53 protein-coding genes and 2 pseudogenes (1 of these 55 running past the window's edge) are annotated in these 55,394 nt (G+C 68.6%); 22 read left to right on the top strand and 33 right to left on the bottom strand.

Translation table 11 applies throughout. The features are described 5' to 3' along the window. The 4 genes in view from GWG54_RS02785 to mbhE are tightly spaced (each overlapping or abutting the next) and all read right to left on the bottom strand, a layout consistent with a single transcriptional unit that may run on beyond the window. Positions 1-1,097, bottom strand: partial view of a complex I subunit 5 family protein gene (locus GWG54_RS02785; protein WP_167936329.1) — the 5' portion only. 520 nt of this gene lie to the left of the window's left edge; only the first 1,097 of its 1,617 coding nucleotides appear in the window; the start codon lies at positions 1,095-1,097; its stop codon lies beyond the left edge, outside the window. Then, positions 1,094-1,447, bottom strand: a complete 354-nt coding sequence (locus GWG54_RS02780) for a sodium:proton antiporter (protein ID WP_008424053.1) — start codon at positions 1,445-1,447, stop codon at positions 1,094-1,096. The genes GWG54_RS02785 and GWG54_RS02780 overlap by 4 nt, the downstream gene beginning before the upstream one ends. Next, positions 1,444-1,908: an MnhB domain-containing protein gene (locus GWG54_RS02775; protein ID WP_167936328.1), complete on the bottom strand. Its 465-nt coding sequence runs from the start codon at positions 1,906-1,908 to the stop codon at positions 1,444-1,446. Before GWG54_RS02775 ends, GWG54_RS02780 begins: the two co-directional genes overlap by 4 nt. After that, on the bottom strand, positions 1,905-4,307 hold the full coding sequence (gene mbhE, locus GWG54_RS02770; RefSeq protein ID WP_167936327.1) for a hydrogen gas-evolving membrane-bound hydrogenase subunit E: 2,403 nt from the start codon (positions 4,305-4,307) through the stop codon (positions 1,905-1,907). Before mbhE ends, GWG54_RS02775 begins: the two co-directional genes overlap by 4 nt. Before the next feature lie 133 nt (positions 4,308-4,440). Here mbhE and GWG54_RS02765 point away from each other — a divergent pair, with 133 nt between their 5' ends. Together GWG54_RS02765 and GWG54_RS02760 are read left to right on the top strand one after the other, a co-directional pair. Continuing rightward, positions 4,441-6,144, top strand: a complete 1,704-nt coding sequence (locus tag GWG54_RS02765; protein ID WP_167936326.1) for a tRNA uridine(34) 5-carboxymethylaminomethyl modification radical SAM/GNAT enzyme Elp3 — start codon at positions 4,441-4,443, stop codon at positions 6,142-6,144. Between the two features lie 217 nt (positions 6,145-6,361). Then, positions 6,362-6,865 carry a universal stress protein gene (locus GWG54_RS02760; RefSeq protein WP_167936325.1) on the top strand — a complete coding sequence of 168 codons (504 nt, stop codon included), beginning with the start codon at positions 6,362-6,364 and terminating at the stop codon, positions 6,863-6,865. Here GWG54_RS02760 and GWG54_RS02755 read toward each other — a convergent pair. The 3 genes from GWG54_RS02755 to GWG54_RS02745 form a co-directional block, all read right to left on the bottom strand. Beyond that, entirely contained in the window at positions 6,862-7,800 is a 939-nt protein-coding gene (locus GWG54_RS02755; RefSeq protein ID WP_167936324.1) for a biotin--[acetyl-CoA-carboxylase] ligase, read from the bottom strand. The two genes, GWG54_RS02760 and GWG54_RS02755, sit on opposite strands and share 4 nt — an antisense overlap. Positions 7,801-7,839: 39 nt before the next feature. Next, positions 7,840-8,820, bottom strand: a complete 981-nt coding sequence (locus GWG54_RS02750) for a tyrosine--tRNA ligase (RefSeq protein WP_167936323.1) — start codon at positions 8,818-8,820, stop codon at positions 7,840-7,842. Positions 8,821-8,886: 66 nt separating this feature from the next. Beyond that, on the bottom strand, positions 8,887-9,165 hold the full coding sequence (locus GWG54_RS02745; protein ID WP_167936322.1) for a HalOD1 output domain-containing protein: 279 nt from the start codon (positions 9,163-9,165) through the stop codon (positions 8,887-8,889). A 151-nt stretch (positions 9,166-9,316) separates the two neighbouring features. Here GWG54_RS02745 and GWG54_RS02740 point away from each other — a divergent pair. Next, positions 9,317-9,979 (top strand): annotated as a pseudogene (locus GWG54_RS02740) (hypothetical protein). Here GWG54_RS02740 and GWG54_RS02735 read toward each other — a convergent pair. Then, positions 9,976-10,755: a 4-phosphopantoate--beta-alanine ligase gene (locus GWG54_RS02735; protein WP_167936321.1), complete on the bottom strand. Its 780-nt coding sequence runs from the start codon at positions 10,753-10,755 to the stop codon at positions 9,976-9,978. The pseudogene GWG54_RS02740 and the gene GWG54_RS02735 sit on opposite strands and share 4 nt — an antisense overlap. Before the next feature lie 44 nt (positions 10,756-10,799). Next, entirely contained in the window at positions 10,800-11,627 is an 828-nt protein-coding gene (locus GWG54_RS02730) for a pantoate kinase (RefSeq protein WP_167936320.1), read from the bottom strand. Positions 11,628-11,824: 197 nt separating this feature from the next. Here GWG54_RS02730 and GWG54_RS02725 point away from each other — a divergent pair, with 197 nt between their 5' ends. Beyond that, positions 11,825-13,312: a hypothetical protein gene (locus tag GWG54_RS02725; RefSeq protein ID WP_167936319.1), complete on the top strand. Its 1,488-nt coding sequence runs from the start codon at positions 11,825-11,827 to the stop codon at positions 13,310-13,312. 63 nt (positions 13,313-13,375) lie between these two features. Here GWG54_RS02725 and GWG54_RS02720 read toward each other — a convergent pair whose 3' ends face one another. The 4 genes from GWG54_RS02720 to GWG54_RS02710 all read right to left on the bottom strand — a co-directional run bounded on the left by GWG54_RS02720 (position 13,376) and on the right by GWG54_RS02710 (position 18,129). Continuing rightward, complete coding sequence (locus GWG54_RS02720; RefSeq protein WP_167936318.1) at positions 13,376-14,911, bottom strand: TrkH family potassium uptake protein; 1,536 nt, start codon at positions 14,909-14,911, stop codon at positions 13,376-13,378. Between the two features lie 332 nt (positions 14,912-15,243). Beyond that, complete coding sequence (locus GWG54_RS21125) at positions 15,244-15,366, bottom strand: hypothetical protein (RefSeq protein WP_280842085.1); 123 nt, start codon at positions 15,364-15,366, stop codon at positions 15,244-15,246. Further along, a complete protein-coding gene (gene trkA, locus GWG54_RS02715; RefSeq protein WP_167936317.1) occupies positions 15,363-16,697 on the bottom strand; it encodes a Trk system potassium transporter TrkA in 1,335 nt (444 codons plus the stop codon). The genes GWG54_RS21125 and trkA overlap by 4 nt, the downstream gene beginning before the upstream one ends. A gap of 172 nt (positions 16,698-16,869) precedes the next feature. Next, positions 16,870-18,129, bottom strand: a complete 1,260-nt coding sequence (locus tag GWG54_RS02710) for a sodium:proton antiporter (protein WP_167936316.1) — start codon at positions 18,127-18,129, stop codon at positions 16,870-16,872. A 95-nt stretch (positions 18,130-18,224) separates the two neighbouring features. On the opposite strand from GWG54_RS02710, the gene GWG54_RS02705 reads away from it, so the two are divergent. Further along, on the top strand, positions 18,225-18,836 hold the full coding sequence (locus GWG54_RS02705) for a hypothetical protein (RefSeq protein ID WP_167936315.1): 612 nt from the start codon (positions 18,225-18,227) through the stop codon (positions 18,834-18,836). Positions 18,837-19,060: 224 nt separating this feature from the next. Next, the gene (locus tag GWG54_RS02700; RefSeq protein WP_167936314.1) at positions 19,061-19,486 is read left to right on the top strand and encodes a universal stress protein; all 426 of its coding nucleotides are present in this window, start codon (positions 19,061-19,063) and stop codon (positions 19,484-19,486) included. A gap of 501 nt (positions 19,487-19,987) precedes the next feature. On the opposite strand, the gene aspS is transcribed toward GWG54_RS02700, so the two are convergent. Continuing rightward, positions 19,988-21,292, bottom strand: a complete 1,305-nt coding sequence (gene aspS / locus GWG54_RS02695) for an aspartate--tRNA(Asn) ligase (RefSeq protein WP_167936313.1) — start codon at positions 21,290-21,292, stop codon at positions 19,988-19,990. A 157-nt stretch (positions 21,293-21,449) separates the two neighbouring features. On the opposite strand from aspS, the gene GWG54_RS02690 reads away from it, so the two are divergent. After that, positions 21,450-21,929 carry a cupin domain-containing protein gene (locus GWG54_RS02690; RefSeq protein WP_167936312.1) on the top strand — a complete coding sequence of 160 codons (480 nt, stop codon included), beginning with the start codon at positions 21,450-21,452 and terminating at the stop codon, positions 21,927-21,929. An 11-nt stretch (positions 21,930-21,940) separates the two neighbouring features. On the opposite strand, the gene GWG54_RS02685 is transcribed toward GWG54_RS02690, so the two are convergent. After that, on the bottom strand, positions 21,941-23,290 hold the full coding sequence (locus GWG54_RS02685) for a cytochrome P450 (protein WP_167936311.1): 1,350 nt from the start codon (positions 23,288-23,290) through the stop codon (positions 21,941-21,943). A 201-nt stretch (positions 23,291-23,491) separates the two neighbouring features. On the opposite strand from GWG54_RS02685, the gene GWG54_RS02680 reads away from it, so the two are divergent. Both GWG54_RS02680 and GWG54_RS02675 read left to right on the top strand, forming a co-directional pair. Next, a complete protein-coding gene (locus GWG54_RS02680) occupies positions 23,492-24,163 on the top strand; it encodes a helix-turn-helix domain-containing protein (protein WP_167936310.1) in 672 nt (223 codons plus the stop codon). A gap of 61 nt (positions 24,164-24,224) precedes the next feature. Continuing rightward, entirely contained in the window at positions 24,225-25,019 is a 795-nt protein-coding gene (locus tag GWG54_RS02675) for a Sir2 family NAD-dependent protein deacetylase (RefSeq protein WP_167936309.1), read from the top strand. A gap of 30 nt (positions 25,020-25,049) precedes the next feature. Here the strand turns inward: GWG54_RS02675 and GWG54_RS02670 are convergent, their stop codons facing one another. Beyond that, the gene (locus GWG54_RS02670; protein ID WP_167936308.1) at positions 25,050-25,748 is read right to left on the bottom strand and encodes a phosphoglycerol geranylgeranyltransferase; all 699 of its coding nucleotides are present in this window, start codon (positions 25,746-25,748) and stop codon (positions 25,050-25,052) included. A 157-nt stretch (positions 25,749-25,905) separates the two neighbouring features. Between GWG54_RS02670 and GWG54_RS02665 the strand changes: the two are divergent. Further along, positions 25,906-28,478: pseudogene (locus GWG54_RS02665) on the top strand (PAS domain-containing protein). Positions 28,479-28,505: 27 nt separating this feature from the next. On the opposite strand, the gene GWG54_RS02660 reads toward GWG54_RS02665, so the two are convergent. The 4 genes from GWG54_RS02660 to GWG54_RS02645 form a co-directional block, all read right to left on the bottom strand. Continuing rightward, positions 28,506-29,699, bottom strand: a complete 1,194-nt coding sequence (locus GWG54_RS02660; protein WP_167936307.1) for a threonine synthase — start codon at positions 29,697-29,699, stop codon at positions 28,506-28,508. A 70-nt stretch (positions 29,700-29,769) separates the two neighbouring features. Further along, positions 29,770-30,468: a DUF4013 domain-containing protein gene (locus tag GWG54_RS02655; protein ID WP_167936306.1), complete on the bottom strand. Its 699-nt coding sequence runs from the start codon at positions 30,466-30,468 to the stop codon at positions 29,770-29,772. A gap of 203 nt (positions 30,469-30,671) precedes the next feature. After that, positions 30,672-30,848: a 50S ribosomal protein L37e gene (locus tag GWG54_RS02650; RefSeq protein ID WP_006108486.1), complete on the bottom strand. Its 177-nt coding sequence runs from the start codon at positions 30,846-30,848 to the stop codon at positions 30,672-30,674. Next, positions 30,845-31,072 carry an LSM domain-containing protein gene (locus GWG54_RS02645; protein ID WP_167936305.1) on the bottom strand — a complete coding sequence of 76 codons (228 nt, stop codon included), beginning with the start codon at positions 31,070-31,072 and terminating at the stop codon, positions 30,845-30,847. Before GWG54_RS02645 ends, GWG54_RS02650 begins: the two co-directional genes overlap by 4 nt. Positions 31,073-31,197: 125 nt before the next feature. Here GWG54_RS02645 and GWG54_RS02640 point away from each other — a divergent pair, with 125 nt between their 5' ends. Both GWG54_RS02640 and GWG54_RS02635 read left to right on the top strand, forming a co-directional pair. Further along, the gene (locus tag GWG54_RS02640; RefSeq protein WP_167936304.1) at positions 31,198-31,494 is read left to right on the top strand and encodes a hypothetical protein; all 297 of its coding nucleotides are present in this window, start codon (positions 31,198-31,200) and stop codon (positions 31,492-31,494) included. Between the two features lie 43 nt (positions 31,495-31,537). After that, positions 31,538-32,494 carry a zinc-dependent metalloprotease gene (locus GWG54_RS02635; protein WP_167936303.1) on the top strand — a complete coding sequence of 319 codons (957 nt, stop codon included), beginning with the start codon at positions 31,538-31,540 and terminating at the stop codon, positions 32,492-32,494. Between the two features lie 133 nt (positions 32,495-32,627). Here GWG54_RS02635 and GWG54_RS02630 read toward each other — a convergent pair whose 3' ends face one another. The 3 genes from GWG54_RS02630 to GWG54_RS02620 all read right to left on the bottom strand — a co-directional run bounded on the left by GWG54_RS02630 (position 32,628) and on the right by GWG54_RS02620 (position 33,922). After that, on the bottom strand, positions 32,628-32,849 hold the full coding sequence (locus GWG54_RS02630; RefSeq protein ID WP_167936302.1) for a hypothetical protein: 222 nt from the start codon (positions 32,847-32,849) through the stop codon (positions 32,628-32,630). Next, positions 32,846-33,304 carry a nuclear transport factor 2 family protein gene (locus tag GWG54_RS02625; protein ID WP_167936301.1) on the bottom strand — a complete coding sequence of 153 codons (459 nt, stop codon included), beginning with the start codon at positions 33,302-33,304 and terminating at the stop codon, positions 32,846-32,848. The genes GWG54_RS02630 and GWG54_RS02625 overlap by 4 nt, the downstream gene beginning before the upstream one ends. 66 nt (positions 33,305-33,370) lie before the next feature. Next, positions 33,371-33,922 (bottom strand): hypothetical protein, encoded by a 552-nt coding sequence (locus GWG54_RS02620; RefSeq protein WP_167936300.1) that lies wholly within the window; start codon positions 33,920-33,922, stop codon positions 33,371-33,373. A gap of 121 nt (positions 33,923-34,043) precedes the next feature. Here GWG54_RS02620 and GWG54_RS02615 point away from each other — a divergent pair, with 121 nt between their 5' ends. Continuing rightward, positions 34,044-34,289 (top strand): hypothetical protein, encoded by a 246-nt coding sequence (locus GWG54_RS02615; protein WP_167936299.1) that lies wholly within the window; start codon positions 34,044-34,046, stop codon positions 34,287-34,289. A 12-nt stretch (positions 34,290-34,301) separates the two neighbouring features. On the opposite strand, the gene GWG54_RS02610 is transcribed toward GWG54_RS02615, so the two are convergent. Next, entirely contained in the window at positions 34,302-35,018 is a 717-nt protein-coding gene (locus GWG54_RS02610) for a TOBE domain-containing protein (RefSeq protein WP_167936298.1), read from the bottom strand. A gap of 204 nt (positions 35,019-35,222) precedes the next feature. After that, positions 35,223-35,747 (bottom strand): hypothetical protein, encoded by a 525-nt coding sequence (locus GWG54_RS02605; RefSeq protein ID WP_167936297.1) that lies wholly within the window; start codon positions 35,745-35,747, stop codon positions 35,223-35,225. A 155-nt stretch (positions 35,748-35,902) separates the two neighbouring features. Between GWG54_RS02605 and GWG54_RS02600 the strand changes: the two genes are divergently transcribed. Both GWG54_RS02600 and GWG54_RS02595 read left to right on the top strand, forming a co-directional pair. Next, a complete protein-coding gene (locus tag GWG54_RS02600) occupies positions 35,903-38,611 on the top strand; it encodes an AAA domain-containing protein (protein ID WP_167936296.1) in 2,709 nt (902 codons plus the stop codon). Positions 38,612-38,651: 40 nt separating this feature from the next. Then, a complete protein-coding gene (locus tag GWG54_RS02595) occupies positions 38,652-38,870 on the top strand; it encodes a hypothetical protein (RefSeq protein ID WP_167936295.1) in 219 nt (72 codons plus the stop codon). 18 nt (positions 38,871-38,888) lie between these two features. Here the strand turns inward: GWG54_RS02595 and GWG54_RS02590 are convergent, their stop codons facing one another. Beyond that, positions 38,889-39,884 carry an AIR synthase family protein gene (locus tag GWG54_RS02590; RefSeq protein ID WP_167936294.1) on the bottom strand — a complete coding sequence of 332 codons (996 nt, stop codon included), beginning with the start codon at positions 39,882-39,884 and terminating at the stop codon, positions 38,889-38,891. Between the two features lie 57 nt (positions 39,885-39,941). Continuing rightward, positions 39,942-40,124, bottom strand: coding sequence for a hypothetical protein (locus tag GWG54_RS02585; RefSeq protein WP_245242734.1), 183 nt, complete (start codon positions 40,122-40,124; stop codon positions 39,942-39,944). Positions 40,125-40,188: 64 nt separating this feature from the next. Here GWG54_RS02585 and GWG54_RS02580 point away from each other — a divergent pair, with 64 nt between their 5' ends. Beyond that, complete coding sequence (locus tag GWG54_RS02580) at positions 40,189-41,175, top strand: arsenic resistance protein (RefSeq protein ID WP_167936293.1); 987 nt, start codon at positions 40,189-40,191, stop codon at positions 41,173-41,175. Positions 41,176-41,219: 44 nt separating this feature from the next. On the opposite strand, the gene GWG54_RS02575 is transcribed toward GWG54_RS02580, so the two are convergent. Together GWG54_RS02575 and GWG54_RS02570 are read right to left on the bottom strand one after the other, a co-directional pair. Then, entirely contained in the window at positions 41,220-42,227 is a 1,008-nt protein-coding gene (locus GWG54_RS02575; RefSeq protein ID WP_167936292.1) for a TIGR04024 family LLM class F420-dependent oxidoreductase, read from the bottom strand. Further along, a complete protein-coding gene (locus GWG54_RS02570) occupies positions 42,224-43,000 on the bottom strand; it encodes an SDR family NAD(P)-dependent oxidoreductase (RefSeq protein WP_167936291.1) in 777 nt (258 codons plus the stop codon). Before GWG54_RS02570 ends, GWG54_RS02575 begins: the two co-directional genes overlap by 4 nt. 162 nt (positions 43,001-43,162) lie before the next feature. Here GWG54_RS02570 and GWG54_RS02565 point away from each other — a divergent pair, with 162 nt between their 5' ends. After that, positions 43,163-43,879, top strand: a complete 717-nt coding sequence (locus tag GWG54_RS02565) for an HAD family hydrolase (protein ID WP_167936290.1) — start codon at positions 43,163-43,165, stop codon at positions 43,877-43,879. A 13-nt stretch (positions 43,880-43,892) separates the two neighbouring features. Here GWG54_RS02565 and GWG54_RS02560 read toward each other — a convergent pair whose 3' ends face one another. Then, positions 43,893-45,107: an acyl-CoA dehydrogenase family protein gene (locus tag GWG54_RS02560; RefSeq protein WP_167936289.1), complete on the bottom strand. Its 1,215-nt coding sequence runs from the start codon at positions 45,105-45,107 to the stop codon at positions 43,893-43,895. Positions 45,108-45,279: 172 nt separating this feature from the next. Here GWG54_RS02560 and GWG54_RS02555 point away from each other — a divergent pair, with 172 nt between their 5' ends. From GWG54_RS02555 to GWG54_RS02540, 4 genes are all read left to right on the top strand, one after another. Continuing rightward, complete coding sequence (locus GWG54_RS02555) at positions 45,280-46,389, top strand: phosphotransferase family protein (RefSeq protein ID WP_167936288.1); 1,110 nt, start codon at positions 45,280-45,282, stop codon at positions 46,387-46,389. After that, entirely contained in the window at positions 46,389-46,844 is a 456-nt protein-coding gene (locus GWG54_RS02550) for a MaoC family dehydratase (protein ID WP_167936287.1), read from the top strand. The genes GWG54_RS02555 and GWG54_RS02550 overlap by 1 nt, the downstream gene beginning before the upstream one ends. Before the next feature lie 117 nt (positions 46,845-46,961). Continuing rightward, positions 46,962-48,923 carry a 3-hydroxyacyl-CoA dehydrogenase/enoyl-CoA hydratase family protein gene (locus GWG54_RS02545; protein ID WP_167936286.1) on the top strand — a complete coding sequence of 654 codons (1,962 nt, stop codon included), beginning with the start codon at positions 46,962-46,964 and terminating at the stop codon, positions 48,921-48,923. Further along, positions 48,924-49,376, top strand: a complete 453-nt coding sequence (locus tag GWG54_RS02540) for a MaoC/PaaZ C-terminal domain-containing protein (protein WP_209438232.1) — start codon at positions 48,924-48,926, stop codon at positions 49,374-49,376. Between the two features lie 6 nt (positions 49,377-49,382). Here GWG54_RS02540 and GWG54_RS02535 read toward each other — a convergent pair whose 3' ends face one another. Further along, a complete protein-coding gene (locus GWG54_RS02535) occupies positions 49,383-49,757 on the bottom strand; it encodes a hypothetical protein (RefSeq protein WP_167936285.1) in 375 nt (124 codons plus the stop codon). A gap of 205 nt (positions 49,758-49,962) precedes the next feature. Here GWG54_RS02535 and GWG54_RS02530 point away from each other — a divergent pair, with 205 nt between their 5' ends. Further along, positions 49,963-51,333: a polysaccharide deacetylase family protein gene (locus GWG54_RS02530; protein ID WP_167936284.1), complete on the top strand. Its 1,371-nt coding sequence runs from the start codon at positions 49,963-49,965 to the stop codon at positions 51,331-51,333. Here GWG54_RS02530 and GWG54_RS02525 read toward each other — a convergent pair. Next, complete coding sequence (locus GWG54_RS02525; protein ID WP_167936283.1) at positions 51,330-52,100, bottom strand: TrmB family transcriptional regulator; 771 nt, start codon at positions 52,098-52,100, stop codon at positions 51,330-51,332. The genes GWG54_RS02530 and GWG54_RS02525 overlap by 4 nt on opposite strands. Continuing rightward, positions 52,097-55,135, bottom strand: a complete 3,039-nt coding sequence (locus GWG54_RS02520) for an MMPL family transporter (protein ID WP_245242737.1) — start codon at positions 55,133-55,135, stop codon at positions 52,097-52,099. The genes GWG54_RS02525 and GWG54_RS02520 overlap by 4 nt, the downstream gene beginning before the upstream one ends. Between the last annotated feature and the right edge of the window lie 259 nt (positions 55,136-55,394).

The raw sequence follows: 55,394 nt of genomic DNA, 5'->3' as shown, positions 1-55,394 counted from the left end.
ACGATCGCGACCTGGCGGAGCCCGCTCGAGGTCGTCGTCGCCGCGATCGCGACGGGGATCGCGATGAAGCCGATCTGGCCGATGCTCGAGTACGCGAGGACGCCCTCGATCGAGTCCCGGCCGACGGCGCCGAGGCCGCCGACGACGATGCTGGCGGCGGCCATGACGAACAGGGCAGCGCCGACGAACGCCAGCGGGGAGTCGCCGGCGACGGCGACTCCCGGGATCGGTAGCTCGAGGGAGACCCCGATCTGGGCGCCGGCGAGCACGGTGAACGAGAGCCGGACGATGGCGTAGATGCCGACCTTTTTCGTCGCCCCCACTAAGAGGGCGGTGATCGGCGGCGGCGCGGCCCGGTAGGCGGTGGGGATCCAGAACTGGAACGGGACGAGCCCGGCCTTGATGGCGAACACCGACAGCAACAGTGCGAACAGCCCGACGACCGGGACGGGATCGATCCCGTAGGCCGCGGGGTCGGCCAGTCGTCGGGCGAGGTCGGCCATGTTGAGGGTGCCCGTCGTCGCGTAGATCCCGCCGACCCCGAGCAGGAAGACGGCCGAGGCCAGCAGGTTGAGCGCGACGTACCAGAACGCCGCCCGAGTGTGTTGGGGGCCGCCGTAGTAGGCGACGAAGACGTAGCTGGCCATCAACATCACCTCGAACCAGACGAACAGGTTGAACAGGTCGCCCGTCAGGAACGACCCCGTCACGCCCAGCAGCAGGAAGTAACACAGCGGGTAGTAGAAGGTCCGCGACCCGGAGTGGGCGGCGTAGCGCCGCGAGAAGACGATCGAGGCGAGCGCGATCGTCGCGACCATCGACAGCATAAACGCCGAGAGGCCGTCGGCGACCAGCGTGATCCCGAACGGGGCCGCCAGCCCGCCGACCTGGTAGGTCGCGATCCCCGGCGCCTCCGGTGCGAGGACGACGGTCCAGGCCAGCACACCGACGGCGACCGCGTAGCCGACGACGCCGCCGAGAGCCACGACGCTCCGAACCCGCCGCCGACGGCCCGCCAGAAGCGCGGCGACGGCCGAGACGAGAGCGACCAGCATCGGCGCGATCACGACCGTCTCGGCCGAGGTCTGGGCGATCATCCGCGATCACCGAGCTCGGAGGCGTCGAGCGTGTCGTGTTCCTCGTACACCCGATAGGAGAGCACGAGCGCGAACGCGGTCATCCCGAACCCGATGACGATGGCGGTCAGGACCAGCGCCTGAACCAGCGGGTCGGCCGTCTGCGGGGCGCCCTCGCCGTGGCCGGCCAGCACCGGGACCGTCTCGAAGCCGCCCTCGACGATGCCGCCCATCGCCAGCAGGTAGACGTTCGCCGCCTGGCTGACGATGGCCAGCCCCCAGACGACCCGGATCAGGTCCCGGCGCAACAGCAAGAACGTGCCGAGGGCGAACAGCGCGCCGACGACGAGCGCGAGGACGAACGCCGTCATTCGGCCCCCACCACCGAGAGGATCGTCAGCAGGCCGCCGACGACGACGCAGTAGACCCCGAAGTCGAACGCCAGCGCGCTCGCCACCTCGAGGTGGTGGTAGATCGGGATCCCCTCGAGGACGACGTACGACTGCGAGAGGAACGGGTAGCCGAGCGCGAGCGGCACCAGCCCGCTGCCGACGGCGAGCGCGAGCCCGACCGCGAACAGTCGGCGGTAGGCGGCGACGACCCGATCTCGCGACGGGGTCTTGCCGGGCTCGACCTCGCGGCCGAGCACGCCCCGCTCGAGGAAATCGAGCCCGAACGCGACGTAGACGACCACGAAGGCGGTCGTCGTGAGCACGCCCGCGATGAACCCGCCTCCCGGGAGGTTGTGCCCCTCCACGAACAGGGAGACGGCGACGACCAGAATGATCGGGACGACGACGCGGGTGGTCGTCCGCATGATGATCGTCGTCACTCCGTTTCACCTCGAGTCTCGGCCGAGTCGGTCGCGTCGTCGGCCGTGCTCGCGCGGTCGGGGCGCATGACGATCAGCGTGATGATCGAGACGGCGGCGGTCGCGACGACGACGAGTTCGCCCAGCGTGTCGAAACCGCGGAAGTCGACGAGGATCACGTTGACGATGTTCGTTCCGCCGCCCTCCGGAACGGCCTGCTCCGCGTAGTAGCGCGCGATCGCGGTCGTTCCGTCGGGGCGGGCGTCGGTCGTAACGAGCACCGTGACGAACGCGGTGGCGCCGACGAGCGTCGAGAGCGCGGCGTCGCGGACGACCCGACCGAGGTCGACCTCGTAGTACCGGGGGATCTCCTCGATCACGAGCAGGAAGATCACCAGCACGAGCGTCTCGACGACGAGCTGGGTCAACGCGAGGTCGGGCGCGCTGGCGAGGATGTAGAAGATCGCGACCATGAACCCCAGGATCGAGAGCGTGAGCACGCCCGCGACGTGGGAGGGCGCGGTGGCCACGGCCAGTCCCGCCACGACTGCGACCACCAGCACGAGTGCGACCGCGATCGGAGCTTCGAGCCCGATCTCGAGGGGAAGCGGGGTCCCCGTCGCTGCGAACCCCGAAAGCGCGAGCAGGCTGGTCGCGGCCAGCGTCCACGTCGCGTACGTCCGGAGGAGTCCGTTGTGGACCCGGTTCCCGAGCCGGGCGCCGCCCCCGGCGAGCGCGGCGACGGTCGCGTCGTACCACCAGTTCGCCCCGATCGGCGGTGCCGCGGCCGGGATCGCGCGGATCCCCCGGTGGAGCCGGTCGTAGAACGGATACGCGAGGAGCCCGAGCCCGATCGTCACGGCGCTCATCGCGACGGCCGGGGAGAGCTCCGTCGGCAGCGAGACGTGCATCTCGTGGGTTTCGACGGCCGTCGCGTCGACGCCCGACTGGACGATCGCCCGGACCGCCAGCTCGGGATCGGCGCTGATGACGGCGGTGAGCGCCGCGAGCACGGCCGGCGGGAGCACCAACAGTACGGCCGGACGGTGGACGTCGCCGAGCGCGGTCGGTCGCTCCCCGACGAACAGCGAGAGAAAGCGCAGCGAGTAGAGCACGGTGAAGACGCTCCCGAAGACGGCGACGGCGGGGTAGATCCACTCGAGGGCGCCGATATCGTAGGTGTGACCCGCCTCGACGGCCGCCTCGAACAGCAGTTCCTTCGAGTAGAAGCCGCTGAACGGCGGGATGCCGGCCATGCTGAGGCCGACGACGGCGGCGATGAGCGCGGTCACCGGGAGATCCCGCCGGAGGCCGCCCAGCTCCGCGAGCTGCCGTGTCCCCGCCTCGTGGGCGACGATGCCGGCGACGAGGAAGAGGGCGGCCTTGAACAGCGCGTGGTTGAGCAGGTGGAAGACCCCCGTTTCGGCGCCAAGCACCGAGGTGAAGCCGAAGCCGGCGATCATCAACCCGAGGTGACTCGCCGTCGAGTACGCCAGCAGCTCCTTGATGTCCGTGGAGGCGACCGCGAGGATCGCACAGACGGTCATCGTCGCGAGCCCGAGCGTCGCGAACAGGACGAGCCACTCGGGGCCCGCGAACAGCGGCCGTACCCGACCGACGAGGTAGACGCCGACTTTCACCATCGTCGCGGAGTGGAGAAACGCCGAGACGGGCGTCGGCGCCGCCATGGCGTTTGGCAGCCAGAAGTGCAACGGCACCTGCGCGGACTTGGCCGCCGCGCCGACCGCGAGCATCCCCAGCGCGGGGACGAACAGTCCGCGCTCGCGGAGGGCCGTCTCGACAGCCTCGGGCTCCTCGAGCATCGCCGCGAGGTCGAACGCCGCCGCGGGGCCGACGGCGTCGCCGGCGGCCAACGAGAGCAACAGGAAGCCGACCAGCAGGAACAGGCCGCCGCCGACGGTGACGAACATCGCCATCCGGGCGGCGTAGGCCGACTCGTCGTCGTCGGTGTGGTAGCCGATCAGGACGAACGAACAGAGGCTGGTCAGTTCCCAGAACAGGAAGATCGCGATCAGGTCGGCCGCGAGCGCGACGCCGAGAATCGACCCCATGAAGGCGAGCAGGGCGGCGTAGTACCGGGACAGCGACGATTCGCCGTGCATGTACGCCGCGGAGTACGCGAAGATGAGCGTTCCGATCCCGCTCGCGAGCAGGGCGAACAGCAGCGCCCACCCGTCGACGTAGAACCGGAGCGCGACCTCGAGCGAGGGGATCCAGGAGAGTTCGACGGCACCCTCGGATCCGTACTGGGTGGCGAGCAGTCCGAAGCAGGCCGCCGCGACGGCGGCGCCGACGTACCCCGTTCGCTCGCCGAGCGCGCGGAACAGAAGCGGTGTCGCCCCCGCGGCGGCGAACGGCAGCACGACGGCTAGCAACACGATCGACAGCTCCGGACTCATTCACTCCGATAAGCATAGCCGCAGCCGGCCCTTAACGATTCGCCCGGAATGCGCGACGATCGGCGTCGCGGCCACCGTTTGCTGGCGGGCGTCTCCGACACGCTTATTCGCGGCGCGCGACGAAGCCCCTGTAGTGAGTACCGAGACGCCCGAACCGACCGAAACCGAGGCGTTCGAGCGGGTCTGCGAGACGCTCGTCGAGCGCATCCTCGCCGGCGAGATCGACCGCGACGAGGTCGAGAAAGCCAAGCTCGAGGCGTGTTCGGAGCACTCGGCGCCGAAGGTGCCGAAGAACTCGGAGCTGCTGGACTACGCACCTCAGGAGCACCGCGAGGACCTCGAGGCGGTGCTCCGGCGCAAACCGGTCCGGACCGCCTCGGGCGTCTCCCCGGTCGCGATCATGACCTCGCCCGAGCGCTGTCCCCACGGGAAGTGTCTGTACTGTCCCGGCGGCCCCGACTCGGAGTTCTCTTCCTCCCAGAGCTACACGGGCGAGGAGCCCGCGGCGGCCCGCGGGGTGCAAAACGACTACGACCCCTACGGCCAGGTCACCCTGCGGCTCGAACAGCTCCGGGAGATCGGCCACCCGATCGACAAGGTCGAGCTGATCCTGATGGGCGGGACGATGACCGCTCGCAGCCACGACTACCAGGAGTGGTTCGTCAAGCGCGCCCTCGAGGCGATGAACGACTACGACGTCGACAAGGAGCCCGAGCCCGCGGAGGGCGTCAGCTTCGCCGAGGATCCCGACGACTACGAGTTCAAGTACCTCGAGGACGTCATCGCGGAAAACGAGACCAACGACATCCGCAACATCGGGACGACCTTCGAGACCAAACCCGACTGGTGCGATCCCGAGCAGATCGACCGTATGCTCGAGCTGGGCGGAACGAAAGTCGAGGTCGGCGTCCAGACGACCTACGAACGAATCAACCGCGAAATGCACCGCGGCCACGGCGCCCAGGCGTCGATCGACGCCAACCGCCGGCTGCGCAACGCGGGTTTCAAGGTCGGCTTCCACATGATGCCGGGTCAGCCGGGGATGTCCAAGGAGATGTGTCTCGAGGACTTCCGCAGGCTGTTCGAGCAGGAGCGGTGGAAACCCGACTACCTCAAGATCTACCCGATGCTGATCGTCCGCGGGACCGCGACCTACGACTGGTGGCACGAGGGGGAGTTCGACCCCCTCTCCAACGAGGAGGCCGCCGAACTGGTCGCCGAGATCAAGGACATGATCCCCCGCTACACGCGGCTTCAGCGGGTCCAGCGGGACATTCCGGCCGACTACATCGACGCCGGCGTCTGGAAGTCGAATCTGCGACAGCTCGCCCGACAGCGCATGGACGAGCACGGCTGGTCCTGTGACTGCATCCGCTGTCGCGAGGCCGGGATGAACGACGAGGAGCCCGAAACCGTCGAGCTCGACGTGACGACCTACGACGCCTGCGGCGGCACCGAACACTTCATCTCGGTCGAGGACTTCGAGAAGGACCTCCTGGTCGGGTTCTGTCGGCTCCGATTTCCCCACGGGGACGGTCCCGCGGGCCGCGCCCCGTCGGTTCCGGAGGGCGATCGACTCCGACCCGAACTCGAGAACGCCGCCCTCGTCCGCGAGCTGCACGTCTACGGGAGCGAGGTCGCGATGGGCGACGAGAGCGAAACCGGCCAGCACCAGCACAAGGGGTACGGTCGCCGACTGATGACCCGCGCCGAGGAGCTCGCGGCCGACGCCGGCTACGACAAGGTAAGCGTCATCTCCGGGATCGGCGCGCGGGAGTACTACCGGAACAAACTGGGCTACCACCAGGATGGCCCCTACGTGAGCAAGCGGCTCTGAGCCGCCCCGATCGTCCGACCGTTCGATCCGTCGTTCCGTTTTCGTCGCTCGTCGATTCGGCCGCCAACCGCGTCCTCGAGCCGCGCCGTCGCTCTCCGGTTCGCCGCCCGCTCGAGCCGATCCTCCCTTCGAGACTCACCTATCAGTATTCGCGGGGGAATCGCTCGATACTACCACAACGTTATTACTTGCGGGGTGTTATGCCACGTGGTAACAGATGTACGACTGCATTCTCGTCCCGACCGACGGTTCGCCGGAGGGCGAGCGCGCGCTCGAGTACGCTTTCGACCTCGCGCGCGCTCACGACGCGACGGTCAAGGCGATCTACGTCGCCAACGTCGCCAGCTACGGCGGCCTGCCGATGGAGACCGCCTGGGAGGGGATCGGCGAGGCGCTGCGCTCGGAGGGCCAGGGCGCACTCGCGCGCGTCGAGGAACTCGCCCCCCCGGACGTCGCCGTCGAGACGGAGATCATCGAGGGGTCGCCGAGCCAGGTGATCGTCCGGGAGGCGACGCCCGACAGCTGCGACCTCGTGGTCATGGGCACGCACGGCCGCGGCGGGATCGATCGGCTGCTACTGGGTAGCGTCGCCGAGCGGGTCGTCAGGCAGTCGCCAGTGCCCGTGCTGACGGTTCGGTTGGACGAAGAGGAGTCGGCGTCCGAGTCCGACCGCCAGCCCGAGGCTGCGGAGGGCGAGACGCCGGAGCCGTCGGACGTCTAGCGCGGCCGCAGGTGCTCGCAGTCGCCGGCCGAGACCGTCTCCCGACCGTCGTCGGTTTCGACGACCAGCGCCCCGCTATCGGTGACGTCGACGGCCTCGCCGACGAGTTCGTCGCTCGCTCGCTCGACCCGGACCCGCTGGCCGAGCGTCAGCGCTAGCTCGCGCCAGGCCGGAACGACGCCCTCGAGGTCGGTCCGGAGGCGATCGAACTCCTCGAGCAGTCGCTGGACGAACGCGCGCCGATCGACGGCGCCCGCCTCGGCGCGGATCGAGGTCGCCTCCGAGGGTAAGTCGGCGGCGTCGACGTTCGCGTTGACGCCGATTCCGACGACGAGCCACGCGATCCGATCTGTCTCGCCCTCCATCTCCGTGAGGATCCCCGCGAGCTTGCGGTACCCGCCCTCGTCGTCGACGGGCACGACGACGTCGTTGGGCCACTTGATGCGGGCGTCGACGCCGGCCTCCCGGGCCGCCCGCGCGGTCGCGACCGCCGCAGCGAGCGTGTACAGGGGCGCGCGAGCCGGCGCGACCTCGGGCCGGAGGACGAGACTCAACCAGACGCCGCCCGACGGCGCGGTCCACTCGCGCTCGAGGCGACCCCGACTCCCGGTTTGTTCGTCCGCGAGGACACCGACGTCGCTGGCTCCGTCGGTCGCCAGCTCGCGGGCGCGGTCGTTGGTACTGGTGATCGCGTCGTGGTACTCGATCGAAAGGGGCGCCTCGAGCCCGTACTCGACGGCGGGGCCGTTGTACGTCGTGACGTCAGTTAGCGCGTAGCCGCTCGAGCCGCCCTCGATCTCGAAGCCGGCCTCGCGCAGCGCGTCGATCTGTTTCCAGACGGCCGCCCGCGAGATGTCGAGGTCCTCGGCGAGGTCGGGACCCGATACGGGCCCGTCGCCGATCGCCTCGAGGATCGCTCGCCGCGTCTCGTTCATACCGAAGGGAGGGGAGCGATCGCACTTGAATCGGCCGGCTCAGCCCTGCAGTTCGCGCAGCTTCTCGCGGCCCGGCGCGATCAGCTCGTCGAGGTAGGTCGCGAGGGTGCCCTTCGCGTCGGCGGGGTGGAGCTCGCCGGACTCGAGGTCCGCGGCCAGGGCCTCGTACTCCTCGTAGGTGAGGTCGCCGCCGTACTTCTCGGGGCGCTCGACGACGACCTCCTCGAAGCGCGGGAAGACGTGGTACTCGAACAGCTCGAGCACGGGGTTCTCGAGGTCGCCCTCCGGGTCGCGGGTGGGCGGGCAAAAGGCCGAGTTGACCTTCTCCTCGACGTCCTCGGTCGAGTCCTCCATCGAGATCGTGATCCCCTCGCTCGAGGACATCTTCCCCTCGCCGCTGGTGAGGTCGGCGACGATCGGCGTGTGCAGGCAGGGGCGGGCCTCGTAGCCCAGCTCTGGCAGTTCCTCGCGGGCGAGCATGTGGACCTTGCGCTGGTCGAGCCCGCCGACGGCCAGATCCAGGTCGAGGTACTCGATGTCGAGCGTCTGCATCAGCGGGTAGACGAGGTGGCTGACCTTCGCGGTCTCGCCCGACTGGAGCTCGGCCATCGCACGCTGGGCGCGGTTCATCGTCGTCGAGAGCTCGAGCTCGTGGAGGTCGAGAGTGTACTCCTCGTCGAGCTGGAACTCCGAGCCGTAGACAAACTCCGTGTTCGACTCCTCGAGGCCGTAGGCGGTAAACTGCGCTTTCATCTGCTCGGCGGTCTCGCGGATCTCCTCGAAGCTGCCCTTCCCGTTGAGGTAGGCGTGGACGTCCGCGAGCAACACGACGACCTCCATGCCGGCGTTCTGGAGGTCGATCAGCTTGTTGGCCGTCAGCAGGTGTCCCAGGTGGAGCACGCCGGAGGGCTCGTAGCCGACGTAGACGCGCTTGTCCGCGGGATCGGCCGCGAGTTCGCGCACCTCCTCGTCGGTTACGACCTCGTCGGCGTTTCGCGTGATCAACTCGTAGGCGTCCATCTCTATCTCATCGCACCCGTCGGACGGTTTTATAGTAACCGACCCGCGCTCGCGGTCGGCGCCGGATCAGCGCTCGGCGCGGGCCACCGTCGCCGTCCCGTCCTGGCGCACCCGGAACCGGTACCCCTCGTAGGTGAACTCGACTGCGGCGTCGGCGGTCGCGCGGGGCGGCGAGGAAAACAGCGCCGAGAGCAGTTCGTTGACGCTGTAGTACACCGGCGACAGGTCGGTCGGTTCCCGATCCTCGAGCGCAGCGACGAGCGTCGAAATCTGCGCCGCCGGCGCCGCTCCGTCGGTCTCGAGCGTCCGTCTCGTTATGACGTCCTCGTTGTCCGTCGCGTTCATCTGAGTGTACGCAGTTCCGATCGATAGCTCCGTAACCGTTCTACTGGCGTGTGCACGCAGTCTCCGCCCGCCGTCGATTACGCGCCGCGATACGAGCCGCGGCCACTGCCTGCCGAAGGTTGATAGCGGTGTCGGCGTATGCATCGGTCGTATGGGCTTCAGCGAGGACGCCGTCAACGCCGCCCGCAGAACGATCTATCCACAGCTCCACTACCTTTTCCGAGGAACGTTCGGCGGCTACGCCGTTACCCACACCACCGCAGACGAGTACGTGCTGACCGCCCGCTGCTCGGAGGCGGAGATCGAGGCGTTTCTTGCGAAGCGTGGCTTCTCCCGGAACCCGATCTCCGCGGTGAAAGTCCGGATGGACGGAAACACCGCTGAGGGGTCCTGGGTCTGGCGCTCGTCGCCGCTGGCGTCCTTCCAGCTCCACGTCGTCATCCACGACCTCGAGGAGGTCGAGGGGGTCGACGTCTACGCCCACTGGGAGCGGTCCTAGATCCGCCACCCCTACAAACACTACCTCGCGCGGGATTACGACGCCGAGCGGGGCGTCGCGCTGGCGCGGCACTGGCTCGTCGACGACGACGGCGAGACGCTTCGCGGCGAGGACTGCGACATCCGCTACGAGGTCGACGACTCGTTCAGCCGTCGAGCCAGCGAGTTCTTCTCGCTGTCGTACTACCGGCTCAAGGAGTTCTCTGGGTCGGTCAGATCGCGACTGCCGTTCGTCGACGGCGGCGATCGTAACTTCATCATCGACCGCGAGGACGCTCGCGTGGCCGTCTCCCCCCGGATCACCGATCGCTTCTAGAGCTCGCCGCTGCGGATCCGTTCCTCGGCCGTTCGGAGCGCGTTCTCCCGATCGAACGAGTCGACGATCGCGCGCAGTTCGGCCTCGTCGGCGTCGGCCAGCTCGCGGGCGTGGGCGGTTACGTTCGGCACCGCGCGGATGATGTTGTCGACGATCGGGACCTCCGCGACCCGGGGCGACCGCGAGAGCGGGTTGAGGTCGATTACGATCTCGGTCTTGCCCATCTCCTCGAGCGCTTCGGCGCGGTCGCCGTCCTCGAGGGGGACGACCACGACGTCGGCGGCGTAGATCCCGTCGGCGTCGACCTTCGCGCGCTGGTGGTCGAGGTTCGGGATCCGGGCGTCGGCCTCGAGTCCCTTTACCTCCTCGGCGCCGTGCTCGCGGAGGTGGTCGGCGATCGCTTCGATCCGCTCGGGCGTGCGGTTGAAGAGGTTGACCTCGAGGTCGGCGTCGACGGCGTCGGCGAGTTCGACCATCTCCCCGGGCACGAGCGCGGCGACGTTGCCGTTGATCGAGAGCACCGGGCGCTCCGCCAGCAACAGGTGGGCCGCGGCGGCGCGCTCGGCCTCGTCGGCGCTCGGGATCGTCTCCTCGCCGAGGAGGTAATCGAAGGCGCTGCCCCGCCCCTCGGCGTGCATCCCCTGGAGGTGGGTGATCCCCTTCTCGACGCCCCGCTCGATCCGGTGGCGCGTGAGCAGGTCCTGGTATCTGGGGTGGTCCTCGGGGATCTCCTCCTCGTCGTCGACGTCGGCGGAGACGGTCTCGTAATCGGTCATGATCGATCCCTCGAGAGCGTCGATGAAAAGCCGACCGATCCGCGCTACTTCAACACCGCACCCGCGGGGTGGGTCGCACACACCGCCGGCTCGTAGCCGGCGTCAGAGAGCCCGGTGCCCAGCGCGAAGACCGTCTCGCCGAGCATCGCCATCGAGGCTTGCCCGCCGACGGCCGCCACGTCCTCGAGGGCCGCCTCGAGCGTCGGCGTCAGCAACTCGGCGTCGCGGGCGAACCGCCGGGAGGCCTCCATGAACGACTCGAGCGTGGGCTCCTCGACGGTCCGCGACAGCGCCGCCTCGCCGGCCCGCGAGAGTTTCGCGGTTTCTCCCGCCAGCACGTCGGCCGTCGACAGCTCGCCGAACGGGACGTACTCGACGCGGCTCCGGGCGGGTACCGCGTCGAGCTCGTTGACCGCGGGCCCGCCGGGCTCGAGTCGGATCGGGATCCCGCCCCGGGCCTGGGCGACCACGTCGCCCAGCCCGGTTCCGGCCCGCACCTCCGCGGCGTGGGCGATCGCGACCAGTTCGTTTTGCGAGCGCCGCCGCTCGAAGACCCGGTTCGCCGCGAACGCCGCGCCCAGCGCCATCGCCCCCGAGACGCCGAAGCCGGCGCCCAGCGGGAGCTCCGAGACGGCCTCGACGCGGGCCGGGGCCTCGAGCGCCTCGAGGACGTCGAGTACCGGATCGACCTCGATCGGCTCCCCGTCGAGGACGACCGCCCGCTTGGCCGCGGGTTCGACCGTCACCTCGACGCCGTCGGTCAGCGTCACCCCTGCCCCCCGTGAGCCGGCCTTCGTCGGGTCCTCGTCCGGATGGGCGCTGAAAAATCCGGTCACGTGACCCGGGACGAACGCCGTCGCCTCCTCGCGCATCACCTCCCGATTACCGCCGGTACGGTATAACGTTGCAGGTTCGTCGCTGACGCCCCGGCACGGTTCATGGACCCGGCTTTTCCGTGCGGAGCGTCAAGGCGCCCCCAATGAACGAACGGTTCCCGACGTCGCCCCTCGAGCCGATCCCCTCCCGGTGCGACGAGCGTCCCGCTCTCGAGGACGGGTGGGACTGAGCGATGGCGACGAACACAGAATCCGGCGGTTTCGGCCGGTTCTTCCAGCGGTACACGAAGACGTGGATGCACGCCGTCGCGACGGCCGGGCTCACCGCGTTCGGGCTGCTCTCTTTCGTCCACCGCGGATTCGTCGTTCTGGCGCTCGCCTGTTATATCGTTCCGCCGATCGTCCTCTATCTCACGCGACGCGGCGACGACGCGGCCGAGAACTCGACGTCGCCGACCGACGCGGCGCTCGCGGAGCAGGGCGAGCCGAGCGGGAGCGAACGGATCGAACCCGAGGACCAGTCCGCGCCGGAGTCGGGCACCGATTCGCTCGGCCCGCCGCCGGCCGAGCCGGACTCTCGAGGCGAGTCCGGCAGCGGGGACGAACGGAAGTCCCTCGAGGAGGCATCGACGGCCGACCGCAGACCGGAAGTCGAAACGGAACCCGAGGCGGAGCCGCAGTCGGAACCCGCGAGCGAGCCGACGGCCGACGCCGACCCATCGACCGAGTCGACGGATGCAGCCGCGTCGGAATCGAAGGGAGACGAGCCGACTGGCGAGGCCGGGCCGGCGACCCAGGCGGCCGCGCCGGCGTCCGAACCGAGCGACGAGGGGGAACCGGAGTCCGAACCCGAGTGGCGGTCCGCGGACGCACCCACCGACGCGACCCTGCTCGACGCCGCGGTCGCCGAGTGCTCGAGCGCCGTCGCCGTCGGCGAGGGCGGCGTGGTCGCGGGCACGGACGGCGAGGAGTGGTCACTCCTCCTCGAGGACGGGCCCGCGGCCCAGGGCCAGGGCCTGTCCGGCGTCGACGTGACCGACGACGGCGAGGCCGCCTGGGTCGCCGGCGACGGCGGCGCCGTCGGCCGGCTCGAGGTCGAGTCAGGTCGCCACGTGGACTACTCGGCGCCCGACGACCGGACCGACAACCTGGCGGGGATCGCCGTCGCGGGCGGCGACGGCGAGGAGACCGTCCTCCTGATCAACGGCTCGGGCGAGGTGCTTCGCGGGCAATACCGCGACGGCGACTGTCGCTGGGACGAGCCCGTCCAACCGGGCAGCGGTTCGAGCCTGAGCGACGTCGTCCTCGCGGGCGCGGTCGGGTACTGCTGTGATACGAACGACGGCGTCTTCGCGACCGACGACGGCGGCCGGAGCTTCGAGCGAATCGGGATCGAGGACGCCGACGGCACTCCCGTCGGAATCGCTGCGGAGGAGGACGGAACCTGTCACCTCTGTACCGACGACGGCGTCGTCCACCGCTACGACGGCTCGCGGTGGACCCCCGAGCGGGTCTGCGAGGAGACGCTTGCGGGGATCGACGGGGTCGGGGATCGACTCGCGGTCTGTACCGCCGACGGGGCGATCCACGAGCGCGAGGATCCGACGGCCGACTGGGAGCGAGCAGACGCCGACGCGCCGACGGGGCTCGAGGCGGTCGCGCTCGGCGACGATCTGGGCGTCGCCGTCGGGGACGAGGGAACGGTGCTCGAACGGCGGTGAGCCCGATTCGTTCCGGCGAGCCCGTGGCGACCGCGTCCTCGGATCGCGAGACGCCCCCTCGCGTCAGCTCCGCCAGTAGGCCCTCGTCAGAAGCACGAGGACGGGAAAGATCTCGAGGCGCCCGATCCACATGTAGAGGATCATCAGCAGCTTCGAGGTGGTGGGGAACTCGAGGTAGCCGCCCATCGGACCGGTTACCGTCCCGAGCCCCGGCCCGATGTTACCGAGCATCGAGATAGACGTGCTCAGCACGTCGAGCAAGCTGACGTCGAAGCCGACGCGGGCCGCGTCGGCCGAGAGCAGCCCGACGCCGACCAAGAAGAGCACGAGGTACAGCAGCGTGAACGAGTAGATGCCCCGAACCGCCTCCTCGTCGAGGACGCGACCGTTCATCCGAACGGGCCGGACCGCTTCCGGGTGGATCGTGGTAAAAACCTCCCGCCGAAGCGACTTGATGACGACCAGCCACCGAAGGACCTTGATCCCGCCACCGGTCGACCCGGTGGAGCCGCCGATGAACATCGCGAACAACAGGAGTCCCTTAGTGGTGCCACTCCACGCGTCGAAGTCCATGTTCGCGTACCCGGTCGAGTTCGTCAGCGAGGCGATCTGGAAGGCCGCGTATCGCAGCGACCGCTCCACGTTCCCGCCGACCTGCCCCGTTTCGGGTGTCTCCAGCGCGGAAAGAAAGAGCACGATCGCACAGACGACCGTCAGCACCGACACCGCGCCGAGGTAGGTCCGGAACTCGTTGTCCCGCAGCAGTGTCCGCGGATCGCCTGCGATGACGTGCCACCAGAGCACGAAGTTGACGCCCGCGAAGAACATGAACGGAATCACGAGCCACTGGACGAGCGGCGAGAACGCCTCGATGCTGCGCGCCTCGGGGGAGAACCCGCCCGTCGGCAGCGTCGTGAAGCCGTGAGCGATCGCGTTGTACAGGTCCATGTTCGGCGCGTACCCCAGCAGGTGTACGCCGTACAGGAGCCCCATGTACGCGACCGTGAGCGCGATGTAGGCAATCCAGAGGACGCGGGCGGTTTCGGCGATGTGTGGCGTGAGCTTCGAGATCCCGGGCCCCGGCGTCTCCGCTCGCATCAGCTGGGCCCCGCCGACGGCCATCTGCGAGAGGATGGCGACCGCGAGGACGATGATCCCCATTCCGCCGAGCCACTGGGTGAGCTGGCGCCACATCATGATCGCGCGGGAGTGGGTGTCGAAGGAGATGTCGCCCATCACCGTCGCTCCGGTCGTCGTGATTCCGCTCATGCTCTCGAACAGCGCGTTCACCGGGTAAGCGATGGTTCCGTTTCCGGCCAGAACGTACGGGAGTGCGCCGAACGTGGCGGCGAGCAGCCACGACATCGCGACGACAAAAAACGCCTCCCGCGCGCCGGGATCGGGTTGGGGGTCCAGTCGACGTAGCGCGAATCCCGAGCCGGCGGTGATCCCCATCGAGGCGACGAAGACCCAGAGGTCCGCGCCGCCGTACGCGAGCGCGACGAGGATCGGAATCACGAACGCCAGCGAAAAGAACGCGAGGATCGTGCCGACCAGACTCAGCCCGGCCCGCCAGTCGACCCGGAGCGGCCGCGTCATTCGAACCATCCCCCGGCCGCGCCCTCGCGAACCGCGCCGCTGACAACCGACGTTCTGCCCCCCGGGGCGGCTCTCGGCGCCGGGCGCGCTATCGGCTCGGGACCCCCGCCTCGATCCGACTCGGCCGTCCTCGGGGTCGGGCTATCGGACCCGCGTTCGAACCGTTCGCTCGGACCGTCGCTCGAGGCGTTCCGATTCCAACCGGACATTTATATACCTACTTCCGATTCAGTTCTGTCTCGTAAGTATATTTCTCTTCCAACAACCCGACTCGTCGTCCGACTCGACGGCCCGGAGCGGTACCGCATCGAAGTCGCTGCGGGGGAGAACCGTCAGGACGTCGCCGGCGCGGACCTCGGTTCCGCCCGCGGCGTCAGCGTCTCGTCGGTTCGCTCGAGCGCGTCGCTGACCCGCTCGACGGCGCGTCGAACGCGGAGTTGCCGTTGGCGCGTCACACCGCCGCGGAGACCTCGTCGAGCACCCTGGCGTCGACGAAGAGCACGGCGTGATCGCCGGGCTGAGGGACCGTCTCCCCCCGGGGAACGACGAGCCGTCCGCCCCGGGAGATCGCGGCGACGACGACGCCCTCCGGAAGGTCGGCGACCGACTCGTCGATCCGGCGGCCCGTCAGCACGCTCTCGGGATCGAGTTCGATCTCGACGACCTCGGCGCGGTCGTGCTCGAGCATCGCGATCTTCTCGGTCCGATCGGTTCGGGTGAAGCGGACGATCTCTTCGGCGGTTTCCTCGCGAGGGTTGACCGCGACGTCGATCCCGACGACCTCGAAGAGGTCGGCGTACTCGGTGTTGTCGATGACGGCGACCGTTCGATCGGCCCCGATCCGACGAGCGAGCAGGGAGACGAGCAGATTCATCCCGTCGCTGTCGAGCGAGGTGACCACGAGGTCGGCCTCGTCGACGCGCTCTCGGGCGAGAACCTCCGCGTCCGTCGCGTCTCCCTCGACGACGAGCGCGCCGGGAAGCGCCTCGGCGAGTTCGCGCGCGCGTTTGCGGTCCCGCTCGATCAGCCGGGGTTCGAAGCCGTGGGATTCGAACTCCCGGGCGGTCTGGTAGCCGATCTCGCTGCCGCCGACGATCACCACGTCGTCGGTGCTCGCCGTCCCCTCGGTCACGTTTGCCAGCCCGAACTCTCCGACCGACTCGGCGTCCCCGACGACGACGATCCGATCGCCGTCCTCGAACCTTGTCTCGCCCCGGGCCACCATCAGTTCCCCGTCGCGGAAGACGCCGGCGAAGGTCACCGACCCGTCCCGACCCGAGTCGCGAACCCGACGTCCGACCAGCGGACTCTCGGGACCGACTTCGAACTCGGCCATCCGCACGAGGCCGCCGGCGAAGGTCTCGACGTCCTGGGCCCGCGGGAACCCGGAGAGGTGGACGATCTTCCGCGCGACCAGCAGATCCGTACAGATCATGAAATCGACGCCGAACGCGCCCTCTGTCCCCTCCCAGGTCTCGAGCATCGTGTGGCGACGAACGCGAGCGATCGTGAACGCGTCGGTCGCGGTCTTGGCGGTACCGCAGACGACGAGGTTGGTCTCTCCGGCGTCCGTACACGCGATGATCATGTCGGCCCGCTCGAGTCCGGCCTCGCGAAGGGTCTCGAGCGCCGTCCCGTCCCCCGTCACCGTCAGCACGTCGTGCGCGTAGGTGACGTCCTCGGCGATCCGCGGGTCGCGTTCGACCACCGCGACCTCGTGGGACCGCTCGAGGTTGGCGGCGATCGTCCGTCCGACCTGCCCCGCGCCGACGATGAGTACGTACATTGGGTGTGTTCCTCCCGGCGCGCGACGGGACGCCGGCGCCGACGGCCGTCAGTTCGCACCGCCGAGTACGACTCTAGTGACCATAAACGGCCGACCTCGAGCGCGAGCCGACCTCGGCGGCGCGAACGCACTTCCGGTCGGTCCGCCGGCCGTCAGCCTGCGGGATCAGCCCTCACCCCGAGGAGGAGGTCAGCCGGTTGATGACGGGCGTCGCCGTGACGCCGTGGAGGACGATCGAGATCACGACCACGGCGCCGACCAGCGCCCAGAGGAGGTCGGCGTCGGCGAACGCCCCCTCGTTCAGGCCGTGCGCGAGGTAGTAGAACGAGCCGATACCCCTGATCCCGAAGAAGGCGATGGCCCCCCGCTCAGCCCAATCGCGGTCGAACCCGAGCAGGCCGACAACGCCGGCAGCCGGACGAACGACCAGGACGATCGCGACCGCCGCGACCAGCGCCTCGACCGTCAGCGGCGCGAGCAACCCGCCGGCGATCGCCCCGCCGAAGAACACCATGATGACCGCCATCGCGGCCTGTTCGGCGAGCTCGCCGAGCTCGTGGAGCGCGTCGTTGTACTCGTGGGACCGCTCATAGCTCCGGATCGCCACCGCCGCGACGAAGACCGCGATGAAGCCGTACCCGCCCACGACCTCGGTAGCCCCGTAGATCAGCAGCGTTCCGGCGAGCGCCTCGAGGCCCTGCACCGACCGGGCGATCTCGGTTTTCGGGACCGTCAGGAAGATGATCCAGGCCGCGATCCGCCCGAGGACGGCGCCGAGGACGACGCCGACGACGATCCTGTAGCCGACGTCGATCAGGAGCCACTCGCCGACCCAGTTGCCGGGCGCGATTCCGACCAGCGCCATCGCGATCGCAACGTTCGTGAACGGAAACGCGAACCCGTCGTTGAGTCCCGCCTCCGAGGAGAGTGCGAAGCGAACCTCATCGCCCTTTCCCTCGCGATCCGTCTGGGGCTGGGCTTCGTCCCCCTCGCCTGGCTCCTCGACCTGAACCTCCGAGGCGAGGACGGGATCGGTCGGCGCGATACAGGCCCCCAGCAGGACCGCCGCCGGGACGACCAGTCCAACGTACCACCCCAGCAGCGCCGCGCCGGCGATCGAAAGCGGCATCGTGATCGCGAGCAGTCGCCACGTCGAGGCCCAGGCCCGCAACCCCGGAACGCGATCGAGCTTCAACCCGACCGCCATCAGTGCGACGATCACGCCGAACTCCGCGATCCGCTCGGTCAGGAGGCCCTGCTCGAGGGGATCCGGGGCTGGCAGCCCCGTCGGCAGGCCGAAGGCGAGGATCCCGAACCCGACGAAGAACATGGGGAGAGAGATCGCTCGATCGGCGACGAACCGCGGCAGCACCGCGACGCCGAACAGGACGGCTCCGAGCAGGACCAGCAAGGCGTCGTACAACTCCAGCATCGGTGTCCTCGAAACAGACGTCGATGGCGTCCTTGAGTTCCATGCAGGCGTCTGCAGAACCAATCCCTATGACCGCCCAAATCGTACGCCGTCGTATGGGTACGGACTCGCCCGCGAGCGAGGAGACGGGACGGCCGACGCGGACGCGACGCCGCCTGCTTCGGGTCGGCGGCGCCGTCGGAGTCGCACTTCTGAGCGGCTGCACCGCCGACGTCGGCGAACAACTTCCGCCCAACCGAAAGCAGCCCACGTCCGAACTGACGCCGGAGCTCCCGGTTCGAGAGCGAACGACCCTGCTCGAGGAGCGCATCGAGGCGTTCGACGGGGCGACGATCGAGGACGAGGACGGATTCGCGGCCGCGTTCGACGACGACGCACTCGAGGTCGAGTCCGTCGAGCGCTCCCAGGAGGTGTTGACGATCGAGTACGTCAATACGGAGTCGTACGCGGAGGGAGACCTCCACGACGTCGGCGCGATCGCGGGCGCGTTCGCGGCGCTGCTCGAGTCCAGATACGACGCCGTCGCGCTCGGGATCACGATCCTGGACGACGCGCCGTCGGCGTTCGGGGCGGCGGAGATCGACGCCGACTGGGCGCGGCGGTACAACGAGGGGGACCTCTCGGCCGCGGAGTACGGCGAACTGGTCGCGGGAACGGTCGAGACGGCTCGCCAGCCGCCCGAGGTCAACGCCTCCCCCGGCGAGTGACGGTTCGTCGGGGACGCGGACGGTAACAGTCCCGCCGCTCGCGCGGCTCCGCTGAAACCCTCTTCTTCGGATAGCTCCTCCCGCGGAGCTGCCGCTCGCTCCGGGCGTCGCATTCTCGTCAGAAGGTAGGTGACGGACCAGTCGGTGAATACCAGCGATCGGGGAGACAGTCCGGTTTCGGTAGCAACCAGCTTTTTTGCTGCTGGGAGCAAAATCGGTTACGCGTGTACAACGACATTTTAGTACCAACTGACGGGAGCGAATCGAGTACCGCTGCGGTGAACCAGGCTATCGCCATCGCGGAGCCTCACGGGGCGACGGTCCATTTTCTGCACGTGATAGACGTCGGAACGGAGATGTCCGCTCCCGGAAACGTTGCGCCCGAGCTCACGAAGACGCTCGAACAGGAAGCGAGCGACGTGCTCGGCAGGGCTGAAGCGCAGGCCGAGGACGCTGGTATCACAGCCGAACGAACCGTTCTCGAGGGAACTCCTCACGAAGCGATCGTTGGGTACTGTGATGACCGGACGATCGACCTCGTTGTTATGGGGGCGAGCGGCCGCTCCGGGCTCAAAGACCACCTTCTCGGAAGTACTACAGATCGCATTATCCGTTCCGTTGATATTTCCGTGCTTATAGCGCGCCCGTAGAAACGCATTGCTCTGCTACATCGAGATACCGTCCGTACCGTCGTAGGGCCGATTTTGCTCCTATCGATCGGTTGAGACTCTCTGCGGTCGTCTCGCTGGGTTCCGGAGAGTGAGTCCGTAGGGCGTGTTCTCTGGCGATTTCGCGGGAACAGCGCGAGATCTGAGACCCCACGAACTCTCGCTCGACGGTTGCGCCGTCGTCTACGGCGACAAGCGCTGCCGGTTCTGGGAGACTTCGCTTCGCTCGTCTCCCTGGCTCACCAAGTCTTCGCCCTTACGGGCTCAGACATTGGCGATCACGCGGAAACGCGCCTCGCTTACGCTCGCGGTTTCCGCTTGCTCCCAGCGACTGAGTCCTTGACGAAGTCGCTGGCGATCCCGCAAGACTCTCACTTCGTTCGAGCCTTGCTGGCTCTCAGGTTTGTCGCCTACGGCGAGAGTCGCTGACGGTCCTGGGAGACTTCGCTTCGCTCGTCTCCCTGGCTCACCAAATCTTCGCCCTTACGGGCTCAGACGTTGCCGATCACGCGGGAAGAGAACGGCCTCGCGGATGTTCTCGAGGCCTAGGATCGTCATGATCAGGCGCTCGCCGCCGAGGCCGAATCCGGCGTGGGGGGGCATCCCGTACTTGAACATCTTCGTGTAGTAGTCGAACTGCTCGGGGTCCAGGCCCTGCTGTTCGAACCCTTCGATGAGCTGCTCGTAGCGGTGTTCGCGCTGGCCGCCCGAGACCAGCTCCATGCGCGGGTGCATCAGGTCGAAGCCCGTCGAGAGCGCCTCGTCGTCGCCGTGGTCCTGGATGTAGAAGGGCTTGATCTCGCTGGGCCAGTCGGTGATGAAGTAGTGGCCGCCGACGTCGTCGCCCAGGGCCTTCTCGCCCTCGGTGGGGAGGTCGTCGCCCCAGACGAGTTGCTCGTCGAGTTCGCCCGTCGCGTTGATGCGCTCGATGGCCTCCTCGTAGCTGATTCGGGGGAAGTCGTCCTCGGGAACTTCGAACGACTCGGCGAGGCCGAGCGCCTCGAGTTCGTCCTCGCAGTTCTCGGCGACGGCCTCGTAGGCCGCCGTGACGACGCCCTCGGCGACGTCCATCGCGTCGCTCTCGTCACAGAAGGCGCCCTCGAAGTCGATTGAGGTCGCCTCGTTGAGGTGGCGGGGCGTGTTGTGCTCCTCGGCGCGGAAGATCGGGCCGATCTCGAAGACACGCTCGACGTTCGAGCCCGCGATCAGCTGCTTGAACAGCTGCGGGGACTGGTTCATGAAGGCCTCCTCGCCGAAGTACGTGATCGGGAACAGCTCGGTTCCACCCTCGGTCCCGGTGGCGACGATCTTCGGCGTCGTGATCTCCGTGCAGTGGAACTCGCGGAACGCCTCGCGGGCCGCCCGCAGGATCTCCGAGCGGATCTCGAAGATCGCCTGGACCTCCTCTTTGCGGAGATCAAGGGTTCGGTTATCGAGTCGCGTCGAGAGGTCGGCGTCGACCTTCCCCGAGGGATCCAGCGGCAGTTCGGGGTCGGCTGGGGCGACGACCTCGAGCGACTCCGGCGTAATCTCGACGCCCGTCGGCGCGCGGGGCTCCTCCTCGACGGCGCCGGAAACCTTCACGACGCTCTCGCGGGAGACGTCCAGCCCGGCCTCGACGAGGTCGTCGTCCATCTCGTCTTTCTCGAACTTGATCTGGATCTTCCCGGTCGTGTCCCGAAGGATCAGAAAGGCGATCCCGCCGAGGTCGCGGATCTCGTGGACCCAGCCGGCGACGGTCGCGTCGTCGCCCGGCTCGGCGTCGGCAGTGTAGGTTCTGTCCTGCATACCACCCGATTCCGGTCGCCGGAACTTAAGCGCAATCGTTCCGGATCGGAGCCGCGAGCGCGATCGGTAGCTGCCCGACCCGATCGCCATCCGTCGCTGCAACGCCGAGGTGTCCTCGCCCGAGGACTCTTGGTACGGTCCGAAGTACCGCCACTGCATGACGAACGCGATCAACGAGGCCGACCTCGAGTGGACCGAGTACGACCGGGGGTCGTCCCGGTTCCGGCGCAAGCAGCTCTCGAGCGCTGCCGGCGCAGACGATATCGGCTGTAGCCTGTACGAGCTGCCACCCGGCGAGCGGTCCTGGCCCTATCACTACCATACGGCTAACGAGGAAGCGTTGTTCGTTCTCGACGGCGAGGGGATGCTCCGGTGCGAACGCGGGGAGGAGTCGATCGAACCTGGCGACTTCGTGACGCTTCCCGCGAGCGAGGATGGCGGTCACCAGGTCGTCAACGACAGTGACCGTGACCTCCGATACCTGATGGTCTCGACGATGGTCGAACCCGACGTCACCGTCTACCCCGAGATGGACAAGTTCGGCGTCTTCGTCGACTCCCCGCCGGGCGGAGAGGGGGAGCGCTCGCTCCACGGCTACTACCGACTCGAGGACGCCGTCGACTACTGGGAGGACTGAGCCCTCACGGGTTACCGCTCGTGGACGGTCATCGGGATCTCGTCTTTCGGACGGGCGGTGATCGTCGCCATCAGGTCCAGATTTTCGGTTCCGGGGACGAGCTCGAGGTGGTAGTCCTGATAGATCGTCGCGAGGATCAGCCGGGCCTCGAGCATGGCAAACCGGTCGCCGATACACCGGCGCGGACCGGCTGCGAACGGGAAGTACGCCAGCTTCGGCAGGTCGGACTCCATCTCGTCGGTCCAGCGTTCGGGCCGGAACGCGAGGGGATCGTCGTACCAGCGGGGGTCACGGTGGACGACCCACTGGTGCATCCGGATCGTCGCTCCCGGTTCGACCTCGTAGCCGCCGATGATGTCGGGCTTGACGGGCTCGCGGACGATCCCCGGCACGGGAGGGTAGAGCCGCATCGACTCCTTGACCACCTGCTCGGTGTACGTCAGGTCGGAGAGATCCGCCATCGTCGGCGTCTCGCCGCCGAGTTCGGCCTCGAGTTCGTCGATGAGCCGTTGTTCGACGGCCGGGTTCCGCGCGAGGAGATGGGCGGTAAACGTCAGCGAGAGCGCCGTCGTCTCGTGGCCGGCCAGCAGCAGCGTCACCACCTCGTCGCGGATCCCCTCGTCGGAGAGCGTGTTCCCCTCCTCGTCGGTCACCTCGAGGAGCTTCGAGATGACGTCCTGCTCGGTCGGGTTCGCCCGTCGTTCCTCGATCAGCGGGTAGATCACGCCGTCGAGCTCCGCTCGTGCGCGCTGAATGCGTCGTCTGGAGGGGGTCGGCACCTGCGGCGGGAGAACAAGATGAGAGAGGCTCTCGGTCGCGAGCATGAACTCCTCGAGCGCGGAGCCGACGGTGTCGACGTGGTCGTCGATGTCGACGCCGAACAGCGCCCGGACGACGATCCGCAGGGTCACCTCCATCATGTCCTCGTGGAACGAGCGGGTCTGGCCGTCCGCCCACTCCTCGAGCGCGTTCTCGGTGAACGCGGTCATCATTTCGGCGTACTCTTCGATCCGGTCGGGTGCGAACGCGGGCTGGATGAGATGGCGATTTCGGCGCCAGACCGCGCCTTCGCTGTTCAGAATGCCGTCGCCCGTAACCGGTTTGAGAACGTGCTGGAAGCGGGCTCCCTTGATGTAGTTCTGGTTGTTCTGGACGAGCACCTGCTCGATGTAGTCGGGGTGGTTGAGCTGGTAGACGGGGCCGGTCGGATCCTCCCAGTAGGCGATGTCGCCGTACTCGCGGGCGGTTTCGGTCATGAAGCCGTAGGGATCGCGGAGGAAGGCGAGCTGGTTCCCGACGAGGGGGAGGCCGTTCGGTCCGGGCGGGTGATCGTCAGTAACTGCAGGTGTCTCGCTGCTCATATACCGTCGCCGACGGGCGCCAGTCCCCTATGTCTGAACCCGATCATCCCCGGTGTATTTATACCCGGTCCGAGAGCGTCCGGTCGTGTGCTCCCGTCTCGAACCAAAGGCGAGCCGACTCACCGTCGGTAGCGGTCCGCCCGACAACGCCGGGCGACAGACGCGCACAGGGAACGACTGGATGCCGCCCCAGGGAGGACGATGCGCTACGCCACGGTCACGCTGAGGTGGCGTGGTCGGCGGCTCACGCCGACCGACGAGCGCTTCGGCCACGACGATGCGATCACGGTCGAGTCGATCCGCTACGTGAATCCCGTCAGCGACGACGACGACCGGTACGTCGAACTGCTCGAGGTTCGCGGCGACCTCGCGGAGATTCGCTCGCTGCTCGCGGAGTCGCCGACCGTCCTCGAGTTCGCCGTCACCGGCAGTGACGACCGCGGCGTCGTCTACGTTCAGTGGCGGCGTGCCGACCTCGTCGACGAGCTCCTGTCGATCCTCCGCGAGCACGAGATCGTCGTCGACTGGCCGATGCGCTTCGTCGGGATCGACGGCGATCGAGGGCTCGAGATCACGGCGATCGGGACGAGTCGAGCGATCCAGCGAGCGGCCGCGGACCTCCCCGAGGGGATCGGGGTCGAACTCGAGCGACTGGGCGAGTACGAGCCCGGTGTCGATCCCGGAGCGACCATGACCGAGCGCCAGCGGGAGCTGTTCGCCGTCGCCGTCCGGGAGGGCTACTACCAGGTCCCCCGCGAGACGACACATCGGGAGCTCGCCGAGATCCTCGATCTCGCACCCTCGACCGTCGGCGAACACCTCCAGCGCATCGAGGCGAAGCTGGCCACCGCGTACGCGACCTCGATGCGGTGAGATGCGATCCCGTCGCCGGCGTCCCGCCTCGCTTTTCCCGACCCGCCACGAGTATCGACACATGGACGACCTCGAGACGCTCGCCGAGTCGATCCGGAACGCCGACACTGCGGCCGTCCTCACGGGTGCCGGCGTCTCGGCGCCCTCCGGGATCCCAACCTTCCGGGGCGACGACGGCGTCTGGGAACGCTTCGACGAGGGACAGTTCACCTACGGTCGCTTCCGGAGCGATCCCGAGGGGTTCTGGGCGGATCGCCTCGAGCTCCAGGAGGCCATGTTCGGCGGCGACTACGAGCCCAACCCGGCCCACGAGGCGCTGGCCGCGCTCGAGCGGGACGGCCACCTCGAGGCGGTACTCACCCAGAACACGGACGGGCTCCACGCCGACGCGGCGGCCGCCGTCCGGGGCGACGACGTCGACGAGCCGAGGGTCGAGACCGCGGACTCGGTCCTCGAGCTCCACGGTAACGCCCGCCGGGTCAGGTGTGCGGACTGCGGGCGCCGTCGTCCGGCCGACCCGGTCCTCGAGCGGGCCGCCGACGGCGAGCTCCCGCCGACCTGCGACTGCGGCGGCGTCTACAAGCCCGACGTCGTGCTCTTCGGCGAGCAGCTTCCGGGCGCGGTCATCCAGCGCGCCCGCTCTCTGATCCGCGAGAGCGACGCCTTCCTGGCGATCGGCTCCTCGCTGGCCGTCGAGCCCGCGGCCTCCTTGCCCCGGCGGGCGTCCTCGAGCGGCGCGACGGTCGGGATCGTCAACCTCGAGTCAACTCCCTGCGACGACGCGGCCGACGTCGTCCGCCGTGAGGACGTCACCGAGGCGCTGCCGCGGCTGCGGGAGCTGGTCGTCGAGGGCTGAGGGTCCCGAGAACGGGCGGCCGCGGCCGAGTCAGGCGTCGTTGGCCGCCTCGACGGTCGCCCGGAGCGCGTCGACGCCCTCGTCGTGGGCCAGGTCCCCGACGACGATCACGTCGGCGTACTGGGCCATCGCGTGTGCCGAGTCGTAGTCGCGGATCCCGCCGCCGTAGAACAGCGTCGACTCGTCGATGCCACGGCTGGCGGCCTCGACGACCTCCTCGTCGCCCAGCATGCCGGAGTACTCGAGGTAGACGATCTCCTGGCCGAACATGCGCTCGGCGACCGTGGCGTAGGCCTCGACGTCGTCGGGGCCGAGGTCGCAGTCGGCCTCGGTGAGCGTCGCCACGTCGGCCTCGGGGTTCATCACGATGTAGGCCTCGGTCGTCGTCCGATCCCAGTCGATCTCGCCGATCCGGACCCACTCCTTGTGGGCCTCAGTGATCCAGAACGGCGAGCCGGCGTTGAACACCGTCGGGATGAGGTAGCCCTCGAGGGCGTCGTTCTCGACGACGACGCTCGGGTTCGCGGGCTCCTGGTAGAGCGGAACGTCGTGTTCGGCGCAGGCCTCGATGACCGCGGTCATGTTTTCCTCGGTCATCCCCATCGTGCCGCCGATCTCGATCGCGTCGGTTCCGGTCGCACAGAGGTCCCCGAACGTGACCCCCTCGGGGAGCTCCTTGTCCGGGTCGAGCTTGAGGACGTGATTCCAGTCGGACCAGGGCGCAGTCATACCGCCCCGTTTCCCGACAGCCAGCAAAAACGCTACGAAACGGCCGCGAGACGGCGGTCCCTGAGCCGCCCGACGCACTCGGTCGCGGTCGCTCCTATCCCGACGGAGCGCGTCGGGCATCGAGGTTGTTTTCTCCCTGGGGAACGGTGGCCACGGTATGAGCGATCGGGTCGAATCGACCGACGGGTCGACCCTGGAACGACAGCGACTCCGGGCGGTCGCCGACGCCCTCGACGGCGGCGTCGTCCAGCTCGACGCCGCGGAGCGGATCGTCGCGGTCACCGACGACGTCCTCGAGATCGCCGGCTACTCGCGGGAGCGTCTCCTCGACGCCCCCGCGGCCGCGCTGTTCGACGACGCCGTCCTCGGGAGCGACGGCGGGTCGAAACGGCGGCGCGTGTCCGGATCGATCGAGACGGCCGACGGCCGGAGCGTCGACTGCAGCGTTCGCCTCGAGCCCCTCGCCGAGGACGGGGACGACCGCGGCGCGGTCTGTATCGTTCGGTTCCCGACCGACGCCGAATCCGACCGCGGTTCGGCTCGTAATCGGCGCCTCGAGCGACGGGTCGAGCAGCTCTCGGCCGAGCTCGACACCGTGTTCGAGCGAATTTCGGACGCCTTCTACGCCCTCGACGAGTCGTGGCGGTTCACGTACGTCAACGATCGCACGGCCGAGTTGCTCGGTCGACCCGCCGACGACCTGCTCGGGACGGCGATCTGGGAGGCGTTTCCGGAGCTCGTCGACTCTCACCTCGAGGAACGGTTCCGGACGGTGATGGCGACGAAAAAGCCACTCTCGTTCGAGCGCTACTCCGAGGCGCTCGGGATCTGGGCCCAGATGGACGTCTACCCGACCGAGGCGGGGCTGTCGGTGTACTTCCGGGACGTGACCGACCGAATCGAGCGCGAGCGCCGTCTCACCGTGTCCGAACGGCGGTACCGGACCCTCGCCGAACACTTCCCGAACGGGGTCGTCGCCCTGCTCGACCGCGACGGCGAGTACACGCTGGCTGCGGGGCGGGGGTTCGACGGACTCGACGTCGACCCCGCGGATCTCGAGGGGGTGCACTTCCGGGACGTCTGGGGAGCACCGATCGCCGAGACGATCGAACCCGCCTACCGACACGCCCTCGAGGGCGAGCAGCGACGGGTCGAACTCGAACGGAAGGGGCGGACGTGGCTGCTCTGGGCCGTTCCGGTTACCGACGACGCGGGGGCGGTCGGGGCAGTGCTGACGATGGCCCAGGAGGTCACCGAACGGAAGGAACGCGAGCGGTACCTGCAGGACGCGAAGGCCCAGCTCGAGGCCGCGACCGAGGCCGGCACGGTCGGGACCTGGGAGTGGCACGTCCAGGAGGATCGGTTCGTCGCCGGCGCCGCCTTCGCCAAGACCTTCGGGGTCGATCCCGAGGCCGCACGCGAGGGGGTCTCCCTCGAGCGATTCGTCTCGTCGATCCACCCGGCCGATCGCGAGCGCGTCGAGGAACGCATCCAGGCCGCCCTCGAGAGCTGCGGGGAGTACGAGGCGGAGTACCGCGTTCGAAACGCCGACGGCGAGGTGCGCTGGATCGTCGCCCGCGGCCACGTCGAGTGCGACGCCGACGGCGCGCCGAACGCCAGCTCGAGACCCACAAGCGCCAGCTCGAGACACTGTTCGAGCTGCTTCCGGTCGCGGTCGTCGTCGCCGACGCCGACGGCCGGCTCATCGACGCCAACGAGACCGCCCGGGAGCTGTGGGGCGGCGACGTCTTCGACGCCGAGTCGGTCGCGGAGTACGACCGCTACGACGGCTGGTGGGTCGACACCGGCGAGCCGATCGAGCCCGAAGAGTGGACCATGGCCCGCGTCCTCGAGGGCGAGGAGGTCGCCGACCCCGACGTCCACGAGATCGAGACCGTCGACGGCGACCGCCGGATCGTGATGACCCACGGGATGCCCGTCAGGGACGAGCGTGGCGAGATCAGCCGCGGCGTGATCACCCAGACCGACGTCACCGAGCGACGGGAGTACCAGCGCCGCCTCGAGGAGACGATCGAGAAGCTCGAGACCTCCAACGAACGCCTCGAGCAGTTCGCCTACGCGGCCTCCCACGACCTCCAGGAGCCCCTGCGAATGGTCTCGAGTTACCTCCGGCTGATCGACCAGCGCTACGGCGATCGTCTGGACGCCGAGGGCGAGGAGTTCCTCGCCTACGCCGTCGACGGTGCCGACCGTATGCGCGACATGATCGACGGGCTGCTCGCGTACTCGCGGATCGAGACCGCGGGCGAACCGCTCGAATCGGTCGATCTCGAGGGCGTGTTCGGTGAGGCCTGCAGCGAGCTCCGCGGCCGAATCGAAGAGTCGGGCGCCGAGATCGACGTGGAGCCGCTGCCGCGGGTCGAGGGCGACCACCGGCAGCTCCGCCAGCTGTTCCGGAACGTGCTCTCGAACGCCCTCACCTACTCGCGGGAGGGGATGCCGAGGATCGCGGTCTCGAGCGAACGCCGGGGCTCGAACTGGCGGCTCTCGGTCCGCGACGAGGGGATCGGGATCGATCCCGCGGAGACCGAGCGCATCTTCGAGGTGTTCCACCGCCTGCACACCCACGACGAGTACGCGGGCTCGGGGATCGGGCTCGCGCTGTGTCGACGCATCGTCGAGCGCCACGGCGGAGAGATGTGGGCCGACTCCGAGCCCGACGAGGGATCGACGTTCACGTTCACGCTGCCCGCAGTCGACGAGGAGTGAACGCCGCAGGACGGGGCCGACGCCCGCTCAAACGCCCTTGCTCATCAGGTGGCTGCGGAGGACGTCCGCCTCCTTGTTTCCGGTGCCGGTGTTGACCGCGACGACCGTCTCGTCGCCGTCGAACGCGCCCCGGTCGGCGAGCTCGTAGAGGCCGCTGATCGCCGCGGCGCAGGTCGGCGCCATCTCGAGGCCCTCCCGTTTCGCCACCGCGATCGCGGCGTCGAGGATCTCGGGGTCGTCGGTCGCGACGGCGCCCCCGTCGCTGTCGCGGATCGCCTCGAGGATCCACGGGCTCGCGCCAGGATCGGGGATCTCGATCCCGCCGCAGATCGTGTCCGGGTGTTCGACGGGTTCGTGGGCGTCGCGGCCGTCCTCGACGGCCTCGACGATCGGCGCACACCCCGACGCCTGGGCGGCGTAAAACGACGGCACCGCGTCGGTCAGGCCGAGGCGCTCGAACTCGCGGGCCGCCTTGTACATTCCGACGAGCCCGACGCCGCCCCCTGTCGGGTACGAGACTACGTCGGGGCTCTCCCACTCGAGTTGTTCGGCGATCTCGTAGAACATCGTCTTCTTGCCCTCGTGGCGGTACGGCGTGGCGAACGTCTGGAGGGAGTACCACTCGTCGTGGGCCTCGAGGCCCTCCTCGAAGGCCGTGACGGCCTCGCCGATCCGCCCCCCGACGACGTTCATGTCGCCGCCGTGGACGTTGATCATCGCCTTGTTCGTGAACCCGGACCGGGAAGGGACGTAGACGTGCGACTCCATCCCCGCTCGTCCCGCGTAGGCCGCGGCGGCCTGACCCGCGTTGCCCGCCGAGGCCAGCGCCACGTCGGTCGCGCCGTGCCCGTCGGCGGCCGTCACGGCGACAGTCTGACCTCGGTCCTTGAACGTCCCCGTCGGATTCCGTCCCTCGTCTTTGATCAGCAGCCGACCGACGCCCAGTTCGTCGGCCAGGGTCGGACATTCGACCAGCGGCGTCGCCCCCTCGTCCATCGTCACGGCCGACTCCCGGGGAAAGGGAAGCAGTTCCTCGTAACGCCACAGCGAGTCGAACGGTCGCGTGGCGAGAGCCTCGCGGTCCAGGTCGACGGCGTCGTAGTCGTAGCTCGGGTCGAGGATTCCACCGCAGTCCGGACACCGGTGGCCCTCCGCGGCGGCGTCGAACGTCGACTCGCAGTCGACGCACTCGAGGCCTCTAAAGGCGGCTGTCGTCTCCATAGGGGTGTGTTCACGGCGCGGGACTAAGGGTTGTTCATCGGTTCTCGAGAGCGGGGTCCCGGTTCCGGGGTCAGACGGCGGGACGCTCGCTCGAGGGCTCGCCGTCGGCTCCCTCGAGCGAGACCGGATGGAGGTCGCCCCAGGTGTGCCCGATGACGTAGTAGGCCGCGACCAGCGCGTAGAACGCGACGATCGCACCCAGTACGGTTCCGACGAGCGGAACGGCGTTGAGGATCCCCGAGACGAACGAGCCGACGACGACGATCCCGAACGCCAGCAGCCACCCCGTCGCGTACGTTCCCGTCGCGAGGACCGAGCGCAGTTCGTCGACGTCGAACCCCGCGCCGATGCGTCGCTCGCTCGCGAAGTTCGCGATCGCCGCGGGCGAGACGTACGCGGCCGCGACGAACGCCGCGAGAGTGACTGCCCCGGCGAGGAGGAACCCGATCGCGCCGATCGTTCCCGGCGACTCCCCGGTGGCGAGCCAGACGCCGCCGAACAGGATGGCGCCGACGACAGCGGGAACCAGCGAGTACGCGAGCAGGATCGCGAACGCTTTCGCCCCGTCGATCGTCAGGTCGCCCCAGTCCTCGAAGCGGGGGGCCTCGTCGTCGTCGCGGCTGGTCCGATCCAGCACGCGGACGACGTACCCCCAGACGAGAAAGAGCGGGATCAGCAGGAACCCGAACAGCAGGCAGAGCCCGCCGATGATGCTCGTCTTCAGCGCGTCGTCGCTGTCTTTCAGGTAGGTGAGTGATTCTGATAGCATGATTCTCTCGACCGACTGCAGTCGCTCGCGGTCGATCGAGAGCTATACGCGTGGCAGCTATATCAGGTGCTCGTCGCCTCGAGCGCCGGAGATCGACTCGAGTACCGCGGTGGCTCTACCGGCTATCGAGTCGTCGAGGGCGCGGTTCGAGCGACTACCGGTGGAGCATCGCTCGAGGAACACGAGTCCGAAGAGACAGAAGTTCAGTTGTCGCCGGTCTTGGACTGCCACTCGTAGTCGCGGCGCTTGGCGGACTTGCCGAAGCCGCACGACGAGCAGACCTTCTTTTTCGTGTGGTAGGACTTCTCTCCGCAGCGACGACACTTCGTGTGCGTCGTCTTGTTCTTCTTTCCTTGGCTCGGGGTTCCTGCGCCAGTCATGGAGTGATCGAAACGACGTTATCGCCGCGTATAATCGTTGTGTCTTCGACCGGATCGTCGTCGTTCACCTCGCGGTCGGCAGCCCTCGAGACGTCCTCGAGCACGAGGTTCATGTGCTGGTCGTAGCCCGTGAGATCGCCGACGTACTCGTCGCCGCTCTTGAGGCGCACGGTAACGCGTTCGCCGAGCGACGCCTCGAGAACGTCAAGCGGTCGTCCACTCATACGACACACCGCAAGTGTTGGACACTTAATCGTACCGGTCGAGCCTCCGAAATTCCCGGTTCGGTGGCCGTCGACGCGCTCGAACAAGCCAAACGGCTAAGTGATCGCTCGCCGACTCCCCCGACATGGGAGAGAAGAAGTTTACCCTCATCGAGCTGAACCTCCAGGGCGACCACCAGTTCGGGCCCAGAGCGATGGACGAGGCGTTGCCCTTCGGCCGGAGCGGCGACGCCGAGGCCCTCGAGGAGGAACTCGACGACGAGAGCGAGGAGGCCGACGAATCCGGCGGGAAAGGCGGCGCGATCGGCGCGTTGCTCGCGCTGGCCGTCCTCGTCGCCCTCGGCGTCGCGGCCAAGAAGTACACCGAGGAGGACGAGGACGAACTCCCCGAGGGCGAGCAGCCGGACGTCGTCGTCACGTAACGCGAGCCGAACCCTTTTGCGTTCGCTGCCCGTACGCTCGGCCGTGAATCTCTATCGTAGTGCCCGCGCCGTCGCCGGCGCCTCCGGCGACAGCGTGATCGACTGGCAGTCGGCCGCCGAGGGGGCGAAGGCGGCGACCGACCCCGGCTCGCTCGAGCTCGAGCCCGGCGAGCGGGAGGCCTACGCCCGCGACGTGCGCGAGGCCCGCGCCGCGGTGCGGTCGGTTTCGGGCGCCGAGTTCGACGTCCCCGACACCGTCGAGATCCAGAACCGCCACCACTGGATCGACGCCAACGTCGAGACGTTCGAGCGGGTCATGGGCGCCCTCGAGACCCCCGCCGGGGCCTTCCCGGGGGTCGCGCGCACGATCAACACCGGGACGATGACCGTCCTGTTGGCGTTTCTGGGACGAAACGTGCTCGGCCAGTACGACCCGCTGTTGCTCGCGGACACCCCCGCCGAGGACCACGCGCTCTACTTCGTCCGGCCCAACATCCACAAGGCCGCGGACGCGCTCGAGGTCGATTCCGACCGGTTCCGCCGCTGGATCGCGTTCCACGAGGTGACCCACGCCGCCGAGTTCGGCGCGGCGCCGTGGCTCTCGGAGCACCTCGAGGAGCGGATGCGGGACGGGATCGCCGACCTCTCGACGGGGTCGTTCAACAAGGCGGCATTTACGGACCTCGACGCGGCGATGACCGTCGTCGAGGGGTACGCCGAGTTGCTGATGGACCACGCCTTCGACGACGAGTACGAGGACCTCCGTCGCAAGCTCGACGCCCGCCGTCAGGGACGGAGTCCCCTCCAGAAGCTGTTCCGGCGCCTGCTCGGGCTCGGGCTCAAGGAACGCCAGTACGAGCGCGGAAAGAACTTCTTCGAGCACGTCGTCGCGGTGCGGGACGTAGAGACCGCGAGCCGGGTCTGGGACCGGCCCGAGAACCTCCCCACGCAGGACGAACTCGATTCGCCGGGACTGTGGATCCAGCGGATGGGGCGCTGAGACGGTCTACTGTGGCGATTTGCCGAACCGACCGCAGGCCGGTTCGCGGTCGCTTCGGAACGGGCACACAGTAGCCAAGGACTTCTTAGCCAAGGACTTCTCTCGACCGGGACGGTTTCCGCTTCGACCGTCGCTACTCCAGAATCCAGCGGAGATACCAGAACAATCCGCCCCCCGCCGCCAGCCCGACGCCCATCGCCAGCCCGACCTGCGGCAGCGCGGCGCCCCCCTGGAACGCGATCAGCCCGCAGGAACCCGCGACCAGCAGGATGAACGCGATCCCGAGGCGGGTCGAGGGTGCCGTCAGGGCGCCCGTCCTCGGCGGGCGGCGATCGGGACCCCGGCCCCGGCTCATAGCTCGTTGGCCGTGCTGACGTGCATCGTCCGGAACAGCCACGCGGGCGCGTCGTCCCCGTTCGTCTCGGCCGCGTTCGCACCGCCGGCGTCGCTCGAGTCGACCCCGTCGTCGGAGCCGACCGCCTCGCGACGAACCAGCGTCCCGCTCCAGCGGGTGTCGAACCGACGGTCCGTCCCGGCTTCGAGGTCGGTCCAGGCCATCGTCACCTCGTCGGCGAACGTGGCGTACTCGCCGTCCTCGGCCACCGAGAGCCGGCGACTCTCGACGGACCAGTCGGTCGTCGTCTCGGTCTGGCTCTCGAGGGCGTCGGCGACGGCCTCGTAGCCGAACAGCGCCTCGCTGATGCCGAACTTCGTCGTCGATTCGTCCGCGAGGAAGTACGGCGGGAGGGGCTCACCCTGGCGAAGCGCGTCGTAGTACGCCCGGACGACGGCCGCGGCTGTGTCGCTCATACGATACGCTGTCGGAGTCGGTCGTCAAAGACTCACCGGACCCGACCCGGCCCTGCCGAGGGTGGCCTACATGAAGCCCCGATCGACCTCGTCGGTCTCGATGAGGTCCTCGAGCTCGGCGCTCAACAGCTCGTCGGCCTCCTCGAACCGGTCCGAGAGGTCCTCGAGTTCGTCGGGCCGATCGTACTGATCGTACTCCATCGGGCCGAAGGCGGGGCTCTCGATCGCGTCCATCACGTCGTCGAACAGGTCCTGGGGCCGGGTCGGCGCGTCCGAGTGGGTCTCGAGGACCGTCTCCAGGCGCTTCGAGACCGTCTCGGCGTGATCCTCGTCCTCGGGCGGGGACTGGACCGCGAAGCGCCCGCCCGAGTCCCGTTCGGGCAGAAACGAACCGATCTCGTCGTCGAGGCTGCGGGCCACCTTCGTCCCGACGCCGCGCACCTCGAAGGGGTTTTTCGCGTACGTCTTGAGGAAGAAGACCCCCGCCCGGGGATGCGCGAGGTACATGTCCTCGCCGACGCCGCCGGCCCGGTCGCCGGCGACCGCCCGCCAGTCCTCGGGGTCGACGCTGCGCTCGGTGACGTCCTCGAGCACGTCCTGCCACTCGCGGATCCGCATACCGAACGGTTGTCGCGGGGACAGAAAGAACGTATCGGTTGCGTCGACGTGCGGAGAGAGCGCCGCGGAACCGAAAGGAATACGATCGCGCTCCCGACAGCGAACCCACTCCCGAACACCTATGACCGCAGGTCGACGTCCGTCGGTCGGCGAACTGTTTCGAACCGAACCCCTCCTGACCACGCTGCTGGCGGTCGGTCCGCTCGCGCTGGCCGTCGGCCAGCTCGCCAACGGCTACGTCAACGGTCTCTCGCCGATCGTGACGCTTCCGTTCGCGTTCGTCATGGTCGCGTTCGCGGCCGTCGCGACCGCCCACCACGCGGCGCGGTACCGCCGACTGCGGCTCGAGGCCGACCTCGAGGGCTGATCGAGGCGCGGTTCAGGGGGTCGTCCCGTCGCGCTCCCGTCGATCGATCCGGATCCCCCTGGCCGCGGTCGCCTTGAACGAGGCGCGGATCGGCCGTCCGGGCTCGATCGCCAACCGGTCCGCGCTGGCGTTCGTAATCAGTGCCTGCAGCTCCGCCTCGTCGTCGATCCGAACGGTTACGCGAGTGATCGCGTCGCCCTCCTCGAGCTCCGCGACGACCCCCACGAACCGGTTTCGAAGGCTCGTCTCGTCCGCCCGCAGCGAGTCGTCCGGCTCGCCGAGCACGACCGCGTCGGAGCGAACGGTGATCTGCACGTCGGTCGCCTCCGCTGGGACGAGCGCCGCGATCGGACCGATCGCCGTCTCGACGGTGGCCAGCTCCCCGGTTCGGTCCCGAACCCTCCCCGAGAACACCGACTCCGTCGCCCGCGCGACGCCGTCGAGTTCGCTCTCGTGGCGATCGAACCGCTGGCGCAACTCGTGTGCCGTCGGCGTCAGCTCGGTTCCGCCGCCGTCGCTGCCCCCTCGTCGACGCTCCGTGAGCTCCCCGACGGCATCCTCGATCTCGACGACCCGACGCTGGAGCCACGCGTACGAGCGGCCGAGCTCGTCGGCCGCCCCGTGCAGCGAGCCGCACCGCTCGATGGCGTCCAGCATCTCGATGTCACGTCGGTCGATCGTCACGTCGTCGACGGCGAGTTTCGTGCTGTATTCTTTCTCGATCGTCATTCTCGAATCCGAGTCGGTAAACGGCGGCGAACGTCGCCGTCTCGAGTTGGCATACTAGCTCGCCGTCGATAAAGCTCCGGGTACGCTCGCCCGTCGGATTCTCGAGAACGTTCCCGGTGCGTCCGACTTCGACGATACCGGTTCCGGGCCGAACACGTCGCCGCGTGCCGATCCACCGCCGTGTTCTCGAGGCCGACCTCCCCGTCACGGCGTCTCGGCGTCGGGATCGATGGCCACCGAGCGGGCCGCTCGAGCCTCGTAGGCGTCGTACCCCGCAAGCCCCGCGACGAGCAGGCCGGAGACCAAGGTGCTCCAGAACCCGTTGGTCATCCCGAACAGCGCAGGCGCGACGATCAGCCAGATCCCGAGGACCGCCACCAGCGAAGCGACGCCGACCGAGAGCGGAACCCTGTTGAGCAGTCGGTAGCAGTTGTACGCCCCCGCGACCAGGACGACGCTCCCGACGAGGGCGTTGTTCCACAGCGCGGCCGCCCCGAACTCGTAGACCAGCGCCGAGACGGCGACCCAGGCGCCGATCACGGCGACGGCCGCGCTAATGAGAGGGGTGTGACGCCGTCGCTCCTCGCTCGCGATCGGGGCGGAACCGCCCCCGGGATCCCGCCCGCGGCCGTCGCGGTCTCCGGTCCCGGCTCCCGACTCGGCCTCAGCGGGGCGGCGGTCCTCCGGCGACGCGTCGGATCGACGGTCGTCACCGTTGGAGTCGTTCACGGCGGCCGGGGTTCGCCTCGAGCCTCCAAAAGGAACGCGACCGTTACGGGGGACGAATCGGACGCCGCGGGAGTAAGCCGACGTTACGGGTCGGCCGACCCGGCCCTCGCGGCGCGATCGATACCGTTTTTGACGCCTCGACCGTGACGACAGGCGTGGACGTACGCGGAACGGTCGCCGACGAGGTCGAGGTGCGCTCGGTATCGACCAGCTACGGCGAAACCGACCTCGCCGAGGTGCAACTGGTTCGGACCGAAACCGGCGCCACGAGCCACGACGAGCGCTCGCTCGAGGATCCCGAGCCGACCACGGTGACGCTGTGGAACAAGTGGACCGAGTCGGCCGAGCTGCTCGAGCCCGGGATGGAACTGCTCGTTACCGACGCGGAAACCGACGACTACCGTGGTGAAACGCGGTACAAGACGACGGGGGAGTCCTACGTCGTCGTCGAGCCGAGCTTCCTCGTGAACGTAACCGCGATCCGAAACTGGACGGAGTGTCCGCGGCTGTACTACCTGAACAAGCTCTCGGGGGTGCCGCTGAACTACCCCGTGGTGAAGGGGACGCTGGTCCACGAGGTGTTCGGCGACCTCCTCCGGGGCCGGGAGCTCGAGGAGTCGATCGACGCCCGGGTCGAGGAGCGGGGGCTCCAGCTCGGCCTGCTCGGCGAGGACCCGGCGTCAGTCGCCGAGGACGTCAGGCAGAACGCGAAAGCGATCGAGGGCTGGCTCGAGCAGGGTCGGCTGACTGAAGACGATTCCTGGCGATCCGAACAGCTGCTCATCAGCGAGACCTTCGGCATCCGCGGGCGAGCCGACGCGATTCGGCGTGGCGCGCCCGTCGAGCTCAAGACGGGGAAGAACCTGAAGAAGGAACCCCGGTTCAAGGACAAGGTCCAGGCCGCCTGCTACGCCCTGTTGCTCGAGGAACACGGCGGGAGCGTCGACACCGGGACGCTGCTGTACACCAAAAACTCCGCGCTGGATCGCAACGAGGAGACCGGCGACCTCACCCCAGCCAAGGAGTTCTCGATGGGCGACGGCCTGCTGAAGTACGTCGTTCGATTGCGCAACGAGATCGCCGCGGCAGAGGTCGCGGGCGACGTGCCGACGGGCTACGAGGGCAACGCCAAGTGCGAGTACTGCTTCGAGCAGGACACCTGCATGGTCGTCTCGGGGCGGCTCGACCAGGAGTCGAAGGCCGGCCAGATCGGCCAGCCCCTCCCCGCGGAGGAACGGGAGTACTTCGAGCGGTTCTCCGGGGCGATCGAGGCCGAGCGCCGGGAGGTCCACCGCGAGTACGCCAAGCTCTGGGAGCAGGACGCCCAGGAACGGGCCGACGACGACCGCGCGCTGATCGACCTCGAGTTCGTCGAGCGACGTGAGCTCGAGGCGGGCCGGTGGGAGCTGCGGGCCCGCCGAACGGGCGGGGCGAGCTCGAAGCTCCGGGAGGGGGATCTCGTCCTCGCGAGCGATGGCCACCCGGTTCGCGGCCAGTCGGAACTCGCGCGGATCGAGCGCCTCGACGAGGAGGAGGTCGTCCTCACGGCCGACGAACCCGTCGCGGTCACCCGGCTCGACGTCTACCCCTCGGAGCTGACGACCGATCGGCTGCTCGTCGCGTTACACGACATGCTCCTGAAGGGCGACGAGCGACGCAAGGACGTGCTGTTCGACCGGGCGAACCCCGAGTTCGACGCTCCTGACGAGACCTTCGTCGACAACAACGACGCCCAGGACGAGGCGGTTCGAAAGGCCGTCGGCGCGCGGGACTGCGCCCTGATCCACGGCCCCCCCGGAACCGGGAAGACCCACACTATCGCCCGCACCGTCCGCGCGATGGTCGAGCGCGGCGAGCGAGTCCTGCTGTCGGCCTTTACCAACCGGGCGGTCGACAACGCCCTCGAGGCCGTCCTCGAGCAGCTGGGGGACACGATCGACGAGCACCGGGTCGTCCGCGTCGGCTCGGAAAGCGGCGTCCGCGAGGACATGGAACCGTACCGCCTCGAGCGGGCGGGCGATCCCGAGGAGCGACTGGCCGAACTCGAGGACGCGCGGGTCGTCGCCGCGACGACGGCGACCTGTGGCTCCCGCGTTATGAAAGAGCAGTCGTTCGACGCCGCCCTGATCGACGAGGCCGCGCAACTGACGGAGCCGGGGACGTTCGCGGCGACGAACCTCGCCGAGCGGTTCGTCCTGGTAGGCGACCACGAGCAGCTCCCGCCCGTCGTGCGCGCAGAGAACGAGCTCACCGAGTCGCTGTTCGAGCGCCTGGTCGACCTCCACCCCGACGCGGGCGTGATGCTCGACCGCCAGTACCGGATGAACCAGCGCATCCAGGCGTTCCCCTCGCGGGAGTTCTACGACGGGACCCTGCGCCCCGCCGAGCCCGAGGTCGCCGGACGAACCCTGGACGACCTCGAGGGCGTCTCCCGCGAGGCCCTTCCGGCCGACCTGCGCGATCCCGTCGCGTTCGTCGATGTCGAGGGGGACGGGTCCCGGTACACCGACGGCGAGGAGGCGGCCCGCGTCGCCGAGCTGATCGACGCTTACGAGGCGGCCGGAGTCGATCGAGCCGACATCGGCGTCATCGCCCCGTTCCGCGCGCAGGTCTCGGAACTCTCGAGCCGCGTCCCCCCCGAGGTCGCCGTCGACACGGTCGATCGCTTCCAGGGCTCGAGCGAGGAGGTCATCGTCGTCTCCTTTACCGCGACGGGAACGCTCGAGGGGCCGATATTCGAGGACTACCGCCGGATCAACGTCGCGCTCACCCGACCGAAGCGGGCACTGGTGCTCGTCGGCGACAGCCGAGCGCTGTCGGCCGATCCGGTGTATGAGCGGATGCTCGAGTGGGCCCGAGCCTGAAACCGAGCAGGATTATGTGCCTCGATCCGTACGGCCGGGTATGTCCGAGGAGCTCCCGGTGAAGATCACGGATCTGCTCGCGCTCGCCGTCGTCTCGGTGATCGGCGGCACCCTGATCGCGAGCTGGACGCTGTCGCCCCGGCTCACCCCGCGGTTCGCCGTCTCGATCCTCTCGGGGACCGTCCTGTTGCTGTTCTTGCTGTTCATTCCGGTGATGGGTGCGCGTCTCTTTCTCGAGGACCGAGCGAACGGCGAGTGACCGTCGCCGAGGTCCCGATCAGTCCTCGTCGGCGGCCTCCCACAGGGGGTAGAGATCGTCCCGAACCGGTTCCGTAATCGTCTCCGAACCGAGCTCGAGGGCGAACCCGCTCGAGTCGGCGGGCTCGTCGATGGTCCCGATCGCTGCGGCCTCGATCCCGGCTTCCTCGAGGCTCGCCAGGCAGTCGTCGACGGCGCCGTCGGGCACGGTCGCGAGCAGGGCGCCGGAGCCGAAGATTCGTAGCGGGTCGACGTCCGCGGCCCCGCAGAGCGTCTCCGTCTCCGGACGGATTGGCACCGCGTCGCGGTCGACCGCGATCCGAACGCCGGAGGCGCGGGCGAGCTCGAGCAGTCCCGCGGCGACGCCGCCCTCGGTGGGGTCGTGCATCGCGGTCGCGTACTCCCGGAGCACGCGCCCGTCGGGGACGACGCTGATCTCCTCGAGGAACTCCGCGGCGCGCTCGCAGACGTCGGGATCGACGTCGAGGTCGTCGCCGAAGTCGGCCGCGAGGATGGCCGTCCCCTCGATTCCCGCGGCCTTGGTGAGAACGACGCGGTCGCCGGGCTCGGCGCCGCCCGTCGGGACGAAGGTATCGGTCGCCCCCATCGCGGTCAGCGAGACCAGCGGGCGCTCGAGCTGGTCGACGTACTCCGAGTGGCCGCCGACGATCGAAGCCCCGACCTCGCGGGCCGCGGCGTCGACGTCCTCGGTGATCTCCTCCAGCGGCGACTCCTCGCTCGGGAGCAGGATGACGGTCGTGAGCCAGCGCGGGTCGGCCCCGGAGGCCGCGACGTCGTTGCAGGCGACGTGGACCCCGAGACGACCGACCTGCGAGGCCGCCAGCGAGATCGGATCGGAGCTGACGACGAGGGTGCCCTCGCCCTCGGGCCAGGCGATCGCCGCGGCGTCCTCGCCGTCGGCGGGCCCCTGGATCACCGACGGGTCGTCGCCGGCGGTCCCGGCGCGACCGAACACGTGCTCGAGCAGCTCCTCCGGCGGTACCTTTCCGGGCATACCACGAACTGTGCGGATCGGCGGTTTGTAGCTGTCGACAGCGGACCGCGGGCGCGGTTAGTGTTCCCCGTCGCTCTCGAGGTCGTCGAACAGCGCCGTCACGCGGCGCTCGATCTCGACGCGCTGCTCGCGCGCGTCGTTCGACTCGAGCGACCAGGTCCGGACTTCGCCGTCCCAGTCCTCGGGGACGAACGCCGGAGCCGGACAGCCCATCGTCACGACGGTGTCGGCGTCGGCCACGTTCCCGTCGAACCCGATCCACGATCCCAACCCCTATTCCGCCGTTCCCGTTAGACGGCACACCGTGGACGTCTTCGAGAAGTACCAGTCGGTCTTCGTCCTCGCGACGATCGTCGCCGGGCTTGCGCTGGGCCAGATCGAGGGCGTTCCCGCCGTCGCCGACGCGCTCATCCTCCCCTTTCTGATGGTGATGCTGTTCGGCGCGTTCGCCGGGATGCCCCTCTCGAAGCTTCGATCAGCCTTCGGCAACCGCCGGGTCGCCGGCTCGAGTCTCCTCGTGAACTTCGTCTGGAACCCGCTGTTGGCCGTCGGTCTCGGGGCGATCTTCCTCCGTAACCACCCCGCGCTGTGGGTCGGACTGCTCATGCTCCTGGTGACGCCGTGTACCGACTGGTACCTGATCTTCACCGACATCGCCGACGGCGACGTCCCGTTGGCGACGTCGATCCTGCCGTACAACCTCGTGTTGCAGCTCGTCCTCCTGCCCGTCTACCTCTACGTCTTCGCGGGCGAACTCGTCGAACTGCCGCTCGCGTTACTGCTCGAGAGCGTCGCCCTCGTGTTGGTCGTCCCGCTCGTCCTCGCCGGCGTCGCCCGGAAGGGACTGATCCGCTGGCGGGGGGACCGGTGGTTCAACCGGACGTTCCTGCCGAAACTCGGCCCCGTACAGATCGTCTTTCTGAGTCTCGCCATCGGCGCGATGTTCGCCTCGCAGGGCCAGGAAGTCCTCGGGAACCCGGGATTGCTCGCGCTGATCGCCGTTCCTGTGATCGCCTTCTACGCGCTCAACCTCGCGATCGGGTTCGGCGTCGGGCGCGTCCTCTCGTTTTCCTACGGCGAGATGGTCTGTTTCAACAACACGATCCTCTCGCGGAACTCGCCGACGGCGCTGGCGATCGCGGTCGTCGCCTTCCCCCACGAGCCGCTGATCCCGCTGGCGCTGGTGATCGGGCCGCTGCTCGAGTTACCGCTGCTGGGACTGATCGCACAGATCCACACGGGGATCGCCGATCGGGACTGGTGGCCGACGGATCGTAGCGCGCCCCCGTAACGTCCGATTCGAGCGATCTTCGAGTCCCGAACGTGCTCGAGACCTCACTCCCCCGAGTCGGGAGCAAGCGCGTCCATCGTCGCCTCGATCTCGCTTTTGTCGGCACCGCGCGGGAAGCTGACCGCGACGGCGTCGATCCCGTCGACGGCCTCGAAGCGCTCGAGTCGCTCGCGGGCGGTTTCGGGATCGCCGACGGCACAGAGGTCCTCGAGCAACTCCTCGGAGACCGCCCCGAGCGCGCGCTCCCGATCGCCCGCCTGCCAGGCGTCGTGGATCGTTTCGGCCTCGTCGTAGCCCTGGCGCTCGAGGGCGTCCCGGTAGAACGTGCCCATCCCGCCGACGTAGAAGGCGACGTGCTGGCGGGCGAGTTCGCGGGCGCGATCTGCGTCCTCGAGCGCACAGCAGGTGACGCCGACGGTGACCGCGACGTCCTCGGGGTCGCGGTCGCCCAGCTCGGCCCCGCGCTCGAGGTCCGCGAGCCGATCGCGGACGCCGTCGGGGGCGAGCATGATCGCGTGCCAGCCGTCGGCGAACCGCCCCGCGAGTTCGACGGCCTTCGGTCCCATCCCGGTTACCTCGACGGGCGGGGCGGGGTCGGGCGCCTCGCAGCGGAGCCGGAACCCGGACAGCGAGAACTCGTCGCCGTCGTAGTCGACGGGCTCGCCCGACAGCACCTGCCGGACGATCTCGACGGTCTCGCGGGTCCGCCGGAGCGGGTTGCCGTACTCGAGGCCGTGCCAGTTCTCGATCACGACGGGGCCGCTGGGACCGATCCCGAGCCGGAACCGGCCGTCGGCGACCTCCTGGAGGGTCGCGGCGGTCTGGCCGAGCAGGGCGGGCGAGCGGGAGTAGGCGTTGACGATGCTGGTGCCGAGATCGACCGCGTCCGTTCGCTCGGCGATCGCCGTCAGCACCGTCACCGCGTCCCGACCCCAGGTTTCGGGCAGCCAGACGCAGTCGTACCCGCCGTCCTCGGCCCGTCCGGCGTAGTCGGAAAGCGAGTCGACGCTCGGCTGGGCCGCGACGGGCAGGTGGACGTCCCGGTCGGTCATATTTCGGGCGACTCCTCGATGCGGGGCACTCCCTGCGCGGTGATCGTCTCGCCGACGACGTACGAGGACGCCGGGCTCGCGAGGAACTGTGCGAGGTCGGCGATCTCGTCGACGGTACCCATCCGCCGTTCGACCTCGGCGCGGTCGACCTCCTCGGCCGAGATCCCCATCTGGCTCTCGACGCCTTCCGTCGCGACGAACCCGGGCGCGATGCAGTTGACCCGCACACCCTCCGAGGCCCACTCGTAGGACAGCGTCGTCGTCAGGTTCACCACCGCGGCCTTCGCGGCGCCGTAGTGGCTCATGTACGGCGAGCCCGTCTGGCCCGCGACGCTTGCCAGGTTGATCACGATCCCGCCGCCCGCTTTGAGGTGTTCCGCTGCGGCCTGCGTGCAGTGGTAGGCGCCGTGGACGTTGATGTCGACGATCGTCTTCCAGCCGTTCTCCGAGATGTCGTCGAAGTTCGCCATGAACGAGGCGCCCGCGTTGTTGACGAGCACGTCAAGCCCGCCGAACTCCTCGACGGTCGCTTCGACCATCGCGTCGACGGCCTCGCGGTCGGTGACGTCGCACTCGACGGGCAGGGCCTCCCCCGGACGGTCGCTCTCTGCGATCTCCTCGGCCACGGGATCGACGTTGTCCTGCTCGCGCGAGCAGATCACCACGTCGACCCCGTCATCGGCAAAGCCCTTCGCGATCGCCGCGCCGATCCCGCTCGAGGCGCCCGTAACGATCGCGACGTCCCCGTCGACGCCGAACTGGTCCGTGCTCATCGGCGACCACCCGCCGCAGAATCTATTACCATTGTTAGCAACAGTACGTGATATGAAGACACTGTTAATAAAGGTGGGTGCGGATCGTGTCGCGGGACGGACGACCCTCCGGACTGACGAGTCCGAACCGCGAGAACGGCCGCCCCGTTCTCGCGGGGTCCGATGACGGGAACCGACGCCGAGACCGATCGCGAGTGGGACGCGGTCTTCTGGGACATCGGTGGGGTCGTCCTCGACCTCGAGTCGGTTCGGACCGCCCACGCCGCCTTCGTCGCGGACCTGCTCGATCGCCGCGACGTCGACGCGACCCCCGAGGACGCCCTCGAGACCTGGCGGGCGACCGTCGGCGACTACTTCCGCGAGCGGGAGGGTACCGAGTTCCGGGCCGCCCGGGAGGGGTACCACCGGGGCGTCGCGGCGATCGTCGGCGAACCCGTTCCGCGCGAGGAGTGGCGGCCGCCGTTCCGGACGGCAGTCCGGGAGTCGATCGAGCCCGTCCCGGGGGCCGTCGAGGCGATCGAATCCCTCGCCGAGCGGGACCTCCACGTCGGCGTGATCAGCGACGTCGACGACGAGGAGGGCAAGTGGATGCTCGAGCGCTTCGGCGTCCGCGAGACGTTCGACTCGATCACGACCTCCGAGGCAGTCGGGCGCACCAAGCCCGATCCCGCGATGTTCGAGACGGCCCTCGAGAAGGCGGGCGTCCCGGCCGAGCGGTCGCTGATGATCGGCGACCGCTACGACCACGACGTACGCGGCGCCGCCGAGGCGGGACTGCACGGCGTCGCCTTCGGCGCCGAGGACGGCCCCGCGGTCGCCTACCGCATCGAGTCGCCGCTGGAGGTCCTCGAGGTCGTCGACGGCGAGCGCGAGACGTAAGCTCGCCGCCGACTCAGCCCCGGAACCGGGTCACGGGATCGAGCTCGCTCGCGTTGACGTCATCGAAGGCGTCGCGAGCGATCACGCGCTTGTGGACCTCGTCGGCGCCGTCGACGAGGCGGAACGCGCGGACGTTCTCGTAGAAATCGGCCAGCGGCAGGTCCTTGCCGATCCCGTTGGCGCCGCAACACTGGATCGAGCGGTCGACGGCGTCCTGGACGACGTCGGCGGTGAAGACCTTCGCCATCGAGACCGGGACGCGGGCCTCCCGTCCCGCGCCGATCTCGCGGGCGGCGTGGCGGACCATCGTCCTGGCGGCGTGGAGCCGCGTCTCGGCGTCTGCGATCTCGTGCCTGAGGTTCTGTTTCTCCGAGAGCGTGGTGCCGAAGCCCTCGCGCTCGCTCGTGTAGGCTTTCGCGACCTCGAGCGCGCGCCGGGCCATTCCGGAAAAGCGCATGCAGTGGGTGAGTCGCGCGGGACCGAGCCGTCTCTGCGCGATGGCGAAGCCGGCGTTTTCCTCGCCCAGCAGGTTCTCCTCGGGGACCCGCACGCCGTCGTAGACGATCTCGGCGTGGCTCGTCCCCGTCACCTCGCCGCCGACGTGGGGGATGTCCCGCTGGTACTCGACGCCGTCGGCGTTGCTTGGCACGAGGAAGATCGAACACCCCTCGTAGGGGTGGGCCTCCTGGTCGGTGCGGGCCATCACGAGCAGGACGTCGGCCTCGCTGCCCTGGGTCGTCCACCACTTGTGGCCGTCGATGACCCACTCGTCGCCGTCCTTCCGGGCCGTGGTCTCGATCATCTTCGGATCCGACCCCCCGCCCTGCATCGGCTCGGTCATCGAAAAGCCCGAGTGGATTTCGGCGTCGACCAGCGGCTCGAGCCACCGTTCTTTCTGCTCGTCGGTGCCCGCCATCTCTAAGGTGTGCATGTTCCCCTCGTCCGGGGCGTCGACCCGCAGTGCCAGCGGGCCGAGCAGGCTGCGGCCGGCCTCCTCGAACGCGGGCAGGACGTCGCGAAAGGCGAGTCCGAGTCCCCCGTACTCCTCGCTGACCTGCGGGGCGTACAGGCCGCGCTCGCGGGCCCCCTCGCGCAGTTCCTCGATCGCCTCGTCCGAGACGGGGCCCTCGCCGAGGAACTCCCGCTCGACGGGGATCACCTCCTCGTCGACGAACTCCCGAACGTCCGCGGCCAGCTCGCGCGCCCGATCGCTGTCGTGATACTCCATAGTCCCGTATGAACGAACATTGTAAGATAAGAGTTGCGTCGTAACTGTTTTCGTTAATCGGATCGGGGATAGTACCGTACGCGATCATGCTTCGCACACCCGTCCACCCGACGCGGTCGACGAACCGACCCGCCTCGAGCGGGCCCCCGGCCGAACGCGAGGGGATCCGCCCGTGACCGACGCCTACTACGAGCGCCTCGTCGACGAGGACGCGCTCGCGGCGTACCTCGAGGACCGCCTCGGCCCGGTCGAGACCTACGAGCTCGAGCGCCACGCCGCGGGTCACTCCAACGAGACGCTGTTTCTCACCTGGGGCGACCGCGAGCTGGTGATCAGGCGGCCGCCGCCGGGCGAAACGGCCGACACGGCCCACGACGTGCTCCGGGAGTACCGCGTGACGGAGGCGCTGGTCGACACCGACGTCCCCGTCCCCGATCCCGTGCTCGCCTGCGAGGATCACGACGTTATCGGCAGCGACTTCTACGTGATGGAACGGCTCGAGGGCGACGTGCTCCGCGAGAGCGAGCCCGACCGCTTCGCCGATCCCGTCGCCCGCCAGCGGATCGGCGAGGAGCTGGTCGACACCCTCGCCGCGATCCACGACGTCGACTACGAGGCCGTCGGCCTCGAGGAGTTCGGCCACCCGTCGGGGTACACCGAGCGCCAGGTCGAGCGCTGGGGCCAGCAGCTCATGTGGGCGTTCGAGACCACGGTCGAAGAACGGGAGGTGCCGGACCTCTACGAGGTCGGCTCGTGGCTCCAGGAGAACGTCCCCGAGGAGCATCCGCACGCGCTGGTTCACGGCGACTACAAGCTGGACAACGTGATGTACGGCCCAGCGGGACGCGACGCGTCCCGGGACGAGCGAGCGGACGACGTCCGCGAGCCGACGACGCCCGAGCTGGTCGGCGTCTTCGACTGGGAGATGGCCACGCTGGGCGACCCCCGTGCCGACCTGGGGTGGATGCTGTCGTACTGGCGCGATCCGAAAGACCCCGACCCCGCCGTCCCGGAGCTGACGGCGACGTTCATGAAACGGGAGGGGTACCCGAGCCGGCTCGAGCTGGTCGAACGCTGGGAGGAACGAACCGGCCTCAAGTTCGAGCACGAGCGGTTCTACCGCGCGCTCGCGGTGTACAAGCTCGCCGCGCTCGGCGAGATGTTCTTCCGGCGCTACCTCGAGGGCAACAGCGACGATCCGATGTACCCGAGGATGGAAGCGCGCGTGCCGGCGCTGGCCGCGCGAGCGATGCGAATCATCGACGGGGAGGAACCGCTCTGATGCGCTACTTCGAAGACTTCGCGGTCGGCGAGAGTCGCGAGTTCGGCGAGTATCACGTCACGGAAGAGGAGGTGGTCGAGTTCGCCGAGCGGTACGATCCCCAGCCGTTCCACGTCGACGCCGACGCCGCGGCCGACAGCATGTTCGGCGAACTGGTCGCCTCGGGCTGGCACACCGCGGCGATGTCGATGCGGCTGCTCGTCGAGGGCCCCGACGACGAGGACGACTGGGCCTCGATGGGCTCGCCCGGCGTGGACGAGTTGCGCTGGCACCACCCGGTCAAACCCGGCGATACGCTCTCGCTTCGAACCGAGGTGCTCGAGAAACGGACCTCCGAGAGCCGTTCCGATCGGGGCTACGTCAGGAGCCGCCTCGAGACGTACAACGGGGACGACGAGCTCGTCATGCACTGGGTCGGGAGTACGATCCTCGAGCGGCGCGACGGCGACGATTGATTACCGCCGTTTTCTGCGTCCTTCGGAGCCCGTACAGTAGACGGCTTTTCCCACTCTCTCTTAACATTGGTAACTTCGTTCGGTGGAGTTAAGAGCGTCCCGAACGACGAGACGAGCATGTCATACGAGAGCGTCGACCGCGTCGCCGTCCTCGGCGCGGGGAACATGGGGCACGGGATCGCCGAGGTGACCGCGATGGCCGGCTACGACGTCGCGCTCCGGGATATCGAGCCCGAGTACGTCGAAGACGGCTACGAGCAGATCGCCTGGAGCCTCGAGAAACTCGAGGAGAAAGACCGGCTCGACGAGCCGGCCGAGACGATCCTGGACCGTATCGAGACGACGACCGATCTCGAGGACGCCGTCGCCGACGCCGACCTCGTGATCGAGGCCGCCCCCGAAAACCTCGAGCTGAAACACGACATCTTCAGCGATCTCGAGTCCTACACCGATTCCGAGACGCTGCTGGCGACGAACACCTCGAGCCTGCCGATCACCGACATCGCCGCGGCCGTCGACACGCCCGAGCGCGTGCTCGGCCTGCACTTCTTCAATCCGCCCGTGAAGATGGACCTCGTCGAGGTGATCTACGGGGCGGAGACGAGCGACGCCGCGGCCGAGGCCGGCCACGACTGGGTCGAGTCGATCGACAAGACGCCGATCTACGTCCGCAAGGACGTGCGGGGATTCGTCGTCAACACGATCGTCGGTCCGTTCATCGGCGAACCCGCGTGGATGGTCTCCGAGGGTGACGCCGAGGTCCGCCAGGCCGACGCCGCGATGGTCCACGAGCGGGGGTATCCGATGGGGCCGTTCGAGCTCGCCGACCTGACGGGGATCGACGTCGGCTACCACGTTCGCAAGGAGGCCGGCGACGACATTCCCTCGATCATGGCCGAGAAGGTCGAGGCCGAAGAACTGGGGAAGAAGACCGGAACAGGGTTCTACGACTACGAGACGGGTGACGGACCCGACTACGAACCCGGCCAGGGGGAGGGATTCGACACGTTGCAGGTCGAGGCCCGGATGATCAACCGCGCGGCCTCCCTGGTCGGCGAGGACGTCGCGACGCCCGAGGCGATCGACATCGGCGTCCGTCTCGGCCTCGGGTTTCCCGAGGGAATCTGCCGTTGCGGGGACAGGATCGGCCTCGATACCGTCCTCGAGAAACTCGAGACCCGCTACGAGGAGACCGGCGACGACCGGTTCGAACCCCACCCGTACCTGCGCGAACTCGTCGCGGAGGAGAAGACGGGCGAGGACGCCGGCGCGGGCTTTCACGAGTACGGCGACGGCGGCGCGGGTGATCTCGACTCTTACCGCTACCTGAACGCCGAGGTCGACGACGGCGTCCTTGAGGTCGAACTCGATCGACCCGAGCGGATGAACGCCCTCTCCGCGGACCTGCTCGAGGAGATCGACGATCTCTTCTCGACGGTCGACGCCGACGAGATTCGGTGCGCGACGATCGAGGGCACCGGCGACCGCGCCTTCAGCGCGGGGGCGGACATCTCCGGTTTCGACTCGCTCGAGCCCACCGACGCGATGGACGTTACGCCGGCCTTCGAGACGGTCAACGAGTTCCCCCGGCCCGTACTCGCGAAGGTCGACGGCTACTGTCTCGGCGCTGGCCTCGAACTCGCGCTGGCCTGCGACCTGCGGATCGCGACGAAACGATCGTCGTTCGGCGCGCCCGAGATCGGCCTCGGGCTGATTCCGGGCGGCGGCGGGACCCAGCGACTCATGCGCGTCCTCGGGGAGACTCGCGCGAAGGAACTCGTCTTCCGGGGCAACCACATCGACGCCGAGCGAGCCGCAGACTGGGGCCTGGCGAATCGGGCCGTCGACCGCGAGGCGTTCGACGAGACGGTCGAGGCGTTCGTCGACGACCTGCGCGAGGGGCCGCCGCTCGGTCTCGAGGTCGCCAAGAAGGTGATGAACCGCGGCGAGGACGCCAGCCTCGAGGCGGCGCTGGCGATGGAGAGCCAGGGGTTCGGCCTGCTGATCGGCACCGACGACGTCCGGGAGGGAACCGCCGCGTTCGCCGAGAACCGCGAGCCGGAGTTCGAGGGCCGATAGATGGGCGACCCGGAGGATCGAATCCGGTTCGCCGACCTCGAGGTCGGCCACGAGGTCGTCACCCACTCGCGGACGATCGCCGAGGCCGACGTACGCGAGTTCGCGGGCGTCAGCGGCGACTTCAATCCCCTCCACCTGAGCGAGAGCTACACCGCAGACCTGCCGTTCGGCGAGCCGATCGCCCACGGCGCCCTGCTCTTTGCCGTGACGACGGGCCTGCTCTGGCAACACCGCCACGAGCGACCCGAGACGGTCGCGTTCTACGGGGTCGACTCGCTGCGCTTTACCGACCCCGTGACGATGGGAACGACGGTCCACGCGGAGTCCGAACTGATCGAGAAGGAGCCCCGCGATCACCCCGTGGGCAACGGGCTCGCCCGCTACGAGACGCGCCTCGTGACCGACGACGGGTCGGTCGCGCTCTCCTGTGAGCTGCTGACGCTCGTGAAATAGCGGAGTTCAGCTGTTGTCGTCCGCGTCGTCCTCGCCGTCGATGTCGTCGAGTCCATCTCCGGCCGCGTCGGCCTCATCCTCGACCGACGACTGCACGTCGTCCATCTGGACGTCCGACTCGAGCTCGTCCCGGTCGATCGCGTCCTCGAGGACCTCGGAATCGGTAACCGCGCCCATCCCGTCGTCCTCGACCGCGTCCTCGATCGTCGTCGCGTCGATGGCCGAATCGACGTCGCCCGACTCCGTCGCCGACTGCAGCGCCCGGCGGACGGCGACGTATCCCGCCAGGGCGATCCCTCCGGAGGCGACGGCTCCCGGAACGCCGAAGCGCTTGTATCCGAACGTGACGGCCTTCTTCCCGACGGTGAGTGCGCCGATCATACGCTCGCCGTAGCGTCGGCGACGGGAAGAGGACGGGGCTTTCGTGTGGAGGTGTAGTTCGTAACCCCGTCCGAACGGCGGTCCGACCGCCGATTCGAGCGATTGCGAGCGACGATTTCCTCGCGCCATCGTCGCCGGCGCGAGTCGATCCGTCGGCGAATCGGGCGAAAGTATAATAGTTATTGAATTTCAAATATTATGTAATATGGTAGATCGACCGAACACTCGACGACGATTCCTCGCGCTGTCCGGAGCGACGATGGCCACCGGCCTGGCCGGCTGCTCCGACTCCGACACGTCGGAGGACGACGGTAACGGGACGAACGAGACGACGAGCGACGGCGACCCCCCGGCGGACGACACCGAAGACGAGGGCGACGACGAACCCGAAGGCGAGGACGAGGGTGAAGACGAGGTCGGGTCTCCCGAACTAACGCTCGAGACCGAGTACGACAGCCGCGAGGAGTTCGGCCAGCCCGGGGAGGGGTTCGACGACTTCGAGGACGCCGACGAGTGGGCGGTCGTTCGGGGGACCGCGGAGCCCGACGAGGAGATCGCGTTCGAGGGCTCGCGGAGTCTCCGACTCACTGCCGAGGACGGCGAGAACGTCATCGTCGAGCGGGAGATCGAACCGACGGACCTGACCGACCGCGAACTCTCGCTGGCCGTGCGGACGACCACTCCCGAGAACGTGGCGATCGATATCCGCCTCGCGGACGCCTCCGGCGGCGCGACCCACCACCAGCTTCGCTCGGTCTCCTACGGCGCCGACGACGTCGGCTGGTTCCGGACGAATCCGGTCGTCTTCCAGGAGGGATCGACGTCGCTCGAGCGCGACGCCGTCGAGCGGATCCAGCTGATCGTCTACAACACCGGCGACGCGGAGGTGTGGGTCGACGACCTCCGCGTTCACGACAAACCCGAGAACGGGTACGTCGTGCTCTGCTGGGACGACGGGACGCCCGACTTCTACGACACCGCGAGTCCGCTCCACGACGAGTACGGCGTCAACGCGGTCCAGTCGGCGGTTCGGCAGTGGACGGAGGGATCCCGGGACGACGTCGTGACCCTCGAGCAGTTGCGGGAACGCCAGGACGCCGGTGACCAGATCATCGCCCACGGCAGCCACGTCTTCGTCGCGGACCTCGAGGAGGATCAGCTTAGGGAATCCCTCGAGCGCGACAAGCAGTGGGCCGTCGACAACGACCTTCGGGGCGGTCACTACATCACGTACCCGCACAACAGCTTCGACCGGACGGTGTTAGACGTCGCGACGGACTACTACTACGCGGGCGGGTTCAACCAGGCCGGCGACGTCAACCTCACCGGGGTCTACGGCTTCGATCCGCTCGTCCTGCTCCGGACGATCGGCCACGACCTCGACATCGCAAAGCGGTGTATCGACCTCGCGGCGGCCCACCGCCAGTGTACGATCCTGAACTTCCACGGCTTCGACCAGGAGAACACGTTGGCACAAGACGAGTACGAGGAGCTACTGGGGTACATCGATAGCGAGGACGGGATCGAGGTCATCGACTTCGACGACCTCTGGACGATGCGCCGCGAGGGCCACTAGCGCGACGCGGCGTCCGACTCGGGCGTCGCCGTGCTCGCCTCGATAAGCTGAATGAGGACGGAGGCGAACAGCGATCCCGCGCTCCAGATCGCCGTCTCGCTGCCGTCGTCGTCGACGACGCTCAGCAGGATGCTGTCGTCGTCGGCGATCACGATCCGACCCGACCGCTGGTCGTCGTCGCGGTGTGTCGGGGGAACGGCGGTCGTAACGCCCTCGAGCGCGCCGAGGCGGTCCCGAACCGTCTCGTTTTTGCTAATCACGGTAACAGTGAGTCCCTCGGCCGCGCGCTCCTCGAGGGTCCGTTCGATCTCCGACGTGACCAGCTTCGGCAGCCTGGTGCCGAACGCGATCTCCTCGTCGGCCTGCGAGAGGAGGTCGACGACCCGGTCGTCGACCCGGTCGCGGCTCCGCACCGTCCAGATGTCCTCCTGGGTCTCCTCGCTCGTCGACTCCTCCTTGACCGAGTCGACAAAGTCGAACGCCCGTTCGCGTTCACGCTCGAAGCGGTTTCGGAGGGTGTCCTCGGCCTCGTCGATACTGACCGGTCGGTACCGGATCGGGCTGGACTGCTGGACCTCGAGCAGCCCCCGGTCCTCGAGGCTCTCGGCGACGCTGTACACCTGCGATCGCGGGACGTCGGTGACGCTCGCGACGTCGCGGGCGGTTCCTGACCCCAGTCGGTGGAGCGCGATGAAGACCTTGGCCTCGTAGCTCGTGAGGCCGAGTCGCTCGAACGCGTCGATGGCCTCGCTTTCGTCGTCGGTCACGGTTCGTCCGTCCCTCGGTTCTCGGATGCCGTGTCCGTTTCCATTTCGGTTCCACCGTCGCTCGCCGTCGGAGTTGCCGTCCCCGCCCCCGATCGATCGAACGAAACGTCCGGCCCGAAGTACCGCGTCCACAGCACCAGCAGCGTCGGCAGGACGATCACGCTCGCGAGGAACGAGTAGATGATCGTCAGCCCGGTGATGATCCCGAACTGCTGGAGCGCCGGCAGGATGGCGAAGACGAGCGTCCCGAATCCGCCGACGGTCGTCGCCGCGCTGCCGAGCAACGCGCCGCCGGTTCCGGTCACCGTCGTCTGCAGTGCCGACCAGACGTTGCCCTGGCGCTCGAGCTCGAGGGTGTACCGGTCGCTGATGTGGATGCTGTAGGCCACCCCGAGCCCGATCGTGAGGCTGGTGATCATCCCCGTCAACACGTTGAACGGCATCCCGAGCAGGTACATCGTCCCCAGGATCCAGCTGACCGTAAACGCGACCGGGAGCAGGGTGACCGCCCCGAGGGTCGCGCTGTTGCCCGTCAGCCAGTAGGCCGCCGTCAGGAAGACGAAGACCGAGACGAGCGTGATCAGCAGGCTCTGGAGGACCGTCTCGAGCAGGTCCTGCTCGACGATGTAGCTGACGATCGGATCGCCGGTCGCGAAGGCGTTCACCTCGCCGTCGCCCGCGTCGAGGTTGCGCTCGTCGCCCGTTCCGGACGCGTCGAGGTCCCCGGCGACGCTCCGCAGCTCCGTCGTGATCTCGTCGAAGCCGGCGCCGCCGTCGGTCGCGACGATTAGCCGCGCCGACTCGTACTCGCCGCCGTCGGTCCGGTAGATGACGCTGCCGGCTTCCTCCTCGTTGACCTCGAACAGTTCGTCGTACAGCGCCTCGACGTCCCGATCGGGAACCCCGTCGCCGTCCGTATCCGCGGCCTGGAACGATTCGTTGAACGATTCGTTCTGGGCCGCGGTGTCTTCCATCACCGACAGGGGACCACGGACGTCGGCCTCGCCGTTCGGCAGCGTGTAGACGACGTCGCTGTCGGCTGCCTCGCTCCGGGTCCGCTCGAGCCGTTCCAGAGTTCCGTCGTCGGTGATATCACCCTCGACGAGTATCTGGGCCTGCGTGTCCTCGCGCTGGAAGTTGTCGTTGATGTACTCGAGGTCGTCGGCGGCCTGGTACTCGCCGGGTTCCATCGGCCCGGGCAGGTTCTCCGTCCAGTTCGGCGGGCTCTCGGCGAGGAAGTCCTCCTGCTCGAAGCTGGTGTCGACCTGGCTCGCGCCGTAGACCCCGCCGGCGGTCAACAGGAGCGCGGCGATCAGGACGATCACCGGGATTTTCCGGGCCGCCGTCGAACCGAGCGTGAGCGCGCTCGCGAACCCGCCCTCGCCGGTCCCGAACGCCCGCTTGTGACGGTCCCAGCCGCGGGACTCGAGCAGCGAATCGATCTCGACTTTCAGCGCCGGGATCAGCGCGCCGAAGATGATCAACGCGGCGGTGATCCCGACCGCGCTGACGATCCCGAACTCCCGGATCGGACCGATCGGGCTCACGAGGTTCGCGAGGAAGCCGATCGCCGTCGTCGCCGTGACCCACACGAGCGCCACGCCGACGCCGGCCAGCGCGATCCGCATCGAGCCCCGAACGGAGCCGGTCCGGCCGTCGGCCTCGCGTTGCTCGCGGTGGCGCATGAAGACGTGGATCGCGTAGTCGATCGACAGCCCGATCAACAGGACGGGAACGGCGATCATCATCTGGTTGAACGCGATCCCGGTCCAGCCCATGAACCCGAACGTCCAGATCAGGACGCCTCCGATCCCGACCACGCCCAGCGCGATGTCGAGCGGGTCGCGGTAGGCGACCACCAGGGCGACGACGACGAACAGCAGGGCCAGCGGGCCGACGATCGCGAGGCTGTCGCCCATCGAGTTCTCGATCTCGTCGGTGATGACGCCGCCGCCGAACACCATGTACTCCTGCTCGTCCTGGTTCGCGAGCTCGCGAAGGTCGAGCTGGCTCTCGAGGGCGGCGTCCATCTCGCCGCCCATCCCCGCGCCGTCAGTGGCGGCGGTCGTCTCCTGGGTGACGATCGTCATCCGGGCGTCGGCCTCGGTCGAGCCCGGCTCGTAGTCCGACGGCATGAACGCCAGCGCCGCGCTCTCCTCGCCGTCGCCCTCGGACAGCGTCTGCTCGAGGAGGTCCGCGAACTCCTCGTCGTCGAGCCCCTCGAGGGCCTCGATCTGCTCGTCGAGCGACGGGGTCTCGTCGTTCTCCTCGAGGCTCTCGAAGTCCTCCTCCAGCGCCGCGGCGTCGTCCTCGAGCTCGGCGTACTCGTCCTCGAGCACGCCCAGCGTCGCGCCGGCGTAGATACCGTCGAGCGCCTCGTTCAGCTCCTGATACTCGGGGATCTCCTCGGGGTCGTCCGGCCGCTGCTCGATCGTCCAGCGGTTGGACTCGATCTCGCGGGCCTGATCGACGAGCTCCCCGTACTCGCTCGCCTGCTCGTCGTCGAGATCGGCCTCGCTGGCGGCCTCGTCGACCGTCGCCTCGATCTCTTCTTCGAGCTCGGCCGCGGTCGCGTTGTCGCCCGCTGCCGACGCGTTCTCGTACTCGCGCTGGAGCGCCAGCGCCTCGTCGAGTCCGTCCTCGAGGGCCGTCGATCGCTCCTCGAGGGTCGTCCGTCGCTGCTCGAGGGCGGCCGCGTCGTCCTCGAGGTCCTGCTGTCCCGACTCGAGTTCGGCGGCCCGGGTCTCGAGCTCGTCGTACTCGTCCTCGAGCACGCCGACCGTCCCGGCGAGGTAGAGTTCCTCGAGGTCACCCTCGGGGGCGAGCGCCTCGGCGGAGCGGTCGGTCGCGTTCGGGGTCGCCGCCTCGGCCGTCCGCTCCCCCTCGAGCACGCCGGCGGCCGCGGCCGCGGCGGCCTCCTCGAGGTCCGCCGCGGAGCCGACCGCCGCGTCGGAGCGGTCGAGTTCGTCCTGGATCGCGTCGACGTCCTCGGGATCGGCTTCCCCGTTGGCGATCGCCTCGCCCGCGGCGATCAGTTCGTCGGTGGACGCGTCCGACGCCGCGACGGCCGCCGCGAGGTCGTCCGACGGCGTCGCCTCCCCGCGGGGCCGCTCGGCGGGCCCCCCCGGCCTCCCCGGCCGCCCCTCCGCGGGCCGGCGGGGGCCCCCGGAGCGGGTCGGCGAGGAGACGCTGGGGGGGACCGAGGGGGGCGGGGACCGACTCGCGGTCTGTCCCGCCGACGGGGCGATCCACGAGCGCGAGGATCCGACGGCCGACTGGGAGCGAGCAGACGCC

Origin of the sequence: Natronococcus sp. JC468 (genome assembly GCF_012163165.1) — an archaeon.
In the GTDB taxonomy this organism is placed as follows: domain Archaea; phylum Halobacteriota; class Halobacteria; order Halobacteriales; family Natrialbaceae; genus Natronococcus; species Natronococcus jeotgali.
The sequence above is the reverse complement of the archived record's forward strand: the minus strand, read 5'-3'. Positions and strand labels throughout refer to the sequence as shown.

What these genes read in the sequence shown, in the direction of transcription:
- GWG54_RS02780 (WP_008424053.1), bottom strand. Translation starts at nt 1,447, where the DNA reads ATGACGGCGTTCGTCCTCGCGCTCGTCGTCGGCGCGCTGTTCGCCCTC.
- mbhE (WP_167936327.1), bottom strand. Translation starts at nt 4,307, where the DNA reads ATGAGTCCGGAGCTGTCGATCGTGTTGCTAGCCGTCGTGCTGCCGTTC.
- GWG54_RS02760 (WP_167936325.1), top strand. Translation starts at nt 6,362, where the DNA reads ATGTACGACTGCATTCTCGTCCCGACCGACGGTTCGCCGGAGGGCGAG.
- GWG54_RS02755 (WP_167936324.1), bottom strand. Translation starts at nt 7,800, where the DNA reads ATGAACGAGACGCGGCGAGCGATCCTCGAGGCGATCGGCGACGGGCCC.
- GWG54_RS02750 (WP_167936323.1), bottom strand. Translation starts at nt 8,820, where the DNA reads ATGGACGCCTACGAGTTGATCACGCGAAACGCCGACGAGGTCGTAACC.
- GWG54_RS02745 (WP_167936322.1), bottom strand. Translation starts at nt 9,165, where the DNA reads ATGAACGCGACGGACAACGAGGACGTCATAACGAGACGGACGCTCGAG.
- GWG54_RS02735 (WP_167936321.1), bottom strand. Translation starts at nt 10,755, where the DNA reads ATGACCGATTACGAGACCGTCTCCGCCGACGTCGACGACGAGGAGGAG.
- GWG54_RS02730 (WP_167936320.1), bottom strand. Translation starts at nt 11,627, where the DNA reads ATGCGCGAGGAGGCGACGGCGTTCGTCCCGGGTCACGTGACCGGATTT.
- GWG54_RS02725 (WP_167936319.1), top strand. Translation starts at nt 11,825, where the DNA reads ATGGCGACGAACACAGAATCCGGCGGTTTCGGCCGGTTCTTCCAGCGG.
- GWG54_RS02720 (WP_167936318.1), bottom strand. Translation starts at nt 14,911, where the DNA reads ATGACGCGGCCGCTCCGGGTCGACTGGCGGGCCGGGCTGAGTCTGGTC.
- trkA (WP_167936317.1), bottom strand. Translation starts at nt 16,697, where the DNA reads ATGTACGTACTCATCGTCGGCGCGGGGCAGGTCGGACGGACGATCGCC.
- GWG54_RS02710 (WP_167936316.1), bottom strand. Translation starts at nt 18,129, where the DNA reads ATGCTGGAGTTGTACGACGCCTTGCTGGTCCTGCTCGGAGCCGTCCTG.
- GWG54_RS02705 (WP_167936315.1), top strand. Translation starts at nt 18,225, where the DNA reads ATGGGTACGGACTCGCCCGCGAGCGAGGAGACGGGACGGCCGACGCGG.
- aspS (WP_167936313.1), bottom strand. Translation starts at nt 21,292, where the DNA reads ATGCAGGACAGAACCTACACTGCCGACGCCGAGCCGGGCGACGACGCG.
- GWG54_RS02690 (WP_167936312.1), top strand. Translation starts at nt 21,450, where the DNA reads ATGACGAACGCGATCAACGAGGCCGACCTCGAGTGGACCGAGTACGAC.
- GWG54_RS02685 (WP_167936311.1), bottom strand. Translation starts at nt 23,290, where the DNA reads ATGAGCAGCGAGACACCTGCAGTTACTGACGATCACCCGCCCGGACCG.
- GWG54_RS02680 (WP_167936310.1), top strand. Translation starts at nt 23,492, where the DNA reads ATGCGCTACGCCACGGTCACGCTGAGGTGGCGTGGTCGGCGGCTCACG.
- GWG54_RS02675 (WP_167936309.1), top strand. Translation starts at nt 24,225, where the DNA reads ATGGACGACCTCGAGACGCTCGCCGAGTCGATCCGGAACGCCGACACT.
- GWG54_RS02670 (WP_167936308.1), bottom strand. Translation starts at nt 25,748, where the DNA reads ATGACTGCGCCCTGGTCCGACTGGAATCACGTCCTCAAGCTCGACCCG.
- GWG54_RS02660 (WP_167936307.1), bottom strand. Translation starts at nt 29,699, where the DNA reads ATGGAGACGACAGCCGCCTTTAGAGGCCTCGAGTGCGTCGACTGCGAG.
- GWG54_RS02655 (WP_167936306.1), bottom strand. Translation starts at nt 30,468, where the DNA reads ATGCTATCAGAATCACTCACCTACCTGAAAGACAGCGACGACGCGCTG.
- GWG54_RS02650 (WP_006108486.1), bottom strand. Translation starts at nt 30,848, where the DNA reads ATGACTGGCGCAGGAACCCCGAGCCAAGGAAAGAAGAACAAGACGACG.
- GWG54_RS02645 (WP_167936305.1), bottom strand. Translation starts at nt 31,072, where the DNA reads ATGAGTGGACGACCGCTTGACGTTCTCGAGGCGTCGCTCGGCGAACGC.
- GWG54_RS02640 (WP_167936304.1), top strand. Translation starts at nt 31,198, where the DNA reads ATGGGAGAGAAGAAGTTTACCCTCATCGAGCTGAACCTCCAGGGCGAC.
- GWG54_RS02630 (WP_167936302.1), bottom strand. Translation starts at nt 32,849, where the DNA reads ATGAGCCGGGGCCGGGGTCCCGATCGCCGCCCGCCGAGGACGGGCGCC.
- GWG54_RS02625 (WP_167936301.1), bottom strand. Translation starts at nt 33,304, where the DNA reads ATGAGCGACACAGCCGCGGCCGTCGTCCGGGCGTACTACGACGCGCTT.
- GWG54_RS02620 (WP_167936300.1), bottom strand. Translation starts at nt 33,922, where the DNA reads ATGCGGATCCGCGAGTGGCAGGACGTGCTCGAGGACGTCACCGAGCGC.
- GWG54_RS02615 (WP_167936299.1), top strand. Translation starts at nt 34,044, where the DNA reads ATGACCGCAGGTCGACGTCCGTCGGTCGGCGAACTGTTTCGAACCGAA.
- GWG54_RS02610 (WP_167936298.1), bottom strand. Translation starts at nt 35,018, where the DNA reads ATGACGATCGAGAAAGAATACAGCACGAAACTCGCCGTCGACGACGTG.
- GWG54_RS02595 (WP_167936295.1), top strand. Translation starts at nt 38,652, where the DNA reads ATGTCCGAGGAGCTCCCGGTGAAGATCACGGATCTGCTCGCGCTCGCC.
- GWG54_RS02590 (WP_167936294.1), bottom strand. Translation starts at nt 39,884, where the DNA reads ATGCCCGGAAAGGTACCGCCGGAGGAGCTGCTCGAGCACGTGTTCGGT.
- GWG54_RS02575 (WP_167936292.1), bottom strand. Translation starts at nt 42,227, where the DNA reads ATGACCGACCGGGACGTCCACCTGCCCGTCGCGGCCCAGCCGAGCGTC.
- GWG54_RS02570 (WP_167936291.1), bottom strand. Translation starts at nt 43,000, where the DNA reads ATGAGCACGGACCAGTTCGGCGTCGACGGGGACGTCGCGATCGTTACG.
- GWG54_RS02565 (WP_167936290.1), top strand. Translation starts at nt 43,163, where the DNA reads ATGACGGGAACCGACGCCGAGACCGATCGCGAGTGGGACGCGGTCTTC.
- GWG54_RS02560 (WP_167936289.1), bottom strand. Translation starts at nt 45,107, where the DNA reads ATGGAGTATCACGACAGCGATCGGGCGCGCGAGCTGGCCGCGGACGTT.
- GWG54_RS02550 (WP_167936287.1), top strand. Translation starts at nt 46,389, where the DNA reads ATGCGCTACTTCGAAGACTTCGCGGTCGGCGAGAGTCGCGAGTTCGGC.
- GWG54_RS02545 (WP_167936286.1), top strand. Translation starts at nt 46,962, where the DNA reads ATGTCATACGAGAGCGTCGACCGCGTCGCCGTCCTCGGCGCGGGGAAC.
- GWG54_RS02540 (WP_209438232.1), top strand. Translation starts at nt 48,924, where the DNA reads ATGGGCGACCCGGAGGATCGAATCCGGTTCGCCGACCTCGAGGTCGGC.
- GWG54_RS02535 (WP_167936285.1), bottom strand. Translation starts at nt 49,757, where the DNA reads ATGATCGGCGCACTCACCGTCGGGAAGAAGGCCGTCACGTTCGGATAC.
- GWG54_RS02530 (WP_167936284.1), top strand. Translation starts at nt 49,963, where the DNA reads ATGGTAGATCGACCGAACACTCGACGACGATTCCTCGCGCTGTCCGGA.